The organism is Sphingomonas sp. S-NIH.Pt3_0716 (genome assembly GCF_003950715.1).
Classification (GTDB): domain Bacteria; phylum Pseudomonadota; class Alphaproteobacteria; order Sphingomonadales; family Sphingomonadaceae; genus Sphingobium; species Sphingobium yanoikuyae_A.
Window position 1 is genome coordinate 168,441 of record NZ_QLJK01000004.1, and the last position, 52,913, is coordinate 221,353.

Here is a 52,913-nt window from a genome sequence, read left to right on the forward strand (position 1 = left end):
CGGCGCGGATCGGGTTGGGCAGCGCAGCGGCGGCTTGCGGCGGCGCGTCGGAAAGGGATGCGGTGCTTGCCATGCCCTTCATATGGTGTGTGCGCTGCAATATTTCCATTGCAAAGCGCGCCATCGGGGCTGCAATTTTCCTATTGCAGCCGCGTGCTATTCGACGACCTGCGCGGTCCAGACGGGGATCCAGCGCCAGGCGCCACGGCATTCGCCCATGCTGGTCGCTTCGGTCAGGCGAAAGCGGCTGCCATCCCAGACATAGGTCTGGCTGGTGCCACAATCGCCGATGCCGCGCCCCTTGGCGAAGCTCTGCAGCAGCGACTTTTCAGGCGCCCAGCCGGCATTGACCAGGGTGGGATGGCCGATCTCCTCCGTGCCCCAGCCGGGCGCATAGTCGAACGGCGCGAAGCGGAAGCTGCGGCGACCCGGAATGCCGCTGGCGATCACAGGCACGGTGGTGAAATTATAGGCGCCAGCGCCGCAGGGAACCAGGATCAGCGTGTCATTCTTCGACAGGCGATGCAGTTCGGACTGGCCGTTCGCCATCTCGTCGGTGCAGCCGGTGAACTTGCCGAGCGCGGTCCGCTCCTCGCGCCACAATGCGGACGGGGCATCGCCCGTCGCGATGATCGCGCGATGGATCGCCGGCGTCGGCGGCGCGACCCGCACCGCCAGCGGACCGAGCGGCCCGGTCGCGACCAGCGCGGTGGTGGTGCCGGCCCGGCCCTGGCGCGCATCCATGTAGCGGATTGCCGCGCCCGCGCCCGCAAGCGAGGGACGACCGAGCGACCGGTTGCCGGTGCGCACTTCCATCGTGCTGCCGCGCGCCATCGCGATCGCCAGCGCCGACGCCTGCGGCCCGCGCAGGGTGGCATCGCCATCGCGCGCGGTCACCGTCGCGACCTTGCGGCCGTCGACCAGGAAGCTGACGTCGGAAGAACCCTTGGCATCGCGGCTGACCCAGACTTCGGCCGCGGCATCGGGACCAGCCGAACGGGCGACGCCGACCATCACCGGATTGTCGGGCCAGTCGCTACCGGGCAGCAGCGACACCGCCTCGCACCGGTTGCGATTGTCGCAACCGATGGTCCAGTCCTTGTAGGTTTCAAGCGTGCCCGGCTTGGGCGCGGGCGCGTTGGTCTGCGCCGTTGCCATGCCAATGGTGCCGATGGCCGTTAAGACGGCCGCGAAAAATCTGAATTCCCCCATAGCGTTAACCATAACCGATTTGTTAAGCCGGGGGTAGGGCCTCTGTTAAGTAATCGAAATGATTTGGTTAAAGGCTTAACATCAACCCGGCCAGCGCGGCGCTCATCAGATTGGCCAGGCTGCCGGCGACCAGCGCCTTCAGCCCCAGCTTGGCGATCATCGGCCGCTGATTGGGGGCAAGGTTGCCGGTCACCGCCATCTGGATCGCGATCGAGCTGAAATTGGCGAAACCACATAGGGCAAAGGTGATGATGGCGATGGTCGAGGGCGAGAGGCCGTCCTGCACCTGGCCAAGGTTGATATAGGCAACGAATTCGTTGAGCACGACCTTGGTGCCGAACAGGCCGCCAGCCACCTGCGCCTCGTTCCAGGGGATGTTGAGCAGATACATGACCGGCGAGAAGACATAGCCGAGCAGCTGCTGGAAGCTGAGTTCGGGATAGCCGAAGATGCCGCCGATGCCGCCCAGGATGCCGTTGGCGAGCGCCACCAGCGCGACGAAGGCCAGCACCATGGCGCCGACGGCGACGGCCAGCTTGACGCCGGTCTGGGCGCCCTGCGCCGCAGCCATGATGATGTTGGCGGGCTTTTCCTCGTCATGGGTGGCGACGGGCATGGGTTCGCCCGGCGTGGTTTCCGCATTCAGCACCGCCGCGACCGCAGCCGCACGGCGCGTTTCGGGCAGGTGGATATCATCCTCCAGCGGCAATTCCGGTTCGCATTCCGGTTCGTCGGGCATCATGATCTTGGCCATCAGCAGGCCGCCGGGCGCCGCCATGAAGCTGGCCGCGAGCAGATAGTCGATCTTGATCCCCATCGAGGCATAAGCAGCGAGGATCGTGCCGGCGACGCCCGCCATGCCGCTGGTCATCACCGCGAACAGCTGCGGCCCGTTGAGGCCGGCGAGATAGGGACGGATCACCAGCGGGCTTTCGCTCTGGCCGACGAAGATGTTGGCCGCGGCGCACAGGCTTTCCACCTTCGACACGCCCGTCACCTTCTCGATCGCGCCGCCGACCCAGCGGACGATGAACTGCATGATGCCCAGATAATAGAGGATCGACACCAGGCTGGCGAAGAAGATGATCACCGGCAGCGCGGCGATGGCGAAGCTGGCGCCGCCGATTTCGGGCTTCGCCAGCGGGCCGAAGATGAAATTGGTCCCCGCCTGCGCATAGCCCAGCAGATTGGCGACGCCATGCGACATGCCCGCGATGATGGCGCGTCCGGCCGGCACATAGAGCACCAGCAGCGCGATCCCCGCCTGCAGCAGGAAGGCCGCGCCGACCACGCGCAGCCGGATCGCGCGGCGGTTGGAAGAGAGGGCAAAGGCAATGGCAAGAATCAGCAATATGCCGGCGAGGCCGATAAGAAGATGCATGAAGCGCTTTCGCGGGAATGGGCAAACCGCGCGACTATACAGGGCCAGCGCGCGGAAACCAGCAGGGAATCCCGCCCCGCGATATAAATGAGATAGCCTCGCTTTTTATCGGCAAATCGATCAGAACCATGACGACACAGAAGATGCGATGGGGAGAGGCGATGCTGATGGAAACCGACAAGCCCGGTGCCGCTACGGAATGGCGGCGTCATTATACGCTGCCGATCGCGGCCGCGCTCGGCTATGCCACCAGCGTCATCCATATCTATGGGCTTGGCCCCTATATCCAGCCGATCAGCGACCAGTTCGGCTGGACGCGGACGCAGGTGACGGTGGGCCTGACCCTGTCCACCCTGGTCCAGGCCGTCTTTTCCGTGCCGATCGGCCTGATGGTCGACCGGCTGGGGCCACGCATCTTCGGGCTAGTCGGCGTGCTGCTGACCTGTGGCGCCTTTGCCCTGCTGGGCACGGCGACCGGCAGCCCCGGCCAATGGTATCTGCTCTGGGCGCTGCTGGCGCTCGCCACCCTGCCGGTGCAGGCGACGATCTGGACCAGCGCCGTCGCCACCCGGTTCGAGGCGTCACGCGGCCTGGCCTTTGCCATCACCCTGTGCGGCGCATCGATCGCGGTCGCCATCTTTCCGCTAATGGGCAGCTGGCTGATCGGCCAATATGGCTGGCAACGCGCCGCGCCGATCCAGGCGGCGATCTGGGCGGCGTGCAGCTTTCCGCTGATCTTCCTCTTCTTTCGTGGCGCGCGAGATCGGCGGCGCGGCGAGGCCGAGACGGCCAATGCCGCAGTGCCCGCGATCGGTGCCACGCTGGCGGAGGGGGTGCGCTCCTCCATCTATCATCGCCTGCTGCTCGCCAGCCTGCTCTTCACCTTCACCATCATCGCGCTGGTCGTGCATTTCGTGCCGATCCTGACCGATCGCGGCGCGGACCCGATGCGGGCGGCCGGCATAGCCTCGGTCGTGGGCCTCTGTTCGATCATCGGCCGGCTGGCGACCGGGCTGCTGCTCGACCGGTTCCGCGGATCGCTGGTCGGTGCCGGCGTCTTCCTGCTGCCGGCGGCTGCCAGCCTGCTATTGCTGGGCGCCGGAAACAATGTCGCACTGCTGATCGCAGCGGCCGCACTGATCGGCCTGACATTGGGCGCGGAGGTCGATGTGATCGTCTATCTCACCACCCAGCATTTCGGGCTCAAGACCTTTGGCGGCCTTTATGGCGGGCTGCTGATGGCGCTGTCGGTCGGCACCGCCACCGGGCCATTGGGCGCGTCGGCGATTTTCGACCGCTTCGGCAATTACGCGCCCTTCCTGTGGATAACGCTTGTCCTGATGGTCGGCAGCAGCCTGGCGCTTGCCAGCCTGCCACGCCCGGCCTTTGCCCGGCCGCGCGGCCATTGAAGGGACCATTGACATAAAGCGCTACAAAGCCGCCACGTCGAGACATCGCGGGGATATATGGCGCGCCTAGTCCTGTCCTTCTGACAGTCCATAGACGACAGAAGGGTAGAGCGAGATGATGCAGGATGGCGCGCACGACGACCATGGCCATGGCCTGGCCGATGACCTGGCGCAGATGCGCAAGCTGGCCGGCGAGGCGATGGGCCGGCGCCGCACGCTGCGCCTGCTCTTTTCGGCCGGCAGCGCCGCGCTGATCACCGCCTGCGGTGGCGGCGGCAGTGACAGCGACACTGACACATCGACCGCCACGCCGACGCCCACCCCTACCCCGACGCCAACACCCACGCCGACCCCGACGTCGAGCAGCTGCATCGCCGATCCGGAGGAAACCAACGGCCCCTATCCGGCCGACGGGTCCAACAGCAGCAATGGCAGCGTCGTCAATGTGCTGGACGATACCGGCATCGTGCGCACCGACATCCGGTCGAGCTTCGGATCGTCGAGCGGCACGGCCGAGGGCATCTATATGCAGCTCACCATCACGGTGGTGAACGTCAATGGCAGCTGCGCGCCGCTGGAGGGCTATGCCGTCTATATCTGGCATTGCACCCGCGACGGCCTCTATTCGCTCTATACCGTGCCGGGCGAAAATTACCTGCGCGGCGTGGGCGTGACCGATGCCAATGGCCAGGTGACCTTCACCAGCATCTTCCCCGGCTGCTATGACGGGCGCTTCCCGCATATCCATTTCGAGGTCTATCCCAGCCTCGCCAAGGCGACCAGCTATGCCAATCGCGTGCTGACGTCGCAGTTCGCGATGCCGACGGAGGCCTGCAACACGGTCTATGCGACCAGCGGCTATTCCAGCAGCAAGACCAACTTCGCCAAGATCACCACCAGCAGCGACAATGTGTTCGGCGACAACACGTCGGCCCAGGTCGCGGCGATGACGCCCACCATGACCGGCGATACGACCAATGGCTTCACCGGCACGGTGACGGTCGGCATCGCTATCTGACAGGAATTATGCGGATGACTTTGCAGGGATCGCCTTCAATCGATATGCTGACCGCCAATATGGACGGATCGCGCATATTGGTGGTCGACGATGATGCGGACATCCGCATCCTGTTGTCGGATTTTCTGGAGCAGCATGGCTTTGCCGTGACCGCGGTCGCGGACGGTGTGGCGATGGATCAGGCGCTGGCGGCGCAGACTTTCGACATCGCGGTGCTGGACGTGATGATGCCCGGCGAGGACGGGCTGTCGATCCTGCGCCGACTGGCCGCGAGCGGCGACCTGCCGATCATCATGCTGTCGGCGATCGGCGGCGATATCGACCGGATCGTCGGGCTGGAAATGGGGGCGGAGGATTATCTGCCCAAGCCGTGCAATCCGCGCGAACTGCTCGCCCGCGTCCGCACCGTGCTGCGCCGCAATCGCCGCCAGACATCGGAACCGCAGGTGCCCGCCGGGCAGCGGCTGCGCTTTGCCGGCTGGCAGGTCGACATGGGCGTGCGCCTGCTGACCGACCCTGACAATGTCGTCGTCACCTTGACCGATGGCGAGTTCCGCCTGCTGCGCGCCTTCATCGAGCATCCGCGCCGGGTGCTGAGCCGCGACCAGTTGCTCGACTATTCGGCCGGCAGCGACGCGGAAAGCTATGACCGGGCGATCGATGTCCAGGTCAGCCGTCTGCGCCGCAAGCTGGAACGTGGTGAGATGGGCGACGAACTGGTCCGCACGATCCGCAACGAAGGCTATATGTTCACCGCCGAGGTCCGCCCGGCGTGAGCCCGGCGATGCTGCCGGGCGCCGGCGAGCGGGGGCGCTACAACCCCTCGATCCTGACGCGGATCGTCTTTCTGGTCGCCGCCACCCTGTTGCTGGCGCTGGGCGCGATGATGCTGGTCGCCTTTCGCGGCCCGCCGCCCCATGCCCGGCCGATGATGCTGGTGGAGGCGACCGGCCTGCTGCGCGGCGGCACCCAGCCACCCGGAAGCTGGCAGATCAGCCGCTATCAATCCGATCGCGCGCCTACGGCCGACGCGGGGCAGGAAAGCAACCATGCGGGGGCCGAGCGCATTGCCGGCCTGCTGGGCGTGCCGGCCAATGCGGTGGCGCTGATCCAGGAACGACCGCCGATCGGCATGCCGCGTCCCGGACCGGAAGGCGAGCCCCGGCCCGACATGGGGATGGAATTCGACCCCGGCCGGATGATGCTGCGCGGCAGCTTTGCCCTGGCCGTGCGCGAGGATGGCAAGAACTGGTCGGTGCTGCTGGGGCGGCAGGGGCCGAACTGGCGCTGGTATGCGATCACCCTGTCGCTGATGGCGGGCATCTTCATCCTGCTGCTGCTGCCGGCCTATTGGGTGGCGCGGCGCATCACCCAGCCGATCCGCCTGCTGGCCGAAGGGGCCGCGCGCGAGCGCCCCGAACGCGCAGAGCCGCTGCCGATCGGTGGCCCGCCCGAGGTGCGCGCCATGGGCATCGCCTATAATCACATGCGTGCGCGGATCGCCGATTATGTGTCGGAACGCACCGCCATGCTGGTGGCGATCGCCCATGACCTGCGCACGCCGATGACGCGCCTGTCCTTCCGCCTGGAACAATTGCCCGATGGCCCGCGCGCCAAGGCGCAGGCGGATGTGCAGGAAATGCGGGCGATGGTCACCGACCTGCTCGACTTCATGCGCGAAGGGACCGAAGGGCGCCGGCGCGCGCGCATCGACCTGTCGGCGATTGTCGAGACGCTGGCCGACGACCTGGCCGACATGGGCCATGATGTCGTCGTCACCGCCAGCCAGCGCGCAGTGATAGAGGGCGACGCGCTCGCGCTGCGCCGCTGCATCGGCAACATGGTCGAGAATGCGGTGCGCTATGGCGGATCGGCACGGGTCAGCCTGCGCGTCGAGGGCCACCGGGCGATCGTCGATGTGGTCGATTCCGGCCCCGGTGTTCCGTCCGAGATTCTCGACCGGCTGTGCGAACCTTTCTATCGCGGCGAAGCCTCGCGCAATCGCGAGACCGGTGGCGTGGGCCTGGGCCTGTCGATCGCCCGCACCATTGCCGAGGGACATGAGGGCAGCATCGGCTTTGCCAACCGAGCCGAGGGCGGATTGCGCGCCACGGTGATCCTGCCGCTCGACCGCTAAAGCATCATCCCCTTCAGTTCCTGCAGCACCATCGCAGTCGGCATCGACAGGAACATCGCCACCAGAAAAGGTGCCAGCGTCGACGCGATCAGGATCAGCAGGCTGCGCAGGTCGACCGGCAGGAAACGCATGGCATAGACGTTGGAGACCACGCCATAGAGGTCGGCCGCCGCCGAAAAATCCGGCGCGGAGAGAAGATCGGGCTGTTCCTTCGCGCTGCCATCGAACCAGCGATCCTCGAACGACCGACCCAGCGCCACCGCCAGCGCGCCATAATGCATCGCGTTGCGCCGCCAGGCCCGTGCCATGACCGGGCGGAACACGCCCAGCGGCGCAACGCACAGCAGCAGCACCAGCGCCACCGTGCCACCGATCAGGAAGCCGCCGGTCATCGGCGTCGCAGCGCCCTGGAGATGGACGTTGGCGAAGCGGCCCGCGGTGATGCAGCCGATCCCCAGCGCAAAGGTGCCGAAGGCCCGGACCGACTGGGCCAGAAAGCCCAGACCGCCGGCATTGTCGGGATGGGCGACGACCAGCCGCAGGTCCATGGCCGCGACCTTGTGCAGCAGCCGCGTCCACACGAGGATGCGCCAGAGCCAGCCCATGAGCAGCGTCAGCAACAGCGGCAGGCTGACCAGCATATGCCACCAGCCGGCCGCCGATAGCCGCCCCGGCCCGGCGATGGTCCAGGCCGGCAGGCCATGGTTCGAAATGCCGGTCGCGAACAGCCACAGGATGATCGCATAGGCGGCGAGCAGCACCAGCAGTTCGGCGACCGGCGCACGCACCGCCGCGCGCGCCCTGGCCAGTTCAGCCTTCAATCCGTCCCCGGCATCAGGCGGGATCAGCCCGGAAATGGCGAAATGGCGCACCACCGCGCCCAGCCGCCGCGCGGTTTCGACATGGGCGACCAGCAGGAGCGGCACGGCAAAGGCGAAGCGGGCATGTGCCCCGATGTCGCGCAGGAAATGGCGCAGGTCGCCGGCCCGGTCATGGCCCGGCAGGACGAGGATGAGCAGCAGGAGCGGCAACCAGCCGACCGCCAGCGCAAGCAGGGCGCGGGCGCGGACCGTGGGCAGGGCCGGCACCGACAGGCGGACAAGGCCAGGCAGCCCGCGTGGCGGCCCCCATTCGAACAGGTCGTGCCCCTCCGCGTCCGCTTCGTTGGTCACTTGCACGCCTTTCCGCTTCGCCTCGGCTCATCCGAACCGCGACGATAGGAAGCATGCCCTTCCCGCCTATCGGGATTTATGCTGAGCCGACCGGAAAATGGCGGCCGTCACGGGTTGGCGGACTTGCCGTCCTTCTTGGCCTTGTGCGCCTTGAGCAGGGCGTCGATCTCGACGATCCGCTCGCGTTCCGGCGTGCCCTTGGGCAGGCCCTTGAGGCGGCATTCGGCCCATAATTTGCGCCGCTCGGATTCCAGCGCCTTGAGATAGAGATCGGCCATTGCAGCCTCCTGGATAAAGGAAAAGGGCCGGCGCCTCGCGACACCGGCCCTTTCATATCTTGTCTAGCCGAAAATCAGGCGGCCTTCATATGGGCCACCCTGATAAATCAGGCGGCCTTCGAACGGCTCATGCGCTTGCGCTCGTTCGGATCGAGGTAGCGCTTGCGCAGACGGATGGTCTTGGGCGTGACTTCGACCATTTCATCATCGTCGATGTAAGCGATCGCCTGTTCCAGCGTCATCTTCTTCGGCGGGGTCAGGCGGACGGCGTCGTCCTTGCCGCTGGCGCGGAAGTTGGTCAGCGCCTTCGACTTCATCGGGTTGACTTCGAGGTCTTCCGGCTTGGCGTTTTCGCCGATGATCATGCCCTCATAGAGGGCTTCACCCACGCCGACGAACAGGATGCCGCGATCTTCCAGCGGACCCAGCGCATAGGCATTGGCTTCGCCGGCGCCGTTCGAGATGAGGACGCCATTCTTGCGGCCTTCGATCTTGCCCTTGTGGGGGCCGTACTTCTCGAACAGGCGGTTCATGATGCCGGTGCCGCGCGTGTCGGACAGGAATTCGCCATGATAGCCGATCAGGCCGCGCGAAGGCGCCGAGAAGGTGATGCGGGTCTTGCCACCGCCCGAGGGACGCATGTCGGTCATCTCGGCCTTGCGGATGTTCATCTTGTCGACGACCGTGCCGGAGAATTCATCGTCCACGTCGATGACGACGGTTTCGTAAGGCTCGGTCTTGCCGCCATTTTCGTCTTCGCCGAACAGCACGCGCGGACGCGAAATGCCCAGTTCAAAGCCTTCGCGGCGCATGGTTTCGATGAGAACGCCCAGCTGAAGCTCGCCACGGCCGGCGACTTCGAAGCTGTCCTTGTCGTCCGATTCCGTCACCTTGATGGCGACGTTGGATTCGGCTTCGCGGGCCAGACGATCGCGGATCATGCGGCTCGTCACCTTGCTGCCTTCACGGCCGGCCATCGGCGAGTCGTTCACGGCAAAGCGCATCGACAGGGTCGGCGGATCGATCGGCTGCGCCTTGATCGGGGTGCTGACCTGCGGGTCGGAAATGGTGTTGGCCACGGTCGCGACGGTCAGGCCGGCGAGCGAGATGATGTCGCCTGCCTTGGCTTCCTCGACCGGCACGCGGTCCAGGCCCTGGAACGACATGATCTTCGACGCACGGCCGGTTTCGATCACATTGCCTTCAGCGTCGAGCGCGTGGATCGGCTGGTTGACCTTGACCGTGCCCGACTGGACGCGGCCGGTCAGGATACGACCCAGGAAGTTGTCGCGGTCGAGCAGCGTCACGAGGAAGCTGAACGGCGCGTCCTGGTCCAGCGACGGCGGCGGGACATGGTCGACGATCTTCTGGAACAGCGGTTCCAGCGTGCCTTCACGGCGCTGCGAATCCTCGCTGGCATAGCCGTTGCGGCCCGAGGCGTAGAGGACGGGGAAGTCGAGCTGTTCGTCGGTGGCGTCGAGCGTCACGAACAGGTCGAACACTTCGTCCAGCACTTCCTGGATGCGCTCGTCGGGACGGTCGACCTTGTTGACGACGACGATGGGCTTCAGACCCAGGGCCAGAGCCTTGCCGGTCACGAACTTGGTCTGCGGCATCGCGCCTTCCGACGAGTCGACCAGCAGGATCACGCCGTCGACCATCGAGAGGATGCGCTCCACTTCGCCGCCGAAGTCAGCGTGGCCGGGCGTATCGACGATGTTGATGCGGGTGCCGTTCCATTCGACCGAGGTGGGCTTCGCCAGAATGGTGATGCCGCGTTCCTTTTCCAGGTCGTTCGAGTCCATGGCGCGCTCTTCGACGCGCTGGTTGTCGCGGAAGGTGCCGGACTGGCGGAAAAGCTGGTCGACGAGCGTGGTCTTGCCATGGTCGACGTGCGCGATGATCGCGATATTACGCAGGGACATGTCTTGCCTTTGGGATATGGGGCTCCCCTGGCCGACACAAGGCCGCGCAGAGGCTTCGGGCGCGCCCCTACAGGAAATGACGCGATGCGGCAAGGGCAGCGGAAGGATCGGCCGGCGCGCAGATGAATATCCTGTCATGTTATGATGTTTCCCTTGCCCCGCTGTGGCAGCCCCCTATGACACCGCGTCAGGTTCGCACCCTGAAAAGAAAAGGACATCCCATGCGGCTGACCGCCACCCTTGGCTTTGCTTCCCTCCTCGCCCTTTCCCTGTCCCACCCTGCCTTCGCCCAGAAGGATGGCGCGCCCGACGCCGCCAAGCAGCATGCCGAACAGACGGCGGACGAGATCGCCAAGAACTGGGCCAGCGCCCCGGTCGAGGAAGTGACCAAGACCAGCAAGGGCACGGCGAGCGTCGACGGCAAGTCGATCGCCTACACCGCGACCGCCGGCACGCTGACCATCCGCGACGCCCAGGGCAAGCCGACCGCCAGCGTCTTCTACACCGCCTATACCGCGCCCGGTAAGCATCGGCCGCTGACCTTCTTCTACAATGGCGGTCCCGGTTCGGCCTCGCTGTGGCTGCGCATGGGCAGCTTTGCGCCCGATCATGTCCGCACCGGCAATCCCGAAGCGGTCGCGCCCGCGCCCTTCGATGTCGGTCCCAATCCCGACAGCCTGATCGGCAGCACCGACATGGTGTTCCTGGACGCGGTGGGATCGGGCTATTCGCGGCCGCTGGGCGATGCCAAGGGCGCCGACTTCTATGGCGTCGACCAGGATGTCGATGCCTTTGCCAAGGCGATCCTGCGCTACACCACCAAATATGGCCGCTGGGGCGACCCCAAGTATATTTTCGGCGAAAGCTATGGCACCACCCGCTCGGGGGCGCTCGCCTATCAGCTGGAAGATCGCGGCATGGCGCTGAACGGCGTCATCCTGCTGTCGTCGATCATGAACTATGGTATCCGCCAGTCGGGTTTCGACACCATCCATATAGGCTATCTGCCCAGCTATGCGGCGACCGCCTGGTATCATAACCGGGTACCCGGCGGCCGCCCGGCCAGCCTGGAAGCCTTTGTCGAGGAGGCGCGCCAGTTCGCCAACGGCCCCTATGCCGCCGCGCTGCTGAAGGGGCAGGACATCAGCGCCCAGGAAGAGGACACCGTCGCCCAGCAGATGAGCCGCTTCACCGGCCTGTCGGTCGATTATTTGAAGCGCGCCAATCTGCGCGTCAGCCTCAGCCGCTTCCGCAAGGAATTGCTGCGTGACGGGCGCGAAACGCTGGGTCGGTTCGACAGCCGCTACAAGGGGATCGACGAGGATGCGGCGGGCGAGGATCCCGAATATGATCCGTCGGATACCGCGATCAGCGGCCTCTATGTCGGCAGCTTCCTGGATCAGCTGACCAACAAGCTGGGCTATCAGACCGACCTCAGCTATCGGCTGAGCGCGCGGGAAGGCGGCGCCTTCAACTGGGACTGGAGCCATGAGCCGCCGTCGGGTCGCAAGCAGAATGTCGCCGACGTCACCGCCGACCTCAGCACCGCGATGCGCATCAACCCGCATCTGCGCGTGCTGTCCTTGAACGGCTATTATGACATGGCGACGCCCTTCTTCTCGACCGAGCGCGACCTCAAGCACATGATGCTGGAGCCGGCGCTGCGGCCGAACCTGCAGTTCAAATATTATCCGGCGGGCCACATGGTCTATCTGAACCCGGAAGCGCTGCACCAGATGCGGCTCGACATGGAGCGCTACTACGCCGAGGGCGCGCGCTGACCTGATTTCCCGTCGTCATTCCCGCGGAAGCGGGAACCCATCTCCTGACTTGGCGCATAGTTGCATCGTCGGGAGATGGATCCCCGCTTCCGCGGGGATGACGGCGAGGGTCAATAGCGCAGCTTCGGATACCAGTCGGCCGGCCGCCCCTGCGGCGTGAGGTCGAGGATCGACCAGAGCGCAGCGATGTCGGGCGCGTCGCGGGGATCCTGGCCGGGATCGGCCATTTCGCGCCCCATCTCGCTCATCCAGAAGAGCCGCACCTGATCGCCGTCGCGGCGATAAACGATCAGCGCAGGATATTCGCCGTCCGGCTGGAGCAGGTCGAGATCGCGCGCATAATCGTCGCCGATCGTCTGGATGAAGTCGGTGTTGCGCCAGCCCCGCTCCTGCGCGAAGGCGAATTGCCGTTCGACCGGGCTGCGGCTCAATATCTTGTAGGCGACGCGCTGCTTGATGTCGGCGGCATTGCCATCGACCGCGCCGATCCAGTTGGTACACATCGGGCAGGGCCGCTCGCGTTCGGGCCCATACATCCAATAGTAACTGACCAGCACATCCTTGTCGCCGAACAGGTCGAGCAGGCCGACCTCGAAGCCCTGCTCGTCCTTGAAGCGATAATCCTTTTCGATCAGCGGGCCGGGCGGCAGTGCCTGGCGCTGGGCGGTCAGGCGCGTCATGTGGCGGCGAAAGTCGATTTCCGCCGCCAGCAGATCCTGCCGCGCCTTCGCATAGTCCGCGCTTTCGCCGGGGAATGCCGGCTGGCGATGCGCCGCCATATCGGCGGCCGGTGTCAGTTGTTGGTCCATGGCCTCTCTCCTCCCGCGCCGAACGCGGCGCGGGAGGAGAAGGTTCAATGGTCGCTGGCAGCGAAGGCACCGATGCCGGTTTCCGCCCGCACCCGCTGGGCCGGATAGCCGGCCTTGTCCACCGCCGCGCGGGGCGATCGGTCGAGCCGGGAGATCAGCCAGATGGCGATGAAGCCGGCCGGGACCGAGAAGATCGCCGCCGAGCTATAGGGGAAAGGTGCCGGGCCGAGGCCGAAGGTGGTGGTCCACACCGCCGGCGACAGGAGCGTCAGGACGAAGGCCGTCAGCAGTCCGATCGTGCCGCCCCAGGCCGCGCCACGGGTGGTGCAGCCGCTCCACAGCAGCGACAGGATCAGCACCGGGAAATTGCCCGATGCCGCCAGCGCGAAGGCGAGGCTGACCATGAAGGCGACATTCTGCTTCTCGAACAGCAGCCCCAGCAGCACCGCCAGCGCGCCCAGCGCCAGGGTGGTGATCCGCGAGACGCGCAGTTCGTCGGCCGAATTGGCCCGTCCCTGTTTCAGCACCGTGGCATAGAGGTCATGGCTGACCGCCGAGGCGGCCGACAAGGTGAGCCCCGCCACCACCGCCAGGATCGTCGCGAAGGCAACCGCCGAGATGAAGCCGAGGAACGCATTGCCGCCGACCGCATGGGCGAGATGGATCGCCGCCATATTGCCGCCGCCGCGCAGCGTGCCGTCGGTCATTTTGTAGCCGGCGTCGGTGCCGACCAGGATGATCGCGCCGAAGCCGATGATGAAGGTGAGGATATAGAAATAGCCGATCCAGCCCGTCGCCCACAACACCGACTTGCGCGCTTCCTTGGCGTCCGGGACGGTGAAGAAGCGCATCAAGATATGCGGCAGGCCGGCCGTGCCGAGCATCAGCGCGAGGCCGAAGGATATGGCCGAGACCGGATCCTTGATGAAGCCGCCCGGCGCCATGATCGCCCGGCCCTTTGCCGCGGCTTCGGCCGGCGACGCGCCAGCCGCCTGCGCTGCTGCGCTTTTCACCTCGACTGCGCGGGCGAACAGTGCTTCGAGCGAGAAGCCGAACTGGGCCAGCACCATGAGCGCCATGAAGCTGGCGCCGCCCAGCAGCAGCACCGCCTTGATGATCTGGACCCAGGTGGTCGCGCGCATGCCGCCGAACAGCACATAGAGCATCATCAGCGCGCCGACGATCACCACCGCCACCGCATAGGGCAGGCCGAACAGCAATTTGATGAGCTGCCCCGCGCCCACCATCTGGGCGATCAGGTAGAAGCTGACCACCAGCAGGGTGGAGATGGCCGCGAAGCTGCGCACCGGCGGCTGGGCGAACCGGTAGGAAGCGACATCGGCAAAGGTGAAGCGACCAAGGTTGCGCAGCCGCTCCGCCATCAGGAACAGCAGGATCGGCCAGCCGACGAGGAAGCCGGTGGAATAGATGAGGCCGTCATAGCCGTCGGTGAAGATCTGCGCCGATATGCCGAGGAAGGAGGCGGCGGACATATAATCGCCCGCCATGGCGAGGCCGTTCTGGAAACCGCTGATACCGCCTCCGGCGGTGTAGAAGTCCGATGCGGTGCGGGTGCGCGCGGCCGCCGCCTTGGTTATCCACAGGGTCAGGCCGACAAAGGCGACGAACATCGCGATCGCCACCCAGTTGATCGGCTGACGCTGCGCCTCCCCCTCCAACGCGGCGGCGAAGGCGGGAGTGGGCACCAGGGCAAGAACGGGGGCGAGCGCGCCGACAAGCCGCGCCCTCATGCGCCATGATCCTTGAGGATCGCGGCCATCTGCGCGTCATGATGGCGGTTGGCATAAGCGACATAGAGGCCGGTCAGCGCGATCGCGAGCAGGATGAGGCCAAGGCCGATCGGGATGCCGATCGAGGTGACGCCATCGCCGATCGGCATGCCCAGCAGCGCCTTGTCGAAGGCGATCAGCGCCAGATAGCCGACAAAGGCGGCGAAGATGATCGCCGACAGCCACCAGCCCAGCCGCGCCCGCCGCGCCACCAACTCGCCATAACGGGGATCGGCCGCCACCGCCGCGATCATCGCGGCCTGTGGATCGGCCGGGGCATGCCCTTCCTGCTGCGTCATTCACTCTCCTCTGGTCTTTGCGCCATGCTAACCAGACGTCCCCCGATTGCAATGGCATGGCCCGAGCGCCTATATCTGCACGGAGAGAGACTTGCGGCCTTACTGTTTTATGCACATATGACAGTCAGGCCGATCTGGCCCCTGGGAGATGACATGGCTTCGACCGCGCCGACCGCGACCGCTGATACGCTGAACCTCACGCCGCCCGATCCGGTGCCGGTGGTCGCGCCCGAAAAGGCGGCGGGGCTGGTGCCGATCGACGACGACAAGCGATCCAAGCTGGACGAGAAGGTCGATGCCTTCATCGACGATCTGGTGGCGCAGGACGCCAATTCGCCCGCCTTTGGCCAGCGCGTCGACCAGCTGACCAATATGGGCCGCAAGGAAATCGCCGAGGCCGCCGGGCACAGCAACCGCTTCCTTGATCGGCCGGTGCGCGCGATGGACAGCGACAACAAGGTCGGCGCAGACCTCGCTGAACTGCGCCGCACGGTCGAGGATCTGGACCCCGGCAAGCGCGGCAGCCTGACCGCGCCCAAGAAGCTGTTCGGCATCATCCCGTTCGGCAACAAGATGCGCGACTATTTCGACAGCTACAAGTCGAGCCAGACGCATATCAATTCGATCCTGGGCAGCCTTGCCAGCGGCAAGGACGTGCTGATCAAGGACAATGCCGCGATCGACGTGGAACGCCAGAATATGTGGCAGACCATGGGCAAGCTGGAGCAGATGATCCACATCAGCAAGACCATGGACGCGCGCCTTGAAGCCAAGGCGCTGGAGCTGGATTCGACCGATCCGACCAAGGCCAAGGCGATCCGCGAGAGCGCGCTCTTCTACATTCGCCAGCGCACCCAGGATCTGCTGACCCAGATGGCGGTCACGGTGCAGGGCTATCTGGCGCTGGACCTGGTGAAGAAGAATAATGTCGAGCTGGTGAAGGGCGTGGACCGCGCCAGCACCACCACCGTCGCCGCGCTGCGCACCGCCGTGACCGTGGCGCAGGCGCTGGTCGGCCAGCGCCTGGTGCTGGAACAGATCACCGCGCTCAACACCACCACCGCCAATATCATCGATTCGACCGGCGAACTGCTCAAGAGCCAGACCGCACAGATTCATGAGCAGGCCGCCAGCAGCACCATCCCGATCGAGACGCTGCAGCGTGCCTTCCAGAATATCTACGACACGATGGACAATATCGACACGTTCAAGCTCAAGGCGCTGGAAAACATGAAGACGACGGTCACCGTGCTGTCGAACGAGGTGGAAAAGTCCAAGGGCTATATCGCCCGGTCCGAAGGCCAAGCCCAGGCCGCCAAGGAAGCGCGCGCGGAAAACCCGCTGCTGAGCGCGATCGAGGGATAAGGATGCGCCCCACCCTGCCCCTTTCCCCGGAGTTGATGGCATGAGCCGGTCCGACCGCGTGCTGGCCGATGCCGAGGCGGTGCTGCGCCGCCATAGCGAACGCGGCAAGAGCCTGACCAGCCGCGCGCGCGAACGGCGCAACGCGTCGATCATGCGGCGGCTGGGCCGGATCGCTGGCGCCGCCTTCGCGATCATCATCGCGGCCATGGTCGCGGGCTGGTTCATGCCGCTGGGCACCAGTGGCGTGATGATCGTGCTCGGCCTGCTGCTGGTCACCACGCTGTTCTTTGCGCTGCTGCCGGGTGAACGGGCGGTCAGTCCTGACAAGCTGGCGGACACGACGCTAACCGCCTTGCCGCTCAAAACCGAAATCTGGCTGGAGAATCAGCGCAAGGCGCTGCCCGCGCCGGCGGTCACCCTGGTCGACAGCATCGGCGTCAAGCTGGAGACGCTGGCGCCGCAGCTCGAACGGCTGGGCGAGCAGGATCCGGCCGCGCACGAGATTCGCAAGCTGCTGGCCGATCATCTGCCCGAACTGGTCACCGGCTATCAGTCGATCCCCGCGCCGCTGCGCCGCGAGGAACGTAATGGCCGCGTGCCCGAAAAGCAGCTGATCGAAGGGCTGTCGGTGATCGACGCCGAGATCGGGCGGATGAGCGAGCAGCTGGCGAGCGGCGATCTCGACAAGCTGGCGACCCAGAATCGTTTTCTGGAGCTGAAATATCAGGAGGCGAAGGAACTTGGCGCCTAGCGCCGTCTTCCTTCCTGCATGATCCACCTCACCCTCATCATCGTCGACTTCCTGACGGGCCTGCTGGCCGCCGGGGCCTGGGCGCTGGCTTCGGCCGGCGGCGCGATCGCGGCCGTGGTGGGCGGCGGGGTGCTGGGTCTATCCTTGTTCCGCCGCTGGCGACGGCGAGGCTGACAGCCGCTGCCTGTGCCGGAGGAGACCGGCGATCCCGCCTGCCTCCGGCACATCCACACTGCCTGATCTAGAAGCGGAAGGTCAGGTAGGTGGCGGCATAATAGAGGTCGCGGCCGGGTTTGAACTTTTCCGAGACGTCGCCATAGATGGTGTAGAAGCCCAGCGTCATGAACGGGTTGAGCGCATATTGGCCGGCCGCCGTCGCGCGCTTGCCGAAGAAGCGGCTGTCGCTTTCGTCGCCGCTTCGCAGCACCTGGCCGCCGAGCGAATAGACGCCATCCTTGGTGGAGGTGCGCCACAGGCCCGCCGCCGAGAAATCGAGCTTCAGCTTCGCGGTCGGCTGGATCGACAACTGCGGCTGGATAATCGTCAGGTTATGCGGGCCAAGGTCGCCATTATAGGTGAGCGGCTTGGGGAAGAGCGGCGCATAGGTGCCGATCTTGCCATCATTGGGGTTCTTGTCGCCCGAGCCGACATCGACGCGCAGCGCCAGCTTGGGCTTCCATCCGCCCTGCCAGCCATAGGCGGCCGTGCCGGTGACATAATAAGCGCTGATGTCGAGATCGCCGAACGAGCCCCATTGGCGGATGCCCTCGACATCGATGCTCCAGGCATCGCGCTTGCCGGCATAGCGCAGCGACAGGGTGCGGCGCTGGTCGCGGGCGGCGGCTTCGCTGTCGAAGGCGAGGCTGGCGCGGTCTGACGAGACGAACAGCGCTTCGGCGCGGCCGGTGCGCGGGCCGGTGCCGAAGCTGCGGCCGGCATGAAAGCCGGTCAGGTCATAATCATGGTTGGTTTCGTCATCGAAGGTGCCGAGCTTTTCCAGCACCGCATGACCGGTGAGGAAGCCGCCATCCCATGGTCCCTGGGTCGCCATGACGCGGAGCAGATCGAGCGAGCGACGGGTATTGGCGCCTTCGCGCATGTCGAACACGGTCTGGTTGCCGATGCCGATTTCCTGCCGGCCGAGGCGCGCGACGATCCGACCTTGCCCGACCGGGACATGCGCCTCGACAAAGGCCTGGTTGAAATCGAGCCGGCCTTCCTCGATCGGGGCGACGACGGAATCGAGGCCGGTGCTGGTCGCATGTTCGAGATCGACGAAGGCGCGGAACAGGCCTTCGATCTGGAGGTCGCCCCAGATGCGGCTGCGCTGCTGGAAATTGCCGTCATCATCCTGCGGGCCGCGGCCCCAGCGTTCGCCCAACCGCAGTTCGGGGCGCAGCCGCAGTTCACCGCCCAGCGTGGCATAGGTGTTGCCGACGATCGGCAGATATTTGAGGCGGGTCCACAGATTGGCGTCGCGCACATCGCGGAAGCCGGAATAATCCTCGTCATGGTTGATCGGGCGGAAGGCGGGCTTGGGTGCCTTGGGCTGCTCGCTGGTCTGCGAGGCGGGCAATTGCGCCTCGGCCGGCGCCGCTTCCTTTTGCGCAACGTCGACAGGAGCGGGCGGCGCGGCGGGGGTGGCTTGTGCTGCGGAGGCGGCCAGGACGGGCGCCAGAAGATCGAACATGCATACTCTCCGGGATATGGGTTTTTCTGGTTATGCGGTGGCCCGTTCGGGCCGTTTTGCGATGAGGCTCTGGAGCAGGTGGACGGCGAGGCCGAAGATCAGGCCCCAGAAGGCGGAGCCGAGCCCGGCCAGCGTCATGCCCGATGCGCTGACGGCGAAAGTGACAAGGGCGGCGTCGCGTCCTTGCTCGGCACGCAGCGCGGTGCTGAGCGAATTGGCGACGACCGGAAACAAGGCGAGGCCCGCCAGCGCGGCGATCAGCGTCTTGGGCAGGGTGGCGAACAGTGCCAGCACGGTGGCGGCAAAGGCGCCGAAGACGAGATAGGTGACGCCGCCCGCGATGCCGGCCATGTAGCGGCGGGCGGGATCGGGATGGGCGTCGGGGCCAAGGCAGATGGCGGCGGTGAAGGCGGCGAGGTTCAGGCCATGGCAGCCGAACGGAGCCAGCGCGATCGAGGCGATGGCGCTGGTCGAGACGATCGGCCGGGCGGCGGGCTGGTCGTAACCGGCGGCGCGCAGCACGGCGATGCCGGGCAGGAACTGGCCGGTCAGAGCGACCACCGCCAGCGGCACCGCGATGCTGGCGGTCGCGGCCCAGTCGAAGCGCGGCGTCGTCCAGACCGGCATGGTGAGGTGCGGCGTGCCGATCGATCCCGACAGGCCGCCGCTGAACGCGGTGATCGCGACACCTGTCACCAGCACCGCGACCACGGCGTATCGGGGGGCGATCACACGGCCGGCGAAGAAAGCGGCGATCATCGCGATCAGCATCATCGGCGCGGACGGCACGGCACCAATCATATCGATAACGAAACGAAATAATATGCCGGCCAGCATCGCGGCGGTGATTGCGGCGGGCAGCCGCTGCATCAACCGGTCGAAGGCGCCCGACAGGCCGACCAGCAGCACCGCGAGATTGGCGACGATATAGGCGCCGATCGCGGTCGCGAAATCGGTCTGCGGCAGCATCGTCACCAGCAGCGCCGATCCCGGCGCCGACCAGGCGATGACGATTGGCACGCGCCAGTGCCAACTGAGCGCGATGCCGAGCAGGCCGCTGCCGATCGAGATCGCCCAGATCCAGGAGGCGACGAGGGCCGGTTCGAGGCCCTGCGCCGCCTGGAAGATGATCACCAGCGGGCCGGCATAGGATATGGTGGTGGCGATGATCCCGGCGATGATCGCCGGGATCCAGCCCGTCTGGCTTGCAGTCATGATGGTCCGATCACGCCGCCAGGGCGTAGTTTTCTCGGGCAACCTGCTGGCGACGGCTCAGCATGAAGACCAGGGTGGCCAGCACCGAGACGAGGCCGGGAATGGCGAAGGCGACGAAGTTGAGCGTCATCGGCAGTTGCGCCGCGAGCAGAACGCCGCCCAGCATCGGTCCGACGATCGCGCCGACCCGGCCCATGCCCGATGCCCAGCCGAGGCCGGTCGACCGGACCGACAGGTCGTAGAAGTCGGCGACGCTGGCATAGAGCAATATCTGCGTGCCGGTGGTGCCGGCGCCGGCGACGAAGATCAGCAGATAGAGGATCGGCATCGGTCCGTTGAGGCCGAGCAGGCTGATGCAGATCGCGCCGAGCAGGAAATAGGCGATGACCACCTGGGGCAGGCCGAACCGGTCGGCCAGGCGTCCGCCGGCGATCGCGCCGAACATGCCGCCGAAATTGAGCGCCAGCAGGAAGGACAGGCTAGACCCGAGGCTGTAACCGGCGCTGCGCATCAGCTGTGGCAGCCAGGAGCCGAGCGCATAGACCATGAGCAGGCAGCAGAAGAAGCAGAGCCACATCGACAGCGTGCCGAGCGTGCGATTGTGCTGGAAAAGGCCGGCGATGCTGGTCTTGGCGGCGATACCTTGCGGCTGGAGCAGCGGGCCGTCGAGGCGCTGGCCGGGCGATAGCCGCTGAAGGATGGCGCGGGCCTGTTCCTGGCGCCCCTGCCGGACGAGGAATCCGGCCGATTCCGGCAGGCCGCGTAGGACGAGCGGCAGGAGGACGAGCGGCACGGCAGCGGCAAAGAACATCGCCTGCCAGCCGAACAGCGGCAGCAGCCAGATGCCCAAGCCCGCCGCCGCCATGCCACCCACGGCATAGCCGCTGAACATCAGCGCGACGAGGGTGCTGCGCATCCGCTTTGGCGCATATTCATTGGTCAGCGCCACCGCATTGGGCATCAGCCCGCCACAGCCGAGGCCGGCGAGAAAGCGCAGCGCGCCGAACATGGTCGGCGTCGTGGCGAAGCCGTTGATGAAGGTGGCGACGCTGAACAGCGCGAAGCAGATGGTGATGCAGGTCTTGCGCCCGATCCGGTCGCCCAGCGGACCGAAGAAGAGCGCGCCGGACATCATGCCGAACAAGGCCCAGCTGGCGAGCGACCCGGCCTGCGGGGCGCTAAGTCCCCATTGGTCCATCAACTGTGGAAGGACGACTCCGTAAATGAAGACGTCATAGCCATCGACTATAAGCAGGATGGCACAAGCAATGATGATCTTGAGATGTAGGTTTCCGAACCTGGCTTCGTCGATGTGACGATTTATATCGATACCCTGCATATCGATTCCTCTCCCTTATTGATGGGTATGATTTCGCGGGAAAGTGAAGGACATGCAGGGTGGCGCCAAATACCAATTAAGTCCCGTTGAAATACGCTACGGGTATGGCGGGCGGTTGGGTGGCTTCAAAGCTCCTCGGTCAGGGCGGCCGGCACCTCATAGCCCCATTGCGCATATTGGCGCGCGATCACCGACGCCATCAGCGCCAGTTCGGGCGAACGGTCGCCGGGGCGGTGGCTCATGATGATCGGGGAGGTGGCCGGCTCGACCAGGTCGCGAAAGGCGACATCGTGGCTGCGGGCGCGATGGACCGATTCGGGGACGATCGCCATCCCCTCCTGCGCCGCGACCAGGCCGATGGCGATCTGCAGTTCGCGCGCTTCATGGACGATGCGCGGTTCGATCGCATGGTCGCGGAACAGCGATATGACCTGATCGGCATAGCTGGGGCGTGGCGCGCGTGGATAGATGATCTGCGGCTCTTCGGCGAGGTCGCGGATCGAGATCGGTCCTTCGCCGCGGGCCAGCGGATGGTCCATCGGGAAGGCGGCGACCATCTTCTCATTGCGCAGGATGATTCGACGGACGGCAGGATCCTCGAACCGGATGCGGCCGAAGCCGACATCGATGCGTCCGTCCTTGAGCGCAGCGATCTGTTCCAGGGTGGTGCTTTCCACCATGACCAGTTCGACATTGTCGGCGACCTTGCGAAATTCGCGGATCAGTTCGGGCAGGCGGGCATAGATGGTCGAGGCGACGAAGCCGATCACCAGCCGGCGGCGCTGGCTGGTGGCGGCGGTCTTCACCATCGTCTCGACATCCTCCATCCGCGCCAGCAACTGCAGCGCCTGGGCATGGAGCAGGCGCCCGACATCGGTCAGCCGCAGCGGGCGGCTGGCGCGGTCGAGCAAAGGCGCGCCGACATGCGCCTCCAGTTGCTGGATCGCGCGGGACAATGGCGGCTGGGCAATATGCAGCCGGTCGGCGGCGCGGTTGAAATTGCCTTCGTCGGCCACCGCCACGAAATAGCGCAAGAGGCGCAGGTCCATCACTGACTTATACCTCCAGAGTATGGCCCCTTGACCGCATTGATCTTTGAAACCGGCGCGGACGAGGCATAGCTATCCCATGAAACGTAAGCATTTGGGAGAGTCGCCGCAATGGCTGGATTGAGCCACGCCGATACCTTCATCGTCGATGTACCGACGATCCGCCCGCATGTGCTGGCCATGGCGACCATGCACGCCCAATCGATGGTGATCGTCCGCCTGACCGATGCCGACGGTATCGAGGGGATTGGCGAGGGCACGACCATCGGCGGCCTCAGCTATGGCGAGGAAAGCCCCGAAAGCATCAAGTCGGCGATCGACACCTATATCGTCCCCGTCCTGGAAACCTGCGACCTGGCGCAGGTCGGCGCGACCATGGCCAAGGTCGCCCGCTGCGTGCGCGGCAATCATTTCGCCAAATGCGCGGTTGAAACGGCGCTGCTCGACATGGCGGGCAAGCGGCTGGGCATCGCCGTGTCCGAACTGATCGGCGGTGGCCGGGTGCGCGACAGTCTGCCCGTCGCCTGGACGCTGGCCAGCGGCGACACCGCGCGCGACATTGCCGAGGGCGAGGAGATGCTCGACCGCCGGCGCCACCGCATCTTCAAGCTGAAGATCGGCAAGCGCGAAGTGCGCGACGACGTCGCCCATGTCGGCGCCATCTGCAAGGCGCTGGGCGACCGCGCCAGCGTGCGCGTCGACGTCAACCAGAACTGGTCGGAGGCGCAGGCCAAGATCGGCATGGCCATGCTGCATGATGTCGGCTGCGACCTGGTCGAACAGCCGATCGCCGGCGACGCGATCGCCGCGATGGCGCGCCTGTCGAAGAACCAGCCGGTGCCGCTGATGGCGGACGAGGCATTGAATGGTCCGCGCAGCGCGATGCGGATCGCCTCGGCCCATGCTGCCAGCGTCTTCGCGCTCAAGATCGCCCAGTCGGGCGGCCTGTTCGCAGCGGCTGACGTGGCCGCGATCGGCGCAGCGGCCGGCATCGGCCTTTATGGTGGCACGATGCTGGAGGGCGGTGTCGGCACGGTCGCGTCGGCCCATGTCTTCGCCACCCTGCCGGACCTTGCCTGGGGCACCGAATTGTTCGGTCCGCTGCTCCAGACCGAGGATATTTTGCGCGATCCGCTTGGCTATGCCGACTTCTCGCTGGCCGTGCCGACCGGGCCGGGCCTGGGCATCGCCTTTGACGAGGACAAGCTCGCCTTCTTCCGGCGCGATCGCACGTCGCCGATCCTTCACGCCGTTACCGCAGGAGCCTGAAACCCATGCTGTTCATGGTCGAAATGGACGTCAACATCCCGCTGGATTTCGATGCGGCGGAAGCCGCCAGGATCAAGGCCGCGGAAAAGGCCTATTTCCAGACGCTGCAGGCGGCGGGCACCTGGCGCCATATCTGGCGCAAGGTCGGCCTCTATTCCAACGTCTCGATCTTCGATGTCGAGAGCAATGCCGCCCTGCACGACACGCTGATGGCGCTGCCGCTCTACCCCTTCATGACGATGAAGATCACGCCGCTCTGCCGCCATCCGTCCTCGATCCATGAGGATGATCGCTGATCGTCCGACACAGACCGCAAAGCTTAGGAGAGAAAAATATGGGTACCAGCTTCGTAGAAACACCGGAAATCCAGAACCTGCTCGACCGTGTCGCGGGGCTGGACTGCGACGGTGGCAACGCCCGCATGAAGGGCATCGTTCGTGACCTGATCGAGTCCTGCATGACCGTCATCGCCCGCTATGATGTCAGCGAGGATGAGGTGTGGAATGCCGTCAACTTCCTGCAGGGCGCGGCGGGTGCTGGCGAACTGGGCCTGTTGATGCCGGGCGTCGGCCTCGAACATTTCATCGATCTCTACATGGACGCCAAGGATGCCGAGGCCGGCAAGTCGGGCGGCACCCCGCGCACGATCGAAGGGCCGCTCTATGTCGAGGGCGCGCCGATCGTCGAGAGCGGCGCCTATCTGACCGACGATGCCGACGATACCGACACGCTCTACATGACCGGCCGCATCATCGGCCCCGATGGCGAGGCGGTGACCGACGGGCTGGTCCATGTCTGGCATGCGGACTCGCACGGCTTCTATTCGCATTTCGACCCGACCCACGCGCAGACGCCGTTCAACAATCGCCGTCGCCTCAAGATCGCGGCCGATGGCACCTATGCCTTCTCGTCGAAGATGCCGAACGGCTATTCGGTGCCGCCGGGCGGCGCGTCCGACACGCTGATGAAGGCGCTCGGCCGGCACGGCAATCGCCCCGCCCATGTGCATTTCTTCATCGAGGCGCCGGGCTATCGCCGCCTGACGACGCAGATCAACTTTGGCGATGATCCGTTCGCTGCCGACGATTTCGCCTTCGGTACCCGTGAAGGGCTGCTGCCGGTGCCCAACCGCCAGGGCGACAGCGCCCATATCGCCTTCGATTTCCATCTGCAGCGCGCGGACGATGAGGGCGACGAGGCCTTTTCGACCCGCAAGCGCCTGGTGGTGGATGCCGTCGAACCGGTCACAGAGCCGGCCTGAGAGGAGAGAGGATCATGACCAGCCCCATGGCTTTCCTGCGCGACCGTGTTGAAACTGCGGTCGTGGACGATCCGGAAACCGGCATCTTCCGCTGCCGCCGCGACGTCTTCACGGACCCGGAACTGTTCGATCTGGAGATGAAATATATCTTCGAGAGCAACTGGGTCTATCTGGCCCATGAGAGCCAGGTCGAGAAGAAGAACGATTATTTCACCACCTGGATCGGCCATACGCCGGTGATCCTGACGCGGGCCAAGGATGGCGGCCTCAATTGCGTGGTCAATGCCTGCGCTCATCGCGGCGCCAAGCTGTGCCGCCGCAAGCGTGGCAACCAGCCCTTGTTCGTCTGTCCCTTCCATGGCTGGAGCTTCAAGACCGACGGCAAGCTGCTGCGCGCCAAGGATGCCAGCACCGGCGCCTATCCTGACAGTTTCGACCATGAAGGGTCGCACGACCTGACCAAGGTGCGGGTCGAAAGCTATCGCGGCTTCATCTTCGGGTCGCTCAATCATGATGTCCTGCCGCTGGAGGATCATCTGGGCGAGGCCAAGGTCATCATCGACCAGATGGTCGACCAGGCGCCCGAGGGCCTGGAAGTGCTGACCGGCAATTCCACCTACACCTTCCATGGCAACTGGAAGATGCAGATGGAAAATGGCTGCGACGGCTATCATGTCAGTTCGGTTCATGAAAATTACCAGTCGACCATGGGCCGCCGCGCCGAGGGCGGGACCAAGGCGGTCGACGCCAATGGCTGGTCGAAGGCACCGGCAAGCGGCGTCTATGGCTTCGAACATGGCCATATTCTGCTCTGGACACAGGTGCTGAACCCCGAAGTCCGGCCGGTCTGGAACTATAAGGACCAACTGGTCGAGCGACTGGGCGAGGACAAGGCGCGCTTCATCCTGGAGCAGACGCGCAATCTGGCGCTCTATCCCAATGTCTTCCTGATGGACCAGTTTTCGACCCAGATCCGCGTCGTTCGCCCGATCGACGTGCATACGACCGAGGTCACCATCTATTGCTACGCCCCCAAGGGCGAGAGCGCGGAAGACCGGGCGCATCGCATCCGCCAATATGAGGATTTCTTCAACGTCACCGGCATGGGCACGCCCGACGATCTGGAGGAATTCCGCAGTTGCCAATCGGCCTATGAAGGCGCGGGCGAATTGTGGAATGACTTGAGCCGTGGCGCGACCCGCTGGATCGCCGGGCCGGACAGCAATGCCACCGCCATGGGCATGTACCCGCTGCTGTCGAGCGAGCGCAGCGAGGATGAAGGGCTGTTCGTGCGCCAGCATGAATTCTGGGCGCAGATCATGCTCGACGGCATGGCTCGCGAAGCCGGTGCGCCGATGATGGAGGCCGCAGAATGACACTGGTGCTCGACACGGAGCGCGCGGCGCTCTCCTATCAGGACATCTGCGCCTTTCTCTATCGCGAGGCACGGCTGCTCGACGATCGCGAACTGGACGCATGGCTCGAATGCTATTCGGAACAGTGCGAATATTGGATGCCGGCCTGGACCGACGATGATGCGCTGACCACCGATCCGCACAGCGAAATTTCGCTCATCTATTATGGCAACCGCAAGGGGCTGGAGGATCGCGTATATCGCTTGAAGACCGAACGGTCGTCGGCGAGCACGCCGGAGGCGCGCACCTCGCACTTCCTGGCGAATGTCGAGGTGCTGGAGACGCGGAGCGATGCGATCGACCTGCGCTACAACTGGCACACGATGAGCCATCGCTACCAGAAGACGCAGCAGTTTTTCGGAACCAGCTTCGTCACGCTGGACATCAGCGGCGCGGCGCCGAAGATCCTGAAGAAGACGATCGTCCTCAAGGACGACTATATTCATCAGGTCATCGACGTCTATCATATCTGAGGGGCGGGCGATGATCTTCCAGGGACGCTTTGCCGGCAAGGTGATGGTCGTGACCGGCGCGGCGCAGGGCATCGGCGCCGGTGTCGCCACCCGTGCCGCGGCGGAGGGCGCCAGCCTCGTGCTGGTCGACCGGGCGGACTTCGTGACCGATGTCGAGCAGGCGATCGTGGCGGCGGGCGGCAAGGCGATTTCCGTCACTTGCGACCTTGAGACCTATGCAGGTGCGGCGCAGGCGATGGCGGCGGCGATCGCGGCATTCGGGCGCATCGACATCCTCATCAACAATGTCGGCGGCGCAATCCGCATGCGGCCCTATGCGCAGTTCGAGCCGGATCAGATCGACGCGGAAATCCGTCGCTCGCTGATGCCGACTCTCTATTGCTGCCATGCGGTTCTGCCCGCGATGCTGGAGCAGGGTGCGGGGACGATCGTCAACCTGTCGTCCAACGCCACGCGCGGCATCCGCCGCGTGCCCTATTCGGCGGCGAAGGGCGGGATCAATGGTCTGACCCAGGCACTAGCGATGGAATATGCGGAGGCAGGCATCCGTGTCGTCGCAACCGCGCCCGGCGGCACCAGCGCGCCGCCGCGCCGCGTGCCGCGCAATGCCGAGGGCGACAACGCGCAGGAGCAGGCTTGGATGGCCGAGGCGGTGGAGCAGGTGACATCGTCGGCCTTCATGAAGCGCTACGGCACGCTGGACGAACAGATCGCCCCCATCCTTTTCCTCGCCTCCGACGAGGCCAGCTATGTGACCGGATCGGTCCTGCCCGTTGCGGGCGGCGATATCGGCTGAAGGGACTGAAGACATGCAGAAAATCTACGACAGCCCGGCGCAGGCCCTTGATGGCCTGTTGTTCGACGGGATGACGATCATGTCGGGCGGCTTCGGCCTGTCGGGCAACCCCGAAAGCCTGATCCCGGAAATCCGCGCGAGCGGCGTGAAGGATCTGACCGTTATTTCCAACAATGCCGGCGCCGACGGCTTTGGCCTGTGGATGCTGCTGGAAAGCCGGCAGGTCCGCAAGATGATCTCGTCCTATGTGGGCGAGAACAAGCTGTTCGAAAGCCAGTATCTGTCGGGCGAACTGGAGTTGGAACTGAACCCGCAGGGGACGCTGGCCGAGCGTATCCGCGCCGGCGGCGCCGGCATCCCCGCCTTCTATACCAAGACCGGCGTCGGCACGGTGGTGGCCGAGGGCAAGCCGGTCGAGAATTTCGAGGGCGAGGATTATGTCCGCGAAACCTGGTTGCGCGCGGACCTGTCGATCATCAAGGCCTGGCGCGCAGACCCCGCGGGCAACCTGATGTTCCGCAAGACCGCGCGCAACTTCAACCCGAACATGGCGACCGCCGGCAAGGTGACCGTGGTGGAGGTCGAGGAAATCGTGCCCGAGGGCAGCTTCGACCCCGACTGCATCCATACGCCCGGCATCTATGTCGATCGCATCGTCCTCTCCACCATCAACGAGAAGCGGATCGAAAAGTTGACCGTCCGCGAAAGGGAGGCCGCATAATGGGCTGGACCCGCGACGAGATGGCGGCGCGCGCCGCGAAGGAACTGCGCGACGGCTATTATGTGAACTTGGGGATAGGCATCCCGACTCTGGTGGCGAACCATGTGCCCGAAGGCGTCAACGTGACGCTGCAATCCGAAAACGGCATGCTCGGCATCGGGCCCTTTCCGTTTGCGGACGAGGCGGACCCGGACCTGATCAACGCCGGCAAGCAGACGATCACCGCGCTGCCGACCAGCAGCTTCTTCTCCTCGGCGGACAGTTTCGCGATGATCCGGGGCGGCCATATCGACATGGCGGTGCTGGGCGCAATGGAGGTGGCCGCCAATGGCGACCTCGCCAACTGGACCATTCCCGGCAAGATGGTGAAGGGAATGGGCGGGGCGATGGACCTGGTCGCGGGCGTCAAGCGCGTGGTCGTGGTAATGGACCATGTGTCGAAAAATGGCAGCCCAAAGATCCTGTCGACCTGCACCCTGCCGCTCACCGGCAAGGCAGTGGTCGATCTCATCATCACCGACCTCGCCGTGATCGCCGTCGATCGTGCGAAGGGCGGCCTCACCCTTGTCGAACTGGCGCCGGGCGTGACCGAAGCCGAAGTGATCGAGAAGACCGGCGCGCCGCTGGCGATCCTCGAAAACGCCTGAAATAGGAACAAAACCGTGCCCAATCTGATCGTCGTCAACCGTGCGGGGGACGAAACGAGCATCGATGCCCGTGAGGGCGTGTCCGTGATGGAAGCCATTCGCGACAATGGCTTTGACGAACTGCTGGCCCTGTGCGGCGGCTGCTGTTCCTGCGCGACCTGTCATGTCTTCGTCGATGAGGCATGGACCGATGCGGTCGGCGCGGCCAGCGGCGACGAGGATGATCTGCTCGATTCCTCCGACCATCGCGGTGATCGGTCTCGCCTGTCCTGCCAGATCATGATGACGGCCGCGCTCGACGGACTGCGCGTCGCCATCGCGCCGGAGGATTGAGCATGGCCTTTATCCAGCGTCCCGGCGCGAACCTCTACTGGAAGCGCGATGGACGGGATGACGCGCCCGCGCTGCTACTGCTGAACAGCATCGGCACCGACATGGATTTGTGGGACGGCGTGCTGCCCCATCTGCGCGATCGCTTTGCCCTGTTGCGGATCGATGCGCGCGGCCATGGCGCGTCGATCGCCGAGCCGGGTGATTATGCACTCGCCATGCTGGCCGACGATGTGCTGGCGGCGGCCGACGCGGCCGGCTTCGATCGTTTCTCTGTGGCAGGCGTCTCGCTGGGCGGCATGATCGGCATGGAACTGGCGCTGCGCGCGCCGGAGCGGGTCGAGAAGCTCCTGCCGATCTGCACCTCCGCGACGATGGGCAGCGCGTCATGGAACGACCGTATCGCCAAGGTGCGGGGCGAGGGGATGGCCGCCATCGCCGATCTTGCCATGGGTCGTTTCCTGTCCGACGCCGCCGAGCCGGCCCTCTATGAGGCGGTGCGCCGTCAACTGCTGACGATGGACGCGCAGGGCTATGCCGGTTGCGGCGCGGCGATCCGCGACATGGACCTGGCCGACCGGATCGGCGGCATCGCCTGTCCGACCCTGGTCGTGACCGGCACCCGCGACACATCGACACCCTATGCGGGGCATGGCGAACATCTGATCGCCCGCATCCCCGGCGCGGCGCATGTGGCGCTGGAAGCCGCGCATCTGGCCCCGCTCGAAGCGCCCGAGGCGCTGGCGGGCGCCATCACCTCTTTCCTGGAAAGCTGAGACATATGGCACAGGCCTTCATCTGCGATGCCGTCCGCACCCCGATCGGCAAGCTCAACGGATCGCTGGCGACCATTCGCGCCGACGATCTGGCGGCGCTGCCGCTCAAGGCGCTGATGGCGCGCAATGCACAGGCCGACTGGTCGGCGCTGGACGATGTAATCCTGGGCTGCGCCAATCAGGCGGGCGAGGATAATCGCAATGTCGCCCGCATGGCGGTGCTGCTGGCGGGCATGGGTGAGGCCGTGCCGGGCGTGACCGTCAATCGGCTTTGCAGCTCGGGCCTCAACGCGCTCGGCATGGCGGCGCAGGCGATCCGCAGCGGCGACGCCGATTTCCTGATCGCCGGCGGTGCCGAGAGCATGACCCGCGCGCCCTATGTGCTGGGCAAGGCCGGCAGTGCCTTCGGCCGCGACCAGAAGATCGAGGATACGACGCTGGGCTGGCGCTTCGTCAACCCGGCGATGAAGGCGGCCTATGGCGTCGATACCATGCCCCAGACCGGCGAGAATGTCGCCGAACAATGGGGTGTCAGCCGCGAGGAGCAGGATCGCTTTGCCCTGGCCAGCCAGGAAAAGGCGGCACGCGCGCAGGCGAGCGGTCGCTTCGCCGCCGAGATCGTGCCCGTTGCGATCCCGCAGAAGAAGGGTGATCCGATCCTGTTCGAGGCCGACGAGCATCTGCGCGCGACCAGCCTGGAGGCGCTGGCGAAGCTCAAGCCGGTGGTGAAAGCCGACGGCACGGTGACGGCGGGCAATGCGTCGGGCCTCAATGACGGCGCGGCGGCGATGCTGGTCGCGTCGGAAGCGGCGGCGGTGACGCACGGGCTGACGCCGCGCGCTCGGGTGATCGGCATGGCAGCGGCCGGCATCGCGCCCCGGATCATGGGCGCCGGCCCGATCGAGGCGGCGCGCAAGCTGCTCGCCCGCAACGGCATGACCGTCGATCAACTCGACGTGATCGAACTCAATGAAGCCTTTGCCAGCCAGGCGATCGCGACGCTGCGCGACCTGGCCGTCGATCCGTTCGACCCGCGCGTCAATCCCAATGGCGGCGCGATCGCGCTCGGCCATCCGCTCGGCATGTCGGGCGCGCGCATCGCCCTGTCGGCGGTAGAGGAACTGCATCGGACCGGCGGCCGCCATGCGCTGGCCTTCATGTGCATCGGCGTGGGCCAGGGGCTGGCCGTCCTGCTGGAGCGGGTGTGATGACTATGGACCGCGCAGATATCGTCATCGTCGGGGCCGGCCATGGCGGGGCGCAATGCGCGATCGCGCTGCGCCAGAACGGCTTTGCCGGGACCATCATGGTGGTCGGCCGCGAGCCGGAATATCCCTATGAGCGGCCGCCGCTGTCCAAGGATTATTTCGCGCGCGAAAAGGCGTTCGAGCGGCTGCTGATCCGGCCGCCCGCCTTCTGGGCTGAAAAGGATGTAAACTTCCTGCTCGGCACCGAAGTGACGGTGGTCGATCCGGCGGGCAAGCAACTGACGCTCTCGGACGGACGCAGCCTTGGCTATGGCAAGCTCATTTGGGCGACCGGCGGCGATCCGCGCCGCCTGACCTGCGCGGGCGCCGATCTGGCCGGCGTCCATGCGGTGCGGACCCGCGCCGACTGCGACGCGCTGATGGCGGAAATCGATGCCGGCAAGCGCGAGATCGTGGTCATTGGCGGCGGCTATATCGGGCTGGAAGCGGCCGCCGTGCTGAGCAAGATGGGCCTCAAGGTCACTTTGCTGGAAGCGTTGCCAAGAGTGCTGGCGCGGGTGGCAGGCGAGGAGTTGTCCGCCTTCTACCAGCAGGCCCATCGCGACCATGGTGTCGACCTGCGCCTGGATGCCAGGGTCGATTGCCTGGAGGGGGCGGACGGTCAGGTGACGGCGGTGCGGCTGGTGGATGGCGAGCGCATCCCCGCGCAGGCGGTGATCGTGGGCATCGGCATCATCCCGGCGGTCGAGCCGTTGATCCGTGCCGGGGCGAAGGGCGCCAATGGCGTCGATGTCGATGCCGGGTGCCGCACCTCGCTGCCCGATATTTACGCCATTGGCGACTGCGCCGCCTTCGCCTGCGACTTTGCCGGCGGGCAGGTGATGCGGGTGGAATCGGTGCAGAATGCCAATGACATGGCGACCTGCGTGGCGAAGGCGATCTGTGGCGACGAACGGCCCTATCGCGCCTTCCCCTGGTTCTGGTCGAACCAATATGATCTCAAGCTCCAGACCGCCGGGATAAACGCAGGCTTCGACCAGACGGTGATGCGCGGCACGCCCGCCGACGGCGCCTTCTCGATCGTCTATCTCAGGGACGGCAAGGTCATCGCGCTCGACTGCGTGAACAGCGTGAAGGACTATGTGCAGGGTCGCAAGCTCATCGAGAATGACGTGCAGATCGATATCGACCGGCTTTCGGATAGCAGTATCGCGCTCAAGGACACCGTCCGCGCCACACCGGCTGCCGTCGACTAAGTGCAGGCGATCGCCGTGCTTCCATGACGGCGGCGGTCGCTGACGGGCCGATCATGACCATGCCAAGGGCCTAGCCACGGCACCCGATGCGGCTGTGGCCACGCCCTTATCAATCCACGACATAGGGCGAGCCTGACCTGGTTCCGAAGCCCGGTGCAGGTCTCCGCCCGCCCCTATGCGCACGCCGGATTGGTTGCTTCAATCACCTCGCATTCGGTTTGTGCGCCCGATAATATCGGCCCGGCCACAACTTCGCTTTGCAGAAGGTCCGGCAGCTCGTCTAAAGGCAGGCCGTCAGGATCTGAAACACAATGAATTATCGCCACTCCTTCCATGCGGGCAACAGCGCCGATGTCGTCAAGCACAGCCTGTTGATCGCCCTGATACGGGCCTTGCAACACAAGCCGGGCGCGCTCACGCTGATCGACACCCATGCCGGTTGTGGCCTGTACGACCTTGGCGGCGATGCCGCTCAACGCACCGGCGAGGCGACGCAGGGCGTGCTGCGGGCCTTTGCCGACCACAACCCCTTGCTGGACGACTATCGCGCCGCCGTGCGGGCGGTGAATGTGGGGGACGAGCCGCAGCTTTACCCCGGCTCGCCGCGGTTTCTGGCACAGCTTTTGCGCCCGCAGGATGTCCTGATCCTCAACGAGAAGCACCCGGAAGACGCTTACACCCTGCGCGGGGCGATGCGGGGGACCAGCGCTGCCGTGCATGAACGCGACGCCTACGAATTGTGGCTGGCCATGGTACCGCCCCGCACCGCACGCGGCGTGGTGGTGGTCGACCCGCCCTATGAGCAGACGGACGAACGCGCCCGCATCACCGCCACCCTCGCCGCCGCGCAGCGCAAATGGGCGCATGGCGTGACGGTAATCTGGTTTCCGCTGAAAGACTACGCCACGCATGCGCGATGGAAGGCGCAGTTGCGCAAGCTCGGCATCCCGAAATTTCTGTGCGTCGAACATTGGCTATATGATAGCGAGCAACCCGGCATCTATAACGGTGCGGGCCTTTTGATCGTCAATCCGCCCTACGCTTTCACGCAGGCATTACCGCCCATGTTGGAGGCCTTTCGCGCGGCGTTGGCACCCGAAGGGCATCGGGGCGAGATTTTCGCCGATTGGTTGAGCGACTAGGATAAGCCGAAGCCCACTCTTCCTCCAGAGCGAGCATTGCCGCGCTCCAGATTGCAGGCAGACTGGATCAGGCTGATCGCTGAAACACGAAGTTCGCCGATCATATCGCCAAAGCCGCAGCCCGCAGGCATAAGGAGGCGGAAGAGATGATGCGCCTCCAACAGCCCATCCCTTTCCTGAAATTGTGCAGCGCACAACCGCGCTTGGTTGAGCATTCCGACACCTCATCCGCTCCGCATTCCGCTAATGGAGCCGGCATGGGTGCTGCCGCGATCGCCAAGACCATGGGGATCGGTCGGGCATCGGTCTATCCGGCACTGGCTGACTGATCGGCATCCTCCGGGACCCCGTCTTCACCGCCGACGGTCGTTACCAGCATCAGGCCGGGATCATCTCGCCCGATCGTCGACCCGACATCGTCAGGCCACATCGTCATCCGCCGACCATCACCGCCCATGCTCTGGGCGACCGTCAGCGACATCATGGAGATCAGCATATGGCATCACGTTCGAAGCCGAAGGCAACGTCGGCCACCCATGCTGCTGCCCATGATCAGGGGGAGAGCGTCGCCGGGATCATCGAACATATCGATGGTAACGCCGGGGACGATGGCGAGGAAATGATGGCCGAGGACGCTGGTTCACCGCAGCCCTCCAGAACCACCCGACAGACCCCCGCCACCCGCTCCACCTGTCTCCCATCGCCTTGATCTCCATCGTGACGCTCGATCCTCCGGCGTGATGATATCCCGCGCGATCACAGCAGTGACGATCGGTGGAGAACGGTTCGAATCCCGGTGCGGAAGTCGAACTACTGCTCCACTTCAACGCTACAACCTGCTACGTTCAACCCTCGAAAAGGCACGCAATATCAGCATGTTTGACGCGAAGAACGGCTTCCCTCCCTCTCCGCCACGACTTCCTAAGTGATTGTCGTTGCTTGACCTTCTGACAGAGCGTCGCTTTTCACCACCCCAGTGCGACAAAGTGGTGCGATTTCAGCTATGACATCTCACCAATTGCATCATCGGCAAGGCAATCATCACTCCCATCAGGTCGTAGGCCGTTTGCGGTGAAGAGGTTTTCCTCTGTCTCCGGCAAGGCCAATTCCCATGTGCTAACCACATCCATGCCTAACCGCCGCGCGAAGGCAACGAGCGCCTTGTCATCAGCATAAATTCGCGTGGCATTGTTCGTTCGAGCGATGGCGATGATCTGACGGTCAACCTTTACCTTCTGCCATGCATCCGTCGAACCTCCGCGCTTATCGCCCGCCCGAATTGCCTCGCCCGTCATGATCGCTGTTTCGATAGCCGCACGCTGGTCAAATGGCCTGACCCTGACGCGTGACAGGCGCTCCAATTCTGCCACAATCGCAGATGCCCCGGCCTCCGCCCGCACCAAAACCTCTGCTAATACCGGCGTGGGAATAATCAGCGTCCCGTTGGCACCCAACTCCGATATCATGCGTTCGATGCGATCCCGCGCTTGGACGACCGGCCTGCCAGTGTTCGGATCATCAGGCGGGTTGGCGGAGGGATTTACCAGCAAGCACAGTGCTGTGCTATCGACCACAATGATCACTGATCGCCATCTCCTTGATCCTGAAGTCGCGAAATATCGTGATATGCTTCAGCATCCATCAGGCGATTGTCACGAACACCTCGAACAGCGGCCAGCGCCTCGGCAATTGGACGATTATCGAGCACTTCAAAACGATCCACTCGAAAATCCAGCATTTTCCAGACACCATCCAACTGACGCTCAAAGCGACCATTCCCATGCAGCCGCACCATGGGACCATAAAGAAGGGGCGCAAGTTCTCGTGCCACTTCCCTCTTCATTTGGATGTTCGTGTGGAAAGCGTCGCCGTCCTGAAGGACAGCGTGAGCGCTTGGATCACGCCCCCCGATGCTCACAATCTGCCCGTCGATAGTGGTATCTTCACGGAACGGCGGGAAAACCATTGGCTTTGGCCTATTCCGTCCTTCAAACGGGATAACTACCCGGCCCGAAGACACCTCGCAAAGCGTTGCAACAGCATTGTCATTGACAAGAAGCTGCTCGATTGCCTTTTGAGCGTTCAGCGCCTCCTTCGGCGCATTTCCAACAAGAACCCCATTGAGCCGTGTCTCAACCTTCGGCGCATCCACGGCATCAACGCGATGGACAAGCTTTGCGCTGCCCTCCTCCAGCCTGACGAAATGAGTATGCTCTGCGTGGCCCAGTAGTCGTGCAAGCGCGCCAAGATACTCTGCCAACCGCGCCATAGGCATGGTGTCAGGCGTAAAAGCGTCAATCCTGAGGACATACTCAACCGGCGTCACGGCTGCCACCTCTCTCACTCACTTGCGGCTGCGCCAATCATTCAAGCGCAGATTAGTCAGCCATTTCCTACAAAGGAAGTGGTTGTCAAAAAATGAGCACTCACCGAGTTAAACCCACTTCAAAGCGCGGAAGCAGTTCAATGCTCCGCAACAACACATCGATCGGCCATTCCCCATAGGATTCTCCAACGCTGCGCGGTGCGTGCCCTTGAAGGGCATCACGAACCTCCGGTTCTATACCTGCACGGCGAGCGAGCGTTTTGAACAAATGCCGCCAACCGTGGTTCGGCTGCACATTTGGATCATCGACCCCAATCTCACGCACCCACGCCGCCAGCCTCTCCCCGACCTTCTTACTATGGGCATTCCCCGCAGACCCACCGCGACCACGAGCCGGATCGTAGAAAATCGGCCTTTCGCCCGCCCCCTGCGCAATCTTCAACACACCCTGCTCCAACAGATGAGAATGCAACGGCACAATGCGGGCCTGCCCGCTTTTCGTCGTTCCTGCCTCCGGTGTGATACGCATAGCCCAGACACCATCAATTGAAGCAATATCGGTCCCCCGCATCTGAGTGATCTCGCCGACGCGCGCGCCACTGTATGCACATAGCCAAGGTATCCAGCGCCGAGCGAGGGCATGTTCAGCGGCAATCCGCCCCTGATCATGCGAAAGCGATGCCAGCAATATCGTGCGCGCTTCAACCGAGGTGAAGCTGGCCCCCCGTGATCTCACACGCTTTGGGACCCGCACAGACACGCCAGCCGCCGGGTTGGTGTCAAGCTTCCGATTTTCGACGGCCCACGCGAAGACGACCTTAGAAACGGTAAGGTAGACCTCGCGGATAGTGCGCCCACTGACACCTTGATCCGCAAGAGCCTCTTTCCACCGGATGATGTCATCGGCACAGACACGCCCTCCGTCATCATGCCCGAGATGGCCAGTGAGATGCGCGATTACAGGACGCCATCGCTTGATCGTAGAAGGCGCGGGCTGACGCTCGCGCACATAGCCATCGAATAGCTCCATGAGCTTTGACGGTGACGCGCGACGCAAAGATGAACTGACGGGAGCAATTGCGCCGACGAAAGCCAATGGTGGCGGAGGCATCGCATCGAGCCCCCCGAGCCTTGCCCGCTCGATCCGTGTCCGAAACTCATCAATGATCGGCGCAGCGAGACGATTGGCTTCGGATTTCGAAAGCCGCCCAAGGCGCTTCGTCAGACTCGATTTTCCAATCGCTGATCGAAGCTTTTCAGGAACAATAATGCGGACTTCGAATCCGCCGTCACTCGTCCTTCTGACATGCGTCATCAACCGCATTTTGTCGCACCACTTTGTCGCACTGGGGTGGTGAAAAGCGACGCTCTGTCAGAAGGTCAAGCAACGACAATCACTTAGGAAGTCGTGGCGGAGAGGGAGGGATTCGAACATTCCTTACAATCCTTTGTTTTCATTAAATTACTAAAACCGACTTTCTACCAAATGCCCCTTCAAATGCCCCCACTCTTCCAAAGTGAACGAGTGAGTCCGCTTCTGCCGGCTAAAACTGAAGGGACTTCTCGGGCTTCAAGGGCCGTCGAAGGCAATTGAACTGATCGGCAGCAAGTCGGCGGCTCACCCAGTTTGGTCGTTGCCGGCCTACTGACCGACCACCGCGCCTCTGTCGTCAGAGGGCGGATGCATCAGCACTACACCTTATTTGTAGCTGGCCTCTCGCTGGTGACGAACCGCCAGAATCGTAACGGTGTCATCATCGACGCGGTATCGGGCGACGTAGCCGCTATCGCCGAAATCGATCAGCCATTCACGAAACTGTTCGGGCAGATCGTCCACTATTCGACCCATGCGTGGAAACGCGCCCAGTGCCTTCACGCCCTGCCTTATCGCCTCGCCCGCGCGGCGGGCGGCGTCCGCATCCTTGGGTTGCAGGAAATCCCGGAACCTCTGAACATCTCGGATAGCTGCCGGCGCGAAAACTACTTGTGGCATTCGGGCGCTGGTAGCTCGTTATCCGTTCCCCAACTCGCCAGCCATTTATCGACTTCATCAGCGGTTGCGTGCAGACCGGTCGCCTTAAATTCGTCCCAAGCTTTCAACGTGTCCTCGCGCAGCGCCTCACGCTTTTCCTCGCGATCAACATATTGCGCGATGGCCTCGCGCATGATCCAATGCGAACTGCGACGGCGCGTTTCGGCCAGGTGCTGAACGCGCCCTTTCAATTCGTCATCGAGTTTGATCGATGTTGCTGTTGCCATGCGGCGCCCTCATGTAGTGAAAGGTAATACCTAGCGCTACTTACCTACGTTCTATCCTGGCGTCCATCCCGATCGATGAAGCGAGCTAACATGGGGTGCGCCTCACGTCGGCGAAACAGTTCGGGGATCCATCTCACCTAGCGATGGGATGGCAAGAGCAATACGGACGTCTACGAGAACAGGGCGTTCACCCCAAAAGAATGTGTCAGATCTCTTCTTTGTCCGCCAGCTGGACGGAGGCAAGAATGTCCAGCATCGCTATGACACGGTCACTCGCGGCTACAACTTTACGAGTCCCCCCGTACGGCATGCATCCGTTGAGGACCGCGGCTGAGGTCGGCTCACAGCCGAATTTGGCATCTTACTTGCCGAGGAAGGCCTCGACGCCTTCTTTGGCGAGGGCATTACGGAATGCGGCGTCGGCATCGTGGTCGGTAGCAAAAAGGTCGTCCCAAACTGTTGAGGTGCCGTGTTCGTTGACGACCTCGAGGGACCAACCGCGCTCGGTGGAGAGCCGCACTATGTTGATGGTCAACCGTACCCCCGCCTGTTCCATAAACCGGCTGAGGGAGGATTCGATTAGTTCAGGTTGCGGACCAAATTCCATGCGGTAATGCTATGGGTTTACGGCTCCAGCTTCAACACTGTCGGCGTCCAGTTCCACAGGAGAGAATCACCGACCCCATTGGGCATCCCTCAGGTCAGTGCTCACCCGAGACTGTTAATCTGTCTAGAACGTCGATCACATCTGCGAGCTTCTGCCTGAGTGCCGATAATTCCATAGTCAGAAGAACGTCGTTTCGTCCCGCTGCCGCCAACAGTGCGCCGAGGACAAAATTAGAATGACGCATCAGGCATAGCAGATGAGGGCCTTGCGGAGCATGGGTGCCAGCGAGCCAATGTTTTACGCTTCGCTCGCTCGCGCCTGTCCATCGAACCGCCGTCTTTACGGCTTGATGGGTCCGTCCCAACTCCTCCACCAAAGCGTGGGATATCATCTGAATGAACGCCTGACTTGCCTCTTCCGGCGGTAAAATATTGCCCGTTTTCGGAAACATCTTTTTTCCCCTTCACGCCTATAGTCTCGGATCGTGAGGACACCGGCATCGGTATCCGACCGGTGGAGCAAAGCTGGCGCGGTAGCCATCTAGTTCCGAAAACAGGGATCCGGCATGTTGGAGAGCTGGTCAGCAGATCTTTCTCAGGAAGCGGCTCCGCCCATTAAGGCTGCGGAATATGTCCGCATGTCCACGGACCACCAGAAATACTCCACAGAAAATCAGGCTGATGCGATTCGCTCCTATGCGCAAAGACGGAACATGGAGATCGTCAGAACATATGCCGATGAAGGGAAGAGTGGACTGAGCATCCATGGCCGAGATGCGCTTCAACAAATCATTGAGGACGTCACGGCTGGAAACCCAGGCTTTTCCGTCATCCTCGTATATGATGTCAGCCGCTGGGGCCGCTTTCAGGACGCAGACGAAAGCGCCTACTATGAGTATATCTGCCGCCGCGCCGGCATCGACGTTCACTATTGTGCCGAGCAGTTTGAAAATGATGGAAGCCCAGTGGCAACCATGGCTAAGGGCTTTAAACGTTGGATGGCCGGTGAGTACAGCCGCGAGCTTTCAACCAAGGTTTTCGTTGGCCAGTGCAGGTTGATCGAGCTTGGCTTCAGACAGGGCGGTCCAGCAGGCTTTGGGCTGCGTCGCACTCTCGTCGACCAAAACGGCGCTGAAAAGGGCGCACTCGCTCGAGGCGAGCATAAAAGTATCCAGACTGACAGGGTCGTCCTTTCCCCCGGCCCAGACCAAGAGGTTGCCGTCGTGCGCCGGATTTACTCGTCCTTCGTGGTGGATCGACTGACTGAGCGCGAGATAGCCGATCAGCTGAACAAATCAGGAATTTGCACAGATATGGGCAAGCCATGGACCAGGGGTACGGTACATCAGATCCTGATCAACGAGAAATATATCGGGAACAATGTTTGGAACCGCGTATCGAACAAGTTGAAGAAAAAACGGGTCCGTAATGATCCGGCGATGTGGATTCGCGCTGAGCGCGCATTTACCCCGATAGTGGATCCTGGACTGCATAACGCTGCCCAGATCATCATTCGAGAGCGATCCGCCCGATTGTCTGACGAAGAGATGCTGGGAGCGCTTACGGGCCTTCTCAAGAGCCATGGGCTACTCTCTGGCATCATCATCGACGAATCGGAGGACCTGCCATCGAGCAGCAGTTACCGCTCCCGCTTCGGCAGCCTACTCAGGGCATATTCGTTGGTGGGCTATCAGCCGATGCGGGACTACCAATATGTGGAAATCAACCGGCAGCTTCGCGCGCTGTATCCCGATGTGATTGATAAAGTCATTGATGGGTTCAATGCCATCGGCGCGGAGATTGAAAAGAGCGACGACGATCTGCTCATGGTCAACGGCCAGTTTTCCATTTCAGTGGTGATCGTCCGCTGCCAGCGCACTCCAGCGGGATCGGCCCGCTGGAAGGTCCGATTCGACACAAGCCTCGCCCCCGACATCACGGTGGCCATCCGAATGGATCCAACGAATCGCGCCGCGTCCGATTACTATATATTTCCGCGCCTTGACCGGCTCGGCTCTGCACTCCGGTTAGCCGAAGAAAATGTGTTCATGCTAGACGCCTATCGCTTCGATTCGCTCGATCTGCTCTTTCGGCTCGGCGAACAATACAGTCTCCTGGAGGCGGCATGATGGTCGAAACAGCGCGCCACACGATTGAATTTATCCCGATCACGGACATTCAGGTGCTCAATCCTCGTACTCGCAGCCGCAAACTTCATCGAGAAATCGTGGAAAATATAGAAGCGGTAGGACTCAAACGCCCCGTGACCGTTAGGCGACAGTCCGGCGATGGCTCCGCTCTTTATAATATCGTATGTGGGGAAGGCAGGCTCGAAGCGTTTAAAATGCTTGGAGCAACGGAAATTCCAGCGGTCGTGATCGATGCTGAAGAAAATGAATGCTTGGTGATGAGCCTTGTGGAGAACATAGCCCGGCGTCAGCACCGCCCGATCGACTTACTGACCGAGATAGGCACGTTGCATCGACGCGGCTACACCGACGCCCAGATTGGTCAGAAGGTCGGCTGCACCGGAAGCTGGGTGAATATGGTCGTCCAGTTGCTCGAGCGCGGCGAAGAAAGGCTGCTTTCGGCAGCAGAGACCGGCCTTATCCCGATCAGCCTGGCTGCAGATATCGCAAGAGCAGAGACGGTAGCGGCTCAGGATTTGCTTCTTGAGGCTTATGAGTCCGGCAAGCTGAAGGGCAAGAAGCTCGCAGTTGTGCGACGCTTGCTTGACGCACGAATGAAGCGGCACCGGACATTTGGGAACCAGAGCCTCGGACGAAAGTCGCCAAGCAAACGCCTTTCGTCGGCTGATCTCATAAGGCTGTACCAATCCGAAGCCGAGAAGCATCGCATCGTTGTCAAAAAGGCGGATTTCACGCAAGCGCGGCTGCTATTTCTTGTCGAAGCACTTCGGGATCTTCTGGCAGACGAAGCGTTTGTCACCCTGCTTAGAGCGGAAGGAATAGCAGTTCTGCCCAAAGTTCTAGCCACGCGGCTCGGAAGGAAGCCGTCACTATGAGCGAGGGCAACCGCGTCAAGATCGCTTTCGAAAGCGAATCGCATATTGTAGCATTGGACCGGCTGATCCCCCTCAAAACGCTCAGGGACGGCCTACGTGAAAGCTCGAAGTATCGGCAGATATTGGGCTCTGTAAAAGCGATCGGCCTCGTCGAGGCGCCTGTTGTAACGCCTGCGCCCACGGCTCCTGGATGTTACTATCTTCTCGACGGCCACCTGCGAATTGAAGCGCTCCGCGACCTCGGGGTCGAGGAGGTCGAATGTCTCGTTTCCACAGATGACGAGGGTTACACATATAACAGGCGGATCAATCGACTGACGCCGGTACAGGAACACGGCATGATCAGGCGCGCTATCGAGCGCGGCGTTCCTGAAACCAAGATCGGGGAAGCTCTCGGTCTAGACGTCGTCTCGATCCAGCGCCGTACACGCATGCTCAATGGCATCAGTCCCGATGTGGTCGATCTGCTCAAAGATATTCAATGCCCCGCTGTCGTGTTTGACTTGTTGAGGCTGATGCTCCCCGCGCGACAGATCGAGGCAGCAGAGCTGATGATCGGGCAAAACAATTTCACAGGTCAGTTCGCCAGGGCTCTTCTTGGAGCCACCCCTGATATGCTCTTGGCAAAATGCCGGAAGAAAGCAGGCACGGCCAATTCTGCTGATCAATTAGCCAAAATGGAGCGCGAGCTTGCAAGATTGCAGATTCAAGTCAAATCAGTTGAAGACACCTACGGGGTGGATAATCTCCATCTGACCGTTGCTCGCGGGTACGTGCGCGCGCTGCTTAACAACGCGCGCATCGTCCGCTGGGTCGATCAGCACCGACCCGAATATCTTACGGAGCTACAGGCCATTGCTGAGGTCGAGGCAATAGCAGCAACTGCTGATGCTGCTGAGTGATTGACGGGTACCCGGACCCAAAAGCGCGGGGACCGCAGGAGACGCCGCACAGTGGGGCGGATCGAGTGCGGCGATGGGGATGGCGGCGATCCCGCTCGGAGCCCATCAGGTCGGCAGCCATAAGCCGACCCGCAATCGGCGGAGGCATGACTCACTTATGCCTCCGCCGCTATTGGTGACGCTGCTCAAGCCGCACCGAAAGGAAAGCATGCGGCTCTTTTGCGGAACCCGCCAGAAATCTAGCCGCCTCCTGCCCGATATCTGCTGCAGATCTTCCTTGCGGGATTGCTTCTAGCAACGGCATCCCCGGCTTTCGTCTTTCCGATCAATGAGCCTCAGCTAGGCGACACTTAGACAAGACGATAAGGCCATGTTTTCGTTTACCAAAAGAGTAACGACCAAAATTGTCGCAGGCACATTCATTAATGACATGACAAAGCATTTTAGCTTACCGCCAGCGATACCGGCGCTGGCGAGGCAGCTACCGGTTGGGGGATAATTGAGAATGAAGCTTATCTTCGGCCTTTCATGTGATGGCCCTTCCTTTCCGGATTTTCCGGGTCTGAATGAAGGCGTCTTCAATGCCGCCGTTGTGGGGCCTCAAGGCCTGGTAGAGATGCTCGAAGTGCAGTTGGGCCTCACGGCTCCCCGCGTGGCACATGCTGTTCGAGTCTCGAGCTATGCTGCTAAACTGCGTGCCGCGTTGGCCACTGCCCCCGAACTGTTCTTCGCTCAATCGTTGACCCTTGATCCATGGGCCACTGCCGCGTCCTTGCTTGAATGGCGAGATCAGCTGGTCGCTGGCGGCTGGTCTGGAGCTATGGTCGGCGCGGCGCGAATCGATGCTTTTGCGAAAGTAGAAGGGGCAGGTGACATACTTCCGCCCAGCATCACGGACCGCACGCGTAGCCTCTGCGAGGCGGTCAAAGCCCGTGCCAGCTTGCCGCTCACCTCAATCGAGCTGGTCGAGCCAAGAGATTTGTTGCCACCTCTCTGGCAGGCCCTCATCGAAACGCTCGAAACATCGGGGGTCAAAATTTCACGGGTTTCGGCCTCTGAGAATGCCGTCAGCGATCTGAGCCATGTGCAAGCATTTCTAGAGGACGGATCTCCCGCGACACTAGCAGGCGATGGGAGCTTTGTGATCGTGGAGGCAGACACCGCCCTGACGGCGGCCGAAGCAGCCGCAGAGTGGCTCGCCCATTGCTCAGAAGCTGAGCTGCATGGCACGGTTATCGTGAACGCAGATGGAGATACGGCACTTTTGGACGGCGCGCTGCGGGCTCGCGGTCTTCCGGCTCTGGGCTTGTCTGCCTCATCCCCTTGGCGGGGAGCATTACAGGTGCTGCCACTCGCCTTCGCCGCTTCATGGGCCCCCTTCAACGCCAAGGCGATGCTCGATTTGCTCATGCTACCGCGCCCTCCGATCCCCCGCAGCGCGGCCCGCAAGCTCGCCTATGCACTTAGCCGGGAACCTGGCAACGGCGGTGCAGCGTGGATCGCCGCATGGGCCTCTATCGAATCAGATCTGTCCGATCGAATGCCCGAAGAGCCACAGAAAAAGCGCGACGCAAAACTCGCTGCGTGGCGGCAATGGACATCTGGGGCGTTATACCAGCGGCACGAAGGGATGCCTGCGGAGGCAGCAAAGTCGATCGCCTCTCGGGTCGCGCAATGGGCGCTTGAAACAAATGCGGGGACCGCCGATCCGCTTTTCCTCACGCTGGTTGGTGCCGCGACGGCCCTGACGCAAGCAATCGATGTGCTTAACATCGACATTCTTTCGCCGCTGCTGCTCGGGCGAATGATCGACCAGGCGCTCGCGGACGGCGCTCAAAATCCCAACCATGTCGCGACATCGGGCGGACTGCGTGCCGTGCGTCATCCTGGGGCGATTTGGGATCAGGCCAAGCATGTTCTTTGGTGGGATTTCAAAGGCCCCGGAGAGCGCGTGACGCCGCTTCCGTGGAGCAGGGAGGAGATCGCCGTCCTAAAGGCGACCGGCTGCAACATCGAATCGCCGGCCGCGACGGCCGCGCGAATTGGGTGGAGTAACGCGAACGCTGTGCATCGCGCTGGCGAGCGACTCATCCTTTTCTCTCCGGCGTTGTCGGCTGGGGAAGAGACGACCAGCCATCCCCTCGCCCATCAGTTGAACCCATTGACGGCGCCCGCTGGGGACATGGTTCGATGGTCGGCAGAGCAGCTTTTGCAGGGACCATCTCATGAGCTCGCGGGACGCAAGCTTTTTCGAGAAGCGATCGCACCAGCATGCCCCCCAATGCCGCGGGCGCACTGGTCACTGCCCGCGTCCGTGATCGCCAAACTCGACGATCGCATTGAAAGCGCTACCAGCCTTGAGCATCTGGCGGATTGCCAAATGCGTTGGCTTCTTCTTGATGTCTTGCGCCTCTCCCGCGGCCGCGTTGCTGAGATCCCAGGCACGAACCAGTTGCTTGGCAACCTCGCCCATGAACTCGCCAACCGCGTCTTCCCCGCAGGTTCGGCACCAGATTCAGACACAGTTTTCTCGCAAGCCAACAGTCTGTTTGATGAATTGCTTAGTGCGATCGCGACGCCGCTTCAGCAGCCCGAATATGCGGGCGAGCTAGCAGCCGCCCGCGTCAAAGTCCCAGCTGCTCTGGCCCAGCTGGCACAGCTCCTAAAGGCGATGGACGCAAAGGTGATCGGCACGGAAATTGAACGCGAGAGAAAGTTCGTCGATGGCCCTCATGTAAAGGGCCGGATTGACATGCTGGTGGAGCACCCTGCTCACGGAACAGGCGTGATAGACCTGAAATGGTCGAGGAGCGTTAAGCACCGCCGCAACGAGCTGGCCGAGGGACGCTCTATCCAACTCGCGACATATGGCGCGATAGCAAACCCCAACAGTGCAGCGCACACTCCAGGCGCATTCTACATGCTGGACCAGCGGCAAATGATTGGCCTCAATGGCACATTCCTCGCCGAGGAAGTCGTTCAATCCGGCCATAGTCTGCCAGATACGTGGACCAATCTAGTTTCTACCTGGCAGATATGGCGTGATCTAGCACGAAGCGGGACTGCAGTGGCAGCAGGCGTCCACGAGGCTGAGGCTCATATACCCGCCGATCTTCCAATCGAACCTGGAACCGAACCATGTCGCTATTGCGAACTCACGGCTCTGTGTCGCGTGGGCGTGGAGGCCAACTGAAGATGACTATGCCCACTATCACAACCGTTGTCGCCTCTGCCGGTGCCGGCAAAACGACGCGCATCGTTGGAACCATTGCTACGGAGGTTGCGTCCCGCGATCCCGAAACCATCGTGGCCACCACGTTCACCGTAAAAGCAGCTGATGAACTGATCGAGCGCTCGCGCGCCAAGCTTTTCGAATTGGGCATGCCAGACAAGGCAGCACGGCTGCTCGGAGCCCGTTTCGGAACAGTGAACGCCATTTGCGGTCAAATCGTGTCGGAGAACGCCATCGCTCTTGGACGGTCGCCGCGCGCCGAGGTCATTCCCGAAAGCAGCGTGCCGCGAATCTTTGCGATCGCCGCCGACACCGCGATTGAACGTCACGCGCCCGCGTTGAACGAACTGGCCGAAATCATGGGGTTCTTTGAGCCTAAACGAGCGGCTGACGCTGGTCGAAGTGATTGGAGGACAACCGTCAGGCGCTTGATCGAGCTCGCTCGAGCAAATGGAATTTCGTCCAGCGAACTAGCCATTTCTGCAGAACGATCCGTAGAGACATTTCTTGAATTGCTCCCGTCGGCTTCGCCCCGCAGCAGCGACGAGTTCGACGCCAATTTGCTAGCGGCCGTAAGGTCGGCAGTGTGTGCAGTGCCCGCTGAATTTAGCGCCACCGCTAAAACGCATGTGGCGTTGCTCCGTCAAATTGATGCCGAAATCCGTCGAGGCGGACGAATCTCCTGGCCGAATTGGGCTCGTCTGTCGAAGGTCAGCTGCGCTAAGAAGGACGGTCAAGCATTCATCGATGCTCTTGACGCCGTTGCACAAGCGGCTGGGCGGCATCCTGAGCACCCACGGCTTCGTGAGGATTGCAGTCGGTTCATCAGATCGGTCTTCGCCTGCGCAGGCGAAGCGCTCGCAGCGTTCCAGGCTTATAAGGCAGAACGCGGCTTGTTGGACTTCACTGATCAAGAGGCGCTCGCGCTCCAAGTTCTTCGTGACCCGGCGATGTCTGCTAGCCTCGGTGAGCGCATTGGTCGATTGTTTGTCGATGAATTTCAGGATTCCAGTCCGCTACAGGTGGCCATCTTCACAGCCATGTCAGACCTGGTCGATACAAGCACGTGGGTTGGGGATCCGAAGCAGGCCATCTACGGCTTCCGCAATGCTGACAGTGCCCTGACTCAGGCCGCGTTCGCAGGTGTCGCCGCATCATCCAGCGAACCACAAGATGTGCTGGCAACCTCCTATCGCAGCCGCGAGGGCATCATAAACCTTGTCAATGCGGCCTTCCCCCCGGCCTTGGGCGCAATGGGCCTGAAAGCTGAGGAACATGCTTTTACCGGGACGGGTCGCAGCGAAGACGGCTTCACGCAAGCTCCGCTGGCGGTGTGGTGGCTCGAAGGCAAGCTTGAGCTCCAATATGCCGCACTGGCCGCCCAAATCCGCGATCTGGTGAAATCCGACGCCCCCTGGGAAGTCGCGGCAAAGCCAAAGGGCGTGCGGGCGCTTCGCGCGGGAGACATAGCCATCCTGTGTCGTAGCAAGGCGGACATCGCGAAGGTATCAGCTGCGCTCAGCCAACAAGGCATCAAGGCCGCAGTCGAGCGCGAGGGTCTTGCCCAAACGTCGCATGTCCAACTTGTCATGGCGGCATTTCGTTGGGTCGCAGATCCCACCGATCGTCTCGCGCTTGCCGAACTGGCTCGCTTCTTCGCCGACGACCCGGCCTCGAAATCTTGGCTTGAAGCACTCGGCGCAGAAAATTTCTCAGAGGCGATGCTCGCCGCCGTTCCTATTTCCTCAGATCTTTCCGCGATCCGTGAGCACATTCTGTCGTTGACGCCGGCGGATCTCGTCGATGCGATCCTCCTTCTCCCCGAGCTCAATCGCCGTGTAGAAAGTTGGGGTGACGTGGCGGCCCGGGTAGACGATCTCGAAGCCCTTCGAGGTTTCGCGCGGAGCTACGAGGAAAGCTGCGCAAGCGAGGGATCCCCGGCAACACCCTCCGGATTGGCGCTCGCTTTGGCCGCAGAAAATCCGGCACGCCCACGAAGCCTGCAGGACGATGCCGTTAAGGTCATGACCTACCATGGTGCGAAGGGGCTTGAATGGCCCGTCGTCATCCTGACTGGACTAGGCAAAGAACCAGAGCCGAGGCTCTTCGAGCCAACGGCCGAAGCCGACGGTGAGATAGATTGGCAAAATCCGCTTACCGGGCGCTGGATCCGCTTCTGGCCTTGGCCCTATGCCAGCCAAAAGAAGGACGTATATCTCGATGCTTCAGCGCCCAATTCGACGCTGGGGCAAAAAGCCGCGATTCGAACGAGGGATGAAGAGGCTCGCCTTCTCTATGTCGGCATGACGCGCGCTCGCGATCATCTTGTGTTTGCGCCTCCGGCAAAGGGCACACTCCATTGGTTGAAGGTCCTCGCCGGGGACGGGTTAGAGCATTTCACTCTGCCACCTGCCACCGGCGATGGGATTCGTGCTGGCACGGAGACTTTCCCAGCCAGGATCGCAACGTTGGTGAGCAACGAAGGCGTCGACGCCCAACCTCCTGTCGTGTCATTCGGACGCATCGCGCGACCAACAACCCAACGAGCGCCACTTTACCGCCGCCCAAGCGAGGCATCGAGTGACGCAACCTTCATTATCATAGAGAAGGCAATAATCGGACCCCGCTTGCCGTTTGCAGGCACCCCGGACATGCCCCTGCTCGGCGAAGCGGTGCATGCCATCATTGCCGCAGATCAAAGCGACGCTCCATTGGACCGGCGTCTGGCTCAAGCGCAAGCCATACTCGATCGCTGGGGTGTACATCAGGTTGCCGCACAGGATGTACTAGGAGCCAACGAACGACTGCTCAGCGAAATATCCAGGCGTTGGCCCAATGCCACGGTACGCCGCGAGACTCCTATTGCGGCACGCATTGGGGATCAGGTCGTTACCGGACGCATTGATCTACTCGTCGAACACGAATTTGGCTTTGCCGTCATCGACCACAAATCCTTTCCGGGTTCTCCAGACAGCTGGGATGCACGAGCGACTGCGTATGGTCCTCAAATCGGGCTTTACGCGGAAGCTTTGGATAAAGCGCGACCTAGTGCTAAGATCGAAATTTTCGTCCATATGCCCGTTGTGGGAGGCTTCCTGCATATAGCGCGTGGAGTGCCGACCTCTTGAATTGGTCCTTGCTCTCAAATTGACTTTATGGGCGTAAAGGGTACCGGGTTCGGAATGGAGCTGCAGGGATAGCTGCCTCTTATGCCGCTTCAGATGCCTATAAACTGATCAACGCACGCCTGCTCATCGTGCTTGACTGCCAATCAATGCGGTTTTGGAGGCTGTCCAATCCTTGTCGTTCGATGGTGGCTGCCGCGCGCCATACGAGGGACCGGCTTAGCCCATCATTCACAAACGGTCGCTGGAAGAACCGTTTTGTTGTACGGCTGTATTTTTTTGATTTTTATGAACCTGGTATTGTTTTCTGGTCCAGAACAGAAGCTCGCAAATAAAGTTGTTGGCTTCGCCTTTCGCTGCCGCCATGGTTTCAAGCGCAGGATCTGCCTGGGTTTTCCTGTTCCTGCGGCGAGTGTTCACTGAACACGCCCCTCGCGGGCGGCCTTCGGCCGCACATGACTGTGGCACTATCCTCCCGCAACGAGGCAGCGTTGCGGGAGGAATTTATTTTTCTACTTAGATCTTTGAATGCTGCCATCCGGGCCGGGATAGCGTGACATTGATTGTGTTCAATTTCGCTTATGACATCCGAAAAGGTTGTACTATCGCCAACCTCAATCAGTCGCTGGTGTGACAGTCCATCGCCGATGCCCGTCTGGATCGAACATAATGGCGACATCGTATGCTCCATATTGAGTGTCATTCTAACCGGCACATCAAGGTCGCCGATGCGCCGGCTAGCCACATGGATTGCATGATCTTTGAACGGCTGCTGCTGATCGCCGACGCTGCGGTTTTTGAACTTGACGACGTCTTTTTCTGAATAAAGCCAGTAGCGCCCCGGCTCCAGCCAAAGACCATGCTGCGTAACTACTTCGATCTTGAACGAGCCCATCGCGTCGGACGCCTCGCACTCCAGCCAAGCTATGACGTCATCCAGATGGCTGGTCGGAAGCGAGAAATGGATAGAGTCTATATTGGCGTAGCAAATCTGAACATTCGGCGCGCGAACAAGAATCCTTTCCATCATCTCCAAGAGCATGATGCGGCCGCGAGCGACGATCCGCTGCCCCAGAAGATGGCATGCTGAACCGTTCCGAAGGTCGGGGCCGCGAACTTTAGTGCCGTTACTTCCGTGGTCCAACGTTACGCCTCTACGACCATCCAGCCAGATGTCGGTGGCGGCCTCCGGCTCATCGATTGGCACATCGATACCATAGTAGGATTGAACATGCGCCATCGCGGCCGTTTGGCTTTTGAAGGTTCGCGTCGGCCTTGATGGGCGGCTTGCGCACGATGTCATGAGTGTCGCAAGAAACTTCTCCCGATCCGCTAAAGTTTTGTTGCGCTGGTTTCGATAGTTCTTCCTTCGAGCGAAAGACCGCCTCGCTTCCTTAGCTAGCGGATGCGCGACCGTCTCATCCGAGATTATAGCCTCTAAGAGATAGATGCGGCGAAAATGCCGACTGAAATAGGAAAGTTCGAATTCGTTAAGGTCGATCGCTACCGGTTCATTTAGCCGCGCACGCAAATGGCGTCCGGAATGGAAGCTGCGAAACGGATTGTGTCGAATGATGAAGTCCGAGGTGGGCTCGTGCAGAACGCAGCGATACAGACCGGTGGTGAGAATTTCACTCGGATCGAAATCTCGGCGCAGTTGCACAAGATGTAATGCAGATGGCTTGGGAAAGCATTGCTGCATGCAGCTAGGGTACATGCCATTAAAGTCGATTGCGACGACGCATCGGTTAGGCCGCACTTCTTCGAGGACATACGCTTCCTGGATCGGCAAATGCCAAGCTGAATAGAAGCGGGCGTCATAGATACTGCGTTGGCGCAACGCATTGCAGATGGTGTTCCACTTTTCGTCGCAGAAGGAAGATGGGGAGATGAGATGCTGCCCAAAGCGCCGAATAATCGCCTCGGCTGCGCGAAGGCTTGCCATAGAATCGTTAAGGAAGCGACATTCTGGGAGCCACGGGTACAAATCCTCTAGCGCCGCTGGTGATTCCACTCCTGGGTTTGCCAGCGCGATCAAGTCGGCTTCGCGCCTAGTCAAGGTGACAGCCCGCGCATCGCCTGGAGCATATGTCTCGATCGCTTGCGTCCCATTCAGATCGCTGATCAAAGATGCGTCGGCTCCAATCAAATGGAATCTTTCCGGCATCTTATTTTTTCGCTTACGCAGTAGAATAGGGCGATCCGGGACTAACAAGTCGGCTGGCCCATGAAAGCGATAGACCCGGCTCATCGGCGGCGCGTCCGATTTCGACCGGCCCGCCGCAGGCGCAAAACTCCACATTGCGCGAGGGCGAGTTCATTGATGATGGCGACGCGATCAAACTGATCAGAACGCGTAGCGCGCTCAAGGCCGTGACGGATTGAAAATGGATAGAATTCCAGCAGTGACCGGATGTGCCTAAGGCGCCAATTTCTTATGGATCGCCTATTTTCTATCAGCAATTCGCGCTCCGCCCCCAGCGTTTGACGATCGCAGGTATAGGCCACAGAAAGTTTCTCAAGTTCCGCCACCGACGACAGCCGAAGTTCTTGCGTGGAGAAGTGGAGGCGCGCCAAAGCTAGAATTTTCCTTGTCCTTTCACGATCAAGCGACACACCTCCCGGATGATCAGACCTTCCGTCGGCCATCGCATGAAGAGCTGCCTGCAACATTCCGGTACGCCTGTATGCGGTCATTGGAATAGAATGACCGCCGGTTAACACAGCGCGGATGCGCCCATCCGCGCTGGTAGAACGCGAAATGCCCTCGGCTATGAGGAATTGATTGATGAGTGCCCTTATGCCGTGCGGCAATGTAGCGGTGATCGCTGAAGAATAATCCAGCCGCTCCAACTTGGCATATCTCGCGACGGCATATGAATTACCGAGCTTCAGCATGGCTCGAATGAATTGTCCTTCTATATCCTTCCATTTCACTTGGCCATGAAGAGAAATTGCTTCAGATTCTGAGCCGATTAGCATTCCAGCCTGATGTACGGCATATCGCCAATCGGATGGTGTAATATCATTGCAATTCAGATATCTCGCCGACGTAGATTTGCCCGCCAGCAACCTGATTTCGCCAATTTCGTCGAGCTCAAGTTCAAGCGCAGCCTCCTCAGCTTCACGCTCATTCTCCGCACAGATAGCGTCGATGTTGATGTAACAATCAAGATCGCCTACCCAGATGCTCAGACCGCTACAATTGCTCATGAAATAATCCTAAGGCCTAACGCATTAAGAAATCTAGGGGTTATTCTGAGGAGTGTAGGATTGATGACGTCTCCTTACTCGTGTCATCGAAGTTTTTTTTCAATTGAGCGAAAAGCGCGACATCGAGATCCCCAAAGCGCTGCGCTTGTTGCCTCAAAAGCGGGACCGAGATTCCCTCGCGCAATTAGAGCGGTTTCCACACGATCTGACTCGTCAGGGATTCCCTTCGCGGCGCCGTTGTGATTCAGCCTTCCTGCTGGTGGCAGGAGGCCAGCATGGATGGCACGAACGCTATCACAGGATCTTCGGGA

Annotated in this window: 52 protein-coding genes (1 of these 52 only partly in view); 28 read left to right on the forward strand and 24 right to left on the reverse strand. The window is 62.4% G+C overall.

Translation table 11 applies throughout. From position 1 onward, the window contains the following. The 3 genes from BRX37_RS04695 to BRX37_RS04705 all read right to left on the reverse strand — a co-directional run. Positions 1-73, reverse strand: the 5' end (the start) of a protein-coding gene (locus BRX37_RS04695) for an HAD family hydrolase (RefSeq protein ID WP_164522409.1). 638 nt of this gene lie to the left of the window's left edge; 73 of the gene's 711 nt are visible here — the first part of the coding sequence; it begins with the start codon at positions 71-73; its stop codon lies off the left edge, out of view. Between the two features lie 83 nt (positions 74-156). After that, the gene (locus BRX37_RS04700) at positions 157-1,212 is read right to left on the reverse strand and encodes a DUF1176 domain-containing protein (RefSeq protein ID WP_125985713.1); all 1,056 of its coding nucleotides are present in this window, start codon (positions 1,210-1,212) and stop codon (positions 157-159) included. A gap of 67 nt (positions 1,213-1,279) precedes the next feature. Continuing rightward, positions 1,280-2,593 carry a NupC/NupG family nucleoside CNT transporter gene (locus BRX37_RS04705; protein WP_004210148.1) on the reverse strand — a complete coding sequence of 438 codons (1,314 nt, stop codon included), beginning with the start codon at positions 2,591-2,593 and terminating at the stop codon, positions 1,280-1,282. Positions 2,594-2,721: 128 nt separating this feature from the next. Between BRX37_RS04705 and BRX37_RS04710 the strand changes: the two genes are divergently transcribed. From BRX37_RS04710 to BRX37_RS04725, 4 genes are all read left to right on the forward strand, one after another. Then, positions 2,722-4,002: an MFS transporter gene (locus tag BRX37_RS04710; protein WP_318276605.1), complete on the forward strand. Its 1,281-nt coding sequence runs from the start codon at positions 2,722-2,724 to the stop codon at positions 4,000-4,002. Positions 4,003-4,117: 115 nt separating this feature from the next. Beyond that, positions 4,118-5,020, forward strand: a complete 903-nt coding sequence (locus BRX37_RS04715) for a dioxygenase family protein (RefSeq protein WP_125985714.1) — start codon at positions 4,118-4,120, stop codon at positions 5,018-5,020. Between the two features lie 14 nt (positions 5,021-5,034). Beyond that, positions 5,035-5,796, forward strand: a complete 762-nt coding sequence (locus BRX37_RS04720; RefSeq protein WP_004210145.1) for a response regulator — start codon at positions 5,035-5,037, stop codon at positions 5,794-5,796. Next, positions 5,793-7,157, forward strand: a complete 1,365-nt coding sequence (locus tag BRX37_RS04725) for an ATP-binding protein (protein ID WP_318276606.1) — start codon at positions 5,793-5,795, stop codon at positions 7,155-7,157. Before BRX37_RS04720 ends, BRX37_RS04725 begins: the two co-directional genes overlap by 4 nt. Here the strand turns inward: BRX37_RS04725 and BRX37_RS04730 are convergent. From BRX37_RS04730 to typA, 3 genes are all read right to left on the reverse strand, one after another. Beyond that, positions 7,154-8,329 (reverse strand): hypothetical protein, encoded by a 1,176-nt coding sequence (locus BRX37_RS04730; protein WP_318276607.1) that lies wholly within the window; start codon positions 8,327-8,329, stop codon positions 7,154-7,156. The two genes, BRX37_RS04725 and BRX37_RS04730, sit on opposite strands and share 4 nt — an antisense overlap. 107 nt (positions 8,330-8,436) lie before the next feature. Further along, positions 8,437-8,607: a hypothetical protein gene (locus tag BRX37_RS26615; protein WP_004210141.1), complete on the reverse strand. Its 171-nt coding sequence runs from the start codon at positions 8,605-8,607 to the stop codon at positions 8,437-8,439. A gap of 107 nt (positions 8,608-8,714) precedes the next feature. Further along, positions 8,715-10,532 (reverse strand): translational GTPase TypA, encoded by a 1,818-nt coding sequence (typA, locus tag BRX37_RS04735; RefSeq protein ID WP_004210140.1) that lies wholly within the window; start codon positions 10,530-10,532, stop codon positions 8,715-8,717. A gap of 221 nt (positions 10,533-10,753) precedes the next feature. Here typA and BRX37_RS04740 point away from each other — a divergent pair, with 221 nt between their 5' ends. Beyond that, positions 10,754-12,313 (forward strand): S10 family peptidase, encoded by a 1,560-nt coding sequence (locus BRX37_RS04740; RefSeq protein WP_125985717.1) that lies wholly within the window; start codon positions 10,754-10,756, stop codon positions 12,311-12,313. Positions 12,314-12,423: 110 nt separating this feature from the next. Here the strand turns inward: BRX37_RS04740 and BRX37_RS04745 are convergent, their stop codons facing one another. The 3 genes from BRX37_RS04745 to BRX37_RS04755 are packed head-to-tail and all read right to left on the reverse strand — an operon-like array spanning position 12,424 to position 15,211. Beyond that, positions 12,424-13,122, reverse strand: coding sequence for a DUF899 family protein (locus BRX37_RS04745; RefSeq protein ID WP_125985718.1), 699 nt, complete (start codon positions 13,120-13,122; stop codon positions 12,424-12,426). 44 nt (positions 13,123-13,166) lie between these two features. Continuing rightward, positions 13,167-14,873, reverse strand: a complete 1,707-nt coding sequence (locus BRX37_RS04750) for a cation acetate symporter (RefSeq protein WP_125985719.1) — start codon at positions 14,871-14,873, stop codon at positions 13,167-13,169. Then, positions 14,870-15,211 (reverse strand): DUF485 domain-containing protein, encoded by a 342-nt coding sequence (locus tag BRX37_RS04755; RefSeq protein WP_125985720.1) that lies wholly within the window; start codon positions 15,209-15,211, stop codon positions 14,870-14,872. The genes BRX37_RS04750 and BRX37_RS04755 overlap by 4 nt, the downstream gene beginning before the upstream one ends. Positions 15,212-15,364: 153 nt before the next feature. On the opposite strand from BRX37_RS04755, the gene BRX37_RS04760 reads away from it, so the two are divergent. Genes BRX37_RS04760 through BRX37_RS26620 form a run of 3 tightly spaced genes read left to right on the forward strand, consistent with a single transcriptional unit; the run spans position 15,365 to position 17,501 of the window. Next, positions 15,365-16,576 (forward strand): toxic anion resistance protein, encoded by a 1,212-nt coding sequence (locus tag BRX37_RS04760; protein ID WP_125985721.1) that lies wholly within the window; start codon positions 15,365-15,367, stop codon positions 16,574-16,576. 40 nt (positions 16,577-16,616) lie between these two features. Beyond that, a complete protein-coding gene (locus tag BRX37_RS04765) occupies positions 16,617-17,327 on the forward strand; it encodes a hypothetical protein (RefSeq protein WP_125985722.1) in 711 nt (236 codons plus the stop codon). A gap of 18 nt (positions 17,328-17,345) precedes the next feature. Beyond that, the gene (locus BRX37_RS26620; RefSeq protein ID WP_004210133.1) at positions 17,346-17,501 is read left to right on the forward strand and encodes a hypothetical protein; all 156 of its coding nucleotides are present in this window, start codon (positions 17,346-17,348) and stop codon (positions 17,499-17,501) included. 67 nt (positions 17,502-17,568) lie between these two features. Here the strand turns inward: BRX37_RS26620 and BRX37_RS04770 are convergent, their stop codons facing one another. The 4 genes from BRX37_RS04770 to BRX37_RS04785 all read right to left on the reverse strand — a co-directional run bounded on the left by BRX37_RS04770 (position 17,569) and on the right by BRX37_RS04785 (position 22,620). Continuing rightward, positions 17,569-19,017 (reverse strand): alginate export family protein, encoded by a 1,449-nt coding sequence (locus tag BRX37_RS04770; protein ID WP_125985723.1) that lies wholly within the window; start codon positions 19,015-19,017, stop codon positions 17,569-17,571. Positions 19,018-19,047: 30 nt separating this feature from the next. Further along, positions 19,048-20,232 carry a benzoate/H(+) symporter BenE family transporter gene (locus BRX37_RS04775; protein WP_125985724.1) on the reverse strand — a complete coding sequence of 395 codons (1,185 nt, stop codon included), beginning with the start codon at positions 20,230-20,232 and terminating at the stop codon, positions 19,048-19,050. 10 nt (positions 20,233-20,242) lie between these two features. After that, positions 20,243-21,571: an MFS transporter gene (locus BRX37_RS04780; protein WP_125985725.1), complete on the reverse strand. Its 1,329-nt coding sequence runs from the start codon at positions 21,569-21,571 to the stop codon at positions 20,243-20,245. Positions 21,572-21,696: 125 nt separating this feature from the next. Then, a complete protein-coding gene (locus BRX37_RS04785; protein WP_017499296.1) occupies positions 21,697-22,620 on the reverse strand; it encodes a LysR family transcriptional regulator in 924 nt (307 codons plus the stop codon). Positions 22,621-22,731: 111 nt separating this feature from the next. Here BRX37_RS04785 and BRX37_RS04790 point away from each other — a divergent pair, with 111 nt between their 5' ends. The 13 genes from BRX37_RS04790 (at position 22,732) to BRX37_RS04850 (ending at position 33,914) form a co-directional block, all read left to right on the forward strand. After that, positions 22,732-23,889 carry a muconate/chloromuconate family cycloisomerase gene (locus BRX37_RS04790; protein ID WP_125985726.1) on the forward strand — a complete coding sequence of 386 codons (1,158 nt, stop codon included), beginning with the start codon at positions 22,732-22,734 and terminating at the stop codon, positions 23,887-23,889. 5 nt (positions 23,890-23,894) lie between these two features. Further along, entirely contained in the window at positions 23,895-24,185 is a 291-nt protein-coding gene (gene catC, locus BRX37_RS04795) for a muconolactone Delta-isomerase (protein ID WP_037511893.1), read from the forward strand. Between the two features lie 38 nt (positions 24,186-24,223). Then, complete coding sequence (locus BRX37_RS04800) at positions 24,224-25,150, forward strand: dioxygenase family protein (RefSeq protein ID WP_125985727.1); 927 nt, start codon at positions 24,224-24,226, stop codon at positions 25,148-25,150. A gap of 26 nt (positions 25,151-25,176) precedes the next feature. After that, complete coding sequence (locus BRX37_RS04805) at positions 25,177-26,526, forward strand: SRPBCC family protein (RefSeq protein WP_125985755.1); 1,350 nt, start codon at positions 25,177-25,179, stop codon at positions 26,524-26,526. Beyond that, positions 26,523-27,038, forward strand: a complete 516-nt coding sequence (gene benB, locus BRX37_RS04810) for a benzoate 1,2-dioxygenase small subunit (protein WP_125985728.1) — start codon at positions 26,523-26,525, stop codon at positions 27,036-27,038. Before BRX37_RS04805 ends, benB begins: the two co-directional genes overlap by 4 nt. A gap of 10 nt (positions 27,039-27,048) precedes the next feature. After that, a complete protein-coding gene (gene benD, locus BRX37_RS04815; RefSeq protein ID WP_125985729.1) occupies positions 27,049-27,834 on the forward strand; it encodes a benzoate diol dehydrogenase BenD in 786 nt (261 codons plus the stop codon). Between the two features lie 13 nt (positions 27,835-27,847). Further along, on the forward strand, positions 27,848-28,555 hold the full coding sequence (locus BRX37_RS04820; protein ID WP_125985730.1) for a CoA transferase subunit A: 708 nt from the start codon (positions 27,848-27,850) through the stop codon (positions 28,553-28,555). Then, positions 28,555-29,202 carry a 3-oxoacid CoA-transferase subunit B gene (locus BRX37_RS04825; RefSeq protein WP_125985731.1) on the forward strand — a complete coding sequence of 216 codons (648 nt, stop codon included), beginning with the start codon at positions 28,555-28,557 and terminating at the stop codon, positions 29,200-29,202. The genes BRX37_RS04820 and BRX37_RS04825 overlap by 1 nt, the downstream gene beginning before the upstream one ends. Before the next feature lie 15 nt (positions 29,203-29,217). Continuing rightward, the gene (locus BRX37_RS04830) at positions 29,218-29,535 is read left to right on the forward strand and encodes a 2Fe-2S iron-sulfur cluster-binding protein (protein ID WP_125985732.1); all 318 of its coding nucleotides are present in this window, start codon (positions 29,218-29,220) and stop codon (positions 29,533-29,535) included. Between the two features lie 2 nt (positions 29,536-29,537). Next, entirely contained in the window at positions 29,538-30,308 is a 771-nt protein-coding gene (pcaD, locus tag BRX37_RS04835; RefSeq protein ID WP_125985733.1) for a 3-oxoadipate enol-lactonase, read from the forward strand. 5 nt (positions 30,309-30,313) lie between these two features. Beyond that, positions 30,314-31,516: a 3-oxoadipyl-CoA thiolase gene (pcaF, locus tag BRX37_RS04840; protein ID WP_125985734.1), complete on the forward strand. Its 1,203-nt coding sequence runs from the start codon at positions 30,314-30,316 to the stop codon at positions 31,514-31,516. 5 nt (positions 31,517-31,521) lie between these two features. After that, positions 31,522-32,772 (forward strand): NAD(P)/FAD-dependent oxidoreductase, encoded by a 1,251-nt coding sequence (locus tag BRX37_RS04845; RefSeq protein WP_125985756.1) that lies wholly within the window; start codon positions 31,522-31,524, stop codon positions 32,770-32,772. A gap of 311 nt (positions 32,773-33,083) precedes the next feature. Continuing rightward, the gene (locus BRX37_RS04850; RefSeq protein WP_125985735.1) at positions 33,084-33,914 is read left to right on the forward strand and encodes a 23S rRNA (adenine(2030)-N(6))-methyltransferase RlmJ; all 831 of its coding nucleotides are present in this window, start codon (positions 33,084-33,086) and stop codon (positions 33,912-33,914) included. Here BRX37_RS04850 and BRX37_RS26625 read toward each other — a convergent pair. Together BRX37_RS26625 and BRX37_RS04860 are read right to left on the reverse strand one after the other, a co-directional pair. Next, a complete protein-coding gene (locus BRX37_RS26625; protein WP_164522410.1) occupies positions 33,911-34,129 on the reverse strand; it encodes a hypothetical protein in 219 nt (72 codons plus the stop codon). The genes BRX37_RS04850 and BRX37_RS26625 overlap by 4 nt on opposite strands. A 92-nt stretch (positions 34,130-34,221) precedes the next feature. Further along, the gene (locus tag BRX37_RS04860) at positions 34,222-34,398 is read right to left on the reverse strand and encodes a hypothetical protein (RefSeq protein ID WP_164522411.1); all 177 of its coding nucleotides are present in this window, start codon (positions 34,396-34,398) and stop codon (positions 34,222-34,224) included. A 12-nt stretch (positions 34,399-34,410) separates the two neighbouring features. Between BRX37_RS04860 and BRX37_RS04865 the strand changes: the two genes are divergently transcribed. After that, complete coding sequence (locus BRX37_RS04865; protein ID WP_125985737.1) at positions 34,411-34,623, forward strand: hypothetical protein; 213 nt, start codon at positions 34,411-34,413, stop codon at positions 34,621-34,623. Positions 34,624-34,915: 292 nt separating this feature from the next. On the opposite strand, the gene BRX37_RS04870 is transcribed toward BRX37_RS04865, so the two are convergent. The 7 genes from BRX37_RS04870 to BRX37_RS04900 all read right to left on the reverse strand — a co-directional run bounded on the left by BRX37_RS04870 (position 34,916) and on the right by BRX37_RS04900 (position 39,557). Beyond that, a complete protein-coding gene (locus tag BRX37_RS04870) occupies positions 34,916-35,497 on the reverse strand; it encodes a PIN domain-containing protein (protein ID WP_125985738.1) in 582 nt (193 codons plus the stop codon). Beyond that, positions 35,494-36,249, reverse strand: a complete 756-nt coding sequence (locus BRX37_RS04875) for a hypothetical protein (protein ID WP_125985739.1) — start codon at positions 36,247-36,249, stop codon at positions 35,494-35,496. Before BRX37_RS04875 ends, BRX37_RS04870 begins: the two co-directional genes overlap by 4 nt. Before the next feature lie 91 nt (positions 36,250-36,340). Beyond that, positions 36,341-37,555: a site-specific integrase gene (locus BRX37_RS04880; protein ID WP_125985740.1), complete on the reverse strand. Its 1,215-nt coding sequence runs from the start codon at positions 37,553-37,555 to the stop codon at positions 36,341-36,343. A gap of 384 nt (positions 37,556-37,939) precedes the next feature. Beyond that, on the reverse strand, positions 37,940-38,233 hold the full coding sequence (locus tag BRX37_RS04885) for a type II toxin-antitoxin system RelE/ParE family toxin (RefSeq protein ID WP_037515735.1): 294 nt from the start codon (positions 38,231-38,233) through the stop codon (positions 37,940-37,942). Further along, the gene (locus tag BRX37_RS04890; RefSeq protein ID WP_037515733.1) at positions 38,221-38,499 is read right to left on the reverse strand and encodes a CopG family ribbon-helix-helix protein; all 279 of its coding nucleotides are present in this window, start codon (positions 38,497-38,499) and stop codon (positions 38,221-38,223) included. The genes BRX37_RS04885 and BRX37_RS04890 overlap by 13 nt, the downstream gene beginning before the upstream one ends. 361 nt (positions 38,500-38,860) lie before the next feature. Beyond that, positions 38,861-39,106, reverse strand: coding sequence for a hypothetical protein (locus BRX37_RS04895; RefSeq protein WP_069336827.1), 246 nt, complete (start codon positions 39,104-39,106; stop codon positions 38,861-38,863). Positions 39,107-39,200: 94 nt separating this feature from the next. Next, positions 39,201-39,557, reverse strand: coding sequence for a hypothetical protein (locus BRX37_RS04900; protein WP_081331667.1), 357 nt, complete (start codon positions 39,555-39,557; stop codon positions 39,201-39,203). 114 nt (positions 39,558-39,671) lie between these two features. Here BRX37_RS04900 and BRX37_RS04905 point away from each other — a divergent pair, with 114 nt between their 5' ends. The 5 genes from BRX37_RS04905 to BRX37_RS04925 all read left to right on the forward strand — a co-directional run bounded on the left by BRX37_RS04905 (position 39,672) and on the right by BRX37_RS04925 (position 49,392). Beyond that, positions 39,672-41,234 (forward strand): recombinase family protein, encoded by a 1,563-nt coding sequence (locus BRX37_RS04905; RefSeq protein WP_234792210.1) that lies wholly within the window; start codon positions 39,672-39,674, stop codon positions 41,232-41,234. Beyond that, entirely contained in the window at positions 41,231-42,130 is a 900-nt protein-coding gene (locus tag BRX37_RS04910) for a plasmid partitioning protein RepB C-terminal domain-containing protein (protein WP_318276608.1), read from the forward strand. The genes BRX37_RS04905 and BRX37_RS04910 overlap by 4 nt, the downstream gene beginning before the upstream one ends. Then, positions 42,127-43,032 (forward strand): plasmid partitioning protein RepB C-terminal domain-containing protein, encoded by a 906-nt coding sequence (locus BRX37_RS04915; protein ID WP_125985741.1) that lies wholly within the window; start codon positions 42,127-42,129, stop codon positions 43,030-43,032. The genes BRX37_RS04910 and BRX37_RS04915 overlap by 4 nt, the downstream gene beginning before the upstream one ends. Before the next feature lie 505 nt (positions 43,033-43,537). After that, a complete protein-coding gene (locus tag BRX37_RS04920) occupies positions 43,538-46,225 on the forward strand; it encodes a PD-(D/E)XK nuclease family protein (RefSeq protein WP_318276609.1) in 2,688 nt (895 codons plus the stop codon). A 2-nt stretch (positions 46,226-46,227) separates the two neighbouring features. Next, positions 46,228-49,392: a UvrD-helicase domain-containing protein gene (locus BRX37_RS04925; RefSeq protein ID WP_125985743.1), complete on the forward strand. Its 3,165-nt coding sequence runs from the start codon at positions 46,228-46,230 to the stop codon at positions 49,390-49,392. A 367-nt stretch (positions 49,393-49,759) separates the two neighbouring features. Here the strand turns inward: BRX37_RS04925 and BRX37_RS04935 are convergent, their stop codons facing one another. Both BRX37_RS04935 and BRX37_RS04940 read right to left on the reverse strand, forming a co-directional pair. Beyond that, the gene (locus BRX37_RS04935) at positions 49,760-51,640 is read right to left on the reverse strand and encodes a hypothetical protein (protein WP_125985745.1); all 1,881 of its coding nucleotides are present in this window, start codon (positions 51,638-51,640) and stop codon (positions 49,760-49,762) included. Continuing rightward, on the reverse strand, positions 51,637-52,602 hold the full coding sequence (locus tag BRX37_RS04940) for a hypothetical protein (RefSeq protein ID WP_125985746.1): 966 nt from the start codon (positions 52,600-52,602) through the stop codon (positions 51,637-51,639). The genes BRX37_RS04935 and BRX37_RS04940 overlap by 4 nt, the downstream gene beginning before the upstream one ends. 103 nt (positions 52,603-52,705) lie before the next feature. Here BRX37_RS04940 and BRX37_RS27050 point away from each other — a divergent pair. After that, positions 52,706-52,913 (forward strand): hypothetical protein (locus tag BRX37_RS27050; RefSeq protein WP_206434115.1); only part of this gene is annotated, 208 nt, incomplete at its 3' end.

Coding starts and splice junctions, on each gene's coding strand:
- BRX37_RS04700 (WP_125985713.1), bottom strand. CDS start 1,212: ATGGGGGAATTCAGATTTTTCGCGGCCGTCTTAACGGCCATCGGCACC.
- BRX37_RS04705 (WP_004210148.1), bottom strand. CDS start 2,593: ATGCATCTTCTTATCGGCCTCGCCGGCATATTGCTGATTCTTGCCATT.
- BRX37_RS04710 (WP_318276605.1), top strand. CDS start 2,722: ATGACGACACAGAAGATGCGATGGGGAGAGGCGATGCTGATGGAAACC.
- BRX37_RS04715 (WP_125985714.1), top strand. CDS start 4,118: ATGATGCAGGATGGCGCGCACGACGACCATGGCCATGGCCTGGCCGAT.
- BRX37_RS04720 (WP_004210145.1), top strand. CDS start 5,035: ATGACTTTGCAGGGATCGCCTTCAATCGATATGCTGACCGCCAATATG.
- BRX37_RS26615 (WP_004210141.1), bottom strand. CDS start 8,607: ATGGCCGATCTCTATCTCAAGGCGCTGGAATCCGAGCGGCGCAAATTA.
- typA (WP_004210140.1), bottom strand. CDS start 10,532: ATGTCCCTGCGTAATATCGCGATCATCGCGCACGTCGACCATGGCAAG.
- BRX37_RS04740 (WP_125985717.1), top strand. CDS start 10,754: ATGCGGCTGACCGCCACCCTTGGCTTTGCTTCCCTCCTCGCCCTTTCC.
- BRX37_RS04745 (WP_125985718.1), bottom strand. CDS start 13,122: ATGGACCAACAACTGACACCGGCCGCCGATATGGCGGCGCATCGCCAG.
- BRX37_RS04750 (WP_125985719.1), bottom strand. CDS start 14,873: ATGAGGGCGCGGCTTGTCGGCGCGCTCGCCCCCGTTCTTGCCCTGGTG.
- BRX37_RS04755 (WP_125985720.1), bottom strand. CDS start 15,211: ATGACGCAGCAGGAAGGGCATGCCCCGGCCGATCCACAGGCCGCGATG.
- BRX37_RS04760 (WP_125985721.1), top strand. CDS start 15,365: ATGGCTTCGACCGCGCCGACCGCGACCGCTGATACGCTGAACCTCACG.
- BRX37_RS04765 (WP_125985722.1), top strand. CDS start 16,617: ATGAGCCGGTCCGACCGCGTGCTGGCCGATGCCGAGGCGGTGCTGCGC.
- BRX37_RS26620 (WP_004210133.1), top strand. CDS start 17,346: ATGATCCACCTCACCCTCATCATCGTCGACTTCCTGACGGGCCTGCTG.
- BRX37_RS04770 (WP_125985723.1), bottom strand. CDS start 19,017: ATGTTCGATCTTCTGGCGCCCGTCCTGGCCGCCTCCGCAGCACAAGCC.
- BRX37_RS04775 (WP_125985724.1), bottom strand. CDS start 20,232: ATGACTGCAAGCCAGACGGGCTGGATCCCGGCGATCATCGCCGGGATC.
- BRX37_RS04780 (WP_125985725.1), bottom strand. CDS start 21,571: ATGCAGGGTATCGATATAAATCGTCACATCGACGAAGCCAGGTTCGGA.
- BRX37_RS04785 (WP_017499296.1), bottom strand. CDS start 22,620: ATGGACCTGCGCCTCTTGCGCTATTTCGTGGCGGTGGCCGACGAAGGC.
- BRX37_RS04790 (WP_125985726.1), top strand. CDS start 22,732: ATGGCTGGATTGAGCCACGCCGATACCTTCATCGTCGATGTACCGACG.
- catC (WP_037511893.1), top strand. CDS start 23,895: ATGCTGTTCATGGTCGAAATGGACGTCAACATCCCGCTGGATTTCGAT.
- BRX37_RS04800 (WP_125985727.1), top strand. CDS start 24,224: ATGGGTACCAGCTTCGTAGAAACACCGGAAATCCAGAACCTGCTCGAC.
- BRX37_RS04805 (WP_125985755.1), top strand. CDS start 25,177: ATGGCTTTCCTGCGCGACCGTGTTGAAACTGCGGTCGTGGACGATCCG.
- benB (WP_125985728.1), top strand. CDS start 26,523: ATGACACTGGTGCTCGACACGGAGCGCGCGGCGCTCTCCTATCAGGAC.
- benD (WP_125985729.1), top strand. CDS start 27,049: ATGATCTTCCAGGGACGCTTTGCCGGCAAGGTGATGGTCGTGACCGGC.
- BRX37_RS04820 (WP_125985730.1), top strand. CDS start 27,848: ATGCAGAAAATCTACGACAGCCCGGCGCAGGCCCTTGATGGCCTGTTG.
- BRX37_RS04825 (WP_125985731.1), top strand. CDS start 28,555: ATGGGCTGGACCCGCGACGAGATGGCGGCGCGCGCCGCGAAGGAACTG.
- pcaD (WP_125985733.1), top strand. CDS start 29,538: ATGGCCTTTATCCAGCGTCCCGGCGCGAACCTCTACTGGAAGCGCGAT.
- pcaF (WP_125985734.1), top strand. CDS start 30,314: ATGGCACAGGCCTTCATCTGCGATGCCGTCCGCACCCCGATCGGCAAG.
- BRX37_RS04845 (WP_125985756.1), top strand. CDS start 31,522: ATGGACCGCGCAGATATCGTCATCGTCGGGGCCGGCCATGGCGGGGCG.
- BRX37_RS04850 (WP_125985735.1), top strand. CDS start 33,084: ATGAATTATCGCCACTCCTTCCATGCGGGCAACAGCGCCGATGTCGTC.
- BRX37_RS26625 (WP_164522410.1), bottom strand. CDS start 34,129: ATGCTCAACCAAGCGCGGTTGTGCGCTGCACAATTTCAGGAAAGGGAT.
- BRX37_RS04860 (WP_164522411.1), bottom strand. CDS start 34,398: ATGATGTCGCTGACGGTCGCCCAGAGCATGGGCGGTGATGGTCGGCGG.
- BRX37_RS04865 (WP_125985737.1), top strand. CDS start 34,411: ATGGCATCACGTTCGAAGCCGAAGGCAACGTCGGCCACCCATGCTGCT.
- BRX37_RS04880 (WP_125985740.1), bottom strand. CDS start 37,555: ATGACGCATGTCAGAAGGACGAGTGACGGCGGATTCGAAGTCCGCATT.
- BRX37_RS04885 (WP_037515735.1), bottom strand. CDS start 38,233: ATGCCACAAGTAGTTTTCGCGCCGGCAGCTATCCGAGATGTTCAGAGG.
- BRX37_RS04890 (WP_037515733.1), bottom strand. CDS start 38,499: ATGGCAACAGCAACATCGATCAAACTCGATGACGAATTGAAAGGGCGC.
- BRX37_RS04895 (WP_069336827.1), bottom strand. CDS start 39,106: ATGGAATTTGGTCCGCAACCTGAACTAATCGAATCCTCCCTCAGCCGG.
- BRX37_RS04900 (WP_081331667.1), bottom strand. CDS start 39,557: ATGTTTCCGAAAACGGGCAATATTTTACCGCCGGAAGAGGCAAGTCAG.
- BRX37_RS04905 (WP_234792210.1), top strand. CDS start 39,672: ATGTTGGAGAGCTGGTCAGCAGATCTTTCTCAGGAAGCGGCTCCGCCC.
- BRX37_RS04910 (WP_318276608.1), top strand. CDS start 41,231: ATGATGGTCGAAACAGCGCGCCACACGATTGAATTTATCCCGATCACG.
- BRX37_RS04915 (WP_125985741.1), top strand. CDS start 42,127: ATGAGCGAGGGCAACCGCGTCAAGATCGCTTTCGAAAGCGAATCGCAT.
- BRX37_RS04920 (WP_318276609.1), top strand. CDS start 43,538: ATGAAGCTTATCTTCGGCCTTTCATGTGATGGCCCTTCCTTTCCGGAT.
- BRX37_RS04925 (WP_125985743.1), top strand. CDS start 46,228: ATGACTATGCCCACTATCACAACCGTTGTCGCCTCTGCCGGTGCCGGC.
- BRX37_RS04935 (WP_125985745.1), bottom strand. CDS start 51,640: ATGAGCCGGGTCTATCGCTTTCATGGGCCAGCCGACTTGTTAGTCCCG.
- BRX37_RS04940 (WP_125985746.1), bottom strand. CDS start 52,602: ATGAGCAATTGTAGCGGTCTGAGCATCTGGGTAGGCGATCTTGATTGT.